Origin of the sequence: Mesorhizobium sp. M0830 (assembly GCF_040319965.1) — a bacterium.
GTDB lineage: Bacteria > Pseudomonadota > Alphaproteobacteria > Rhizobiales > Rhizobiaceae > Mesorhizobium.
In genome coordinates, this window is sequence record NZ_JAMYOR010000009.1 from 1 (window position 1) to 57,671 (window position 57,671).

At 63.1% G+C, this 57,671-nt stretch carries 50 protein-coding genes and 1 other RNA gene (1 of these 51 running past the window's edge); 14 read left to right on the plus strand and 37 right to left on the minus strand.

The window, feature by feature from the left end:
• Positions 1 to 105: 105 nt before the first annotated feature.
• A complete protein-coding gene (locus NKI20_RS07800) occupies positions 106 to 747 on the minus strand; it encodes a transferase hexapeptide repeat family protein (RefSeq protein WP_023757027.1) in 642 nt (213 codons plus the stop codon).
• Between the two features lie 83 nt (positions 748 to 830).
• Positions 831 to 1,334 (minus strand): CreA family protein, encoded by a 504-nt coding sequence (locus tag NKI20_RS07805; RefSeq protein WP_352829622.1) that lies wholly within the window; start codon positions 1,332 to 1,334, stop codon positions 831 to 833.
• Between the two features lie 219 nt (positions 1,335 to 1,553).
• Between NKI20_RS07805 and NKI20_RS07810 the strand changes: the two genes are divergently transcribed.
• From NKI20_RS07810 to NKI20_RS07820, 3 genes are all read left to right on the plus strand, one after another.
• Positions 1,554 to 2,132 carry an SCO family protein gene (locus NKI20_RS07810; protein WP_352829624.1) on the plus strand — a complete coding sequence of 193 codons (579 nt, stop codon included), beginning with the start codon at positions 1,554 to 1,556 and terminating at the stop codon, positions 2,130 to 2,132.
• Positions 2,133 to 2,142: 10 nt separating this feature from the next.
• Positions 2,143 to 3,015, plus strand: a complete 873-nt coding sequence (locus NKI20_RS07815) for a 50S ribosomal protein L11 methyltransferase (RefSeq protein ID WP_352829626.1) — start codon at positions 2,143 to 2,145, stop codon at positions 3,013 to 3,015.
• Positions 3,016 to 3,147: 132 nt separating this feature from the next.
• Positions 3,148 to 4,992: an aminopeptidase P family protein gene (locus NKI20_RS07820; protein ID WP_352829627.1), complete on the plus strand. Its 1,845-nt coding sequence runs from the start codon at positions 3,148 to 3,150 to the stop codon at positions 4,990 to 4,992.
• On the opposite strand, the gene NKI20_RS07825 is transcribed toward NKI20_RS07820, so the two are convergent.
• From NKI20_RS07825 to mraZ, 24 genes are all read right to left on the minus strand, one after another.
• Entirely contained in the window at positions 4,982 to 5,878 is an 897-nt protein-coding gene (locus NKI20_RS07825; protein ID WP_352727621.1) for a LysR family transcriptional regulator, read from the minus strand. The genes NKI20_RS07820 and NKI20_RS07825 overlap by 11 nt on opposite strands.
• A gap of 355 nt (positions 5,879 to 6,233) precedes the next feature.
• On the minus strand, positions 6,234 to 6,530 hold the full coding sequence (locus tag NKI20_RS07830) for an AzlD family protein (RefSeq protein WP_352727619.1): 297 nt from the start codon (positions 6,528 to 6,530) through the stop codon (positions 6,234 to 6,236).
• Positions 6,527 to 7,255 (minus strand): AzlC family ABC transporter permease, encoded by a 729-nt coding sequence (locus NKI20_RS07835; protein ID WP_352829629.1) that lies wholly within the window; start codon positions 7,253 to 7,255, stop codon positions 6,527 to 6,529. The genes NKI20_RS07830 and NKI20_RS07835 overlap by 4 nt, the downstream gene beginning before the upstream one ends.
• A 338-nt stretch (positions 7,256 to 7,593) precedes the next feature.
• Positions 7,594 to 8,298, minus strand: a complete 705-nt coding sequence (locus NKI20_RS07840; RefSeq protein ID WP_352829631.1) for a DUF2461 domain-containing protein — start codon at positions 8,296 to 8,298, stop codon at positions 7,594 to 7,596.
• A complete protein-coding gene (ligA, locus tag NKI20_RS07845; RefSeq protein WP_352829633.1) occupies positions 8,295 to 10,499 on the minus strand; it encodes an NAD-dependent DNA ligase LigA in 2,205 nt (734 codons plus the stop codon). Before ligA ends, NKI20_RS07840 begins: the two co-directional genes overlap by 4 nt.
• A gap of 172 nt (positions 10,500 to 10,671) precedes the next feature.
• Positions 10,672 to 12,345 carry a DNA repair protein RecN gene (gene recN / locus NKI20_RS07850; protein WP_352829635.1) on the minus strand — a complete coding sequence of 558 codons (1,674 nt, stop codon included), beginning with the start codon at positions 12,343 to 12,345 and terminating at the stop codon, positions 10,672 to 10,674.
• 226 nt (positions 12,346 to 12,571) lie between these two features.
• Positions 12,572 to 13,441, minus strand: a complete 870-nt coding sequence (locus NKI20_RS07855; RefSeq protein WP_023757017.1) for an outer membrane protein assembly factor BamD — start codon at positions 13,439 to 13,441, stop codon at positions 12,572 to 12,574.
• Positions 13,442 to 13,705: 264 nt separating this feature from the next.
• Positions 13,706 to 14,656: a UDP-3-O-acyl-N-acetylglucosamine deacetylase gene (lpxC, locus tag NKI20_RS07860; protein WP_352486309.1), complete on the minus strand. Its 951-nt coding sequence runs from the start codon at positions 14,654 to 14,656 to the stop codon at positions 13,706 to 13,708.
• Between the two features lie 281 nt (positions 14,657 to 14,937).
• On the minus strand, positions 14,938 to 16,617 hold the full coding sequence (ftsZ, locus tag NKI20_RS07865) for a cell division protein FtsZ (RefSeq protein WP_023757016.1): 1,680 nt from the start codon (positions 16,615 to 16,617) through the stop codon (positions 14,938 to 14,940).
• Positions 16,618 to 16,683: 66 nt separating this feature from the next.
• Positions 16,684 to 17,991, minus strand: coding sequence for a cell division protein FtsA (gene ftsA / locus NKI20_RS07870; protein WP_023757015.1), 1,308 nt, complete (start codon positions 17,989 to 17,991; stop codon positions 16,684 to 16,686).
• On the minus strand, positions 17,988 to 18,929 hold the full coding sequence (locus tag NKI20_RS07875; protein WP_352829638.1) for a cell division protein FtsQ/DivIB: 942 nt from the start codon (positions 18,927 to 18,929) through the stop codon (positions 17,988 to 17,990). The genes ftsA and NKI20_RS07875 overlap by 4 nt, the downstream gene beginning before the upstream one ends.
• Positions 18,917 to 19,843, minus strand: a complete 927-nt coding sequence (locus NKI20_RS07880; RefSeq protein ID WP_352829640.1) for a D-alanine--D-alanine ligase — start codon at positions 19,841 to 19,843, stop codon at positions 18,917 to 18,919. The genes NKI20_RS07875 and NKI20_RS07880 overlap by 13 nt, the downstream gene beginning before the upstream one ends.
• Positions 19,844 to 20,287: 444 nt before the next feature.
• Positions 20,288 to 21,253, minus strand: a complete 966-nt coding sequence (murB, locus tag NKI20_RS07885; RefSeq protein ID WP_352829642.1) for a UDP-N-acetylmuramate dehydrogenase — start codon at positions 21,251 to 21,253, stop codon at positions 20,288 to 20,290.
• Positions 21,250 to 22,656, minus strand: coding sequence for a UDP-N-acetylmuramate--L-alanine ligase (gene murC / locus NKI20_RS07890; RefSeq protein ID WP_352829644.1), 1,407 nt, complete (start codon positions 22,654 to 22,656; stop codon positions 21,250 to 21,252). Before murC ends, murB begins: the two co-directional genes overlap by 4 nt.
• Entirely contained in the window at positions 22,653 to 23,780 is a 1,128-nt protein-coding gene (murG, locus tag NKI20_RS07895; protein WP_352829646.1) for an undecaprenyldiphospho-muramoylpentapeptide beta-N-acetylglucosaminyltransferase, read from the minus strand. Before murG ends, murC begins: the two co-directional genes overlap by 4 nt.
• Before the next feature lies 1 nt (position 23,781).
• A complete protein-coding gene (gene ftsW, locus NKI20_RS07900; protein WP_023757009.1) occupies positions 23,782 to 24,933 on the minus strand; it encodes a putative lipid II flippase FtsW in 1,152 nt (383 codons plus the stop codon).
• Positions 24,933 to 26,333, minus strand: a complete 1,401-nt coding sequence (murD, locus tag NKI20_RS07905) for a UDP-N-acetylmuramoyl-L-alanine--D-glutamate ligase (protein WP_352829647.1) — start codon at positions 26,331 to 26,333, stop codon at positions 24,933 to 24,935. Before murD ends, ftsW begins: the two co-directional genes overlap by 1 nt.
• An 8-nt stretch (positions 26,334 to 26,341) precedes the next feature.
• A complete protein-coding gene (gene mraY, locus NKI20_RS07910) occupies positions 26,342 to 27,424 on the minus strand; it encodes a phospho-N-acetylmuramoyl-pentapeptide-transferase (protein WP_023757007.1) in 1,083 nt (360 codons plus the stop codon).
• A 3-nt stretch (positions 27,425 to 27,427) separates the two neighbouring features.
• Positions 27,428 to 28,924, minus strand: a complete 1,497-nt coding sequence (locus tag NKI20_RS07915) for a UDP-N-acetylmuramoylalanyl-D-glutamyl-2,6-diaminopimelate--D-alanyl-D-alanine ligase (protein ID WP_352829648.1) — start codon at positions 28,922 to 28,924, stop codon at positions 27,428 to 27,430.
• Positions 28,921 to 30,375 carry a UDP-N-acetylmuramoyl-L-alanyl-D-glutamate--2,6-diaminopimelate ligase gene (locus NKI20_RS07920; RefSeq protein WP_352829650.1) on the minus strand — a complete coding sequence of 485 codons (1,455 nt, stop codon included), beginning with the start codon at positions 30,373 to 30,375 and terminating at the stop codon, positions 28,921 to 28,923. The genes NKI20_RS07915 and NKI20_RS07920 overlap by 4 nt, the downstream gene beginning before the upstream one ends.
• A 54-nt stretch (positions 30,376 to 30,429) precedes the next feature.
• Positions 30,430 to 32,139: a peptidoglycan D,D-transpeptidase FtsI family protein gene (locus NKI20_RS07925; protein WP_352829652.1), complete on the minus strand. Its 1,710-nt coding sequence runs from the start codon at positions 32,137 to 32,139 to the stop codon at positions 30,430 to 30,432.
• A complete protein-coding gene (gene ftsL / locus NKI20_RS07930) occupies positions 32,136 to 32,522 on the minus strand; it encodes a cell division protein FtsL (protein WP_352829654.1) in 387 nt (128 codons plus the stop codon). Before ftsL ends, NKI20_RS07925 begins: the two co-directional genes overlap by 4 nt.
• 4 nt (positions 32,523 to 32,526) lie before the next feature.
• Complete coding sequence (gene rsmH, locus NKI20_RS07935) at positions 32,527 to 33,561, minus strand: 16S rRNA (cytosine(1402)-N(4))-methyltransferase RsmH (RefSeq protein WP_352604185.1); 1,035 nt, start codon at positions 33,559 to 33,561, stop codon at positions 32,527 to 32,529.
• Positions 33,558 to 34,016, minus strand: coding sequence for a division/cell wall cluster transcriptional repressor MraZ (mraZ, locus tag NKI20_RS07940; RefSeq protein ID WP_352829655.1), 459 nt, complete (start codon positions 34,014 to 34,016; stop codon positions 33,558 to 33,560). The genes rsmH and mraZ overlap by 4 nt, the downstream gene beginning before the upstream one ends.
• A gap of 407 nt (positions 34,017 to 34,423) precedes the next feature.
• Between mraZ and NKI20_RS07945 the strand changes: the two genes are divergently transcribed.
• Positions 34,424 to 35,551: a cystathionine gamma-lyase gene (locus tag NKI20_RS07945; protein WP_352829657.1), complete on the plus strand. Its 1,128-nt coding sequence runs from the start codon at positions 34,424 to 34,426 to the stop codon at positions 35,549 to 35,551.
• Here NKI20_RS07945 and NKI20_RS07950 read toward each other — a convergent pair.
• The 6 genes from NKI20_RS07950 to NKI20_RS07975 form a co-directional block, all read right to left on the minus strand.
• The gene (locus tag NKI20_RS07950) at positions 35,548 to 35,826 is read right to left on the minus strand and encodes a type II toxin-antitoxin system ParD family antitoxin (RefSeq protein ID WP_352829659.1); all 279 of its coding nucleotides are present in this window, start codon (positions 35,824 to 35,826) and stop codon (positions 35,548 to 35,550) included. The genes NKI20_RS07945 and NKI20_RS07950 overlap by 4 nt on opposite strands.
• Before the next feature lie 176 nt (positions 35,827 to 36,002).
• An RNA gene (gene rnpB / locus NKI20_RS07955) (RNase P RNA component class A) lies at positions 36,003 to 36,413 on the minus strand.
• 50 nt (positions 36,414 to 36,463) lie between these two features.
• Positions 36,464 to 37,192, minus strand: a complete 729-nt coding sequence (locus tag NKI20_RS07960; protein WP_352729558.1) for a lytic transglycosylase domain-containing protein — start codon at positions 37,190 to 37,192, stop codon at positions 36,464 to 36,466.
• A 210-nt stretch (positions 37,193 to 37,402) separates the two neighbouring features.
• Positions 37,403 to 38,158, minus strand: coding sequence for an N-acetylmuramoyl-L-alanine amidase (locus NKI20_RS07965; RefSeq protein WP_352829662.1), 756 nt, complete (start codon positions 38,156 to 38,158; stop codon positions 37,403 to 37,405).
• Positions 38,155 to 38,874 carry a TerB family tellurite resistance protein gene (locus tag NKI20_RS07970; protein ID WP_352729554.1) on the minus strand — a complete coding sequence of 240 codons (720 nt, stop codon included), beginning with the start codon at positions 38,872 to 38,874 and terminating at the stop codon, positions 38,155 to 38,157. Before NKI20_RS07970 ends, NKI20_RS07965 begins: the two co-directional genes overlap by 4 nt.
• Positions 38,875 to 39,048: 174 nt before the next feature.
• Positions 39,049 to 39,294, minus strand: a complete 246-nt coding sequence (locus NKI20_RS07975; RefSeq protein WP_084025055.1) for a hypothetical protein — start codon at positions 39,292 to 39,294, stop codon at positions 39,049 to 39,051.
• A gap of 193 nt (positions 39,295 to 39,487) precedes the next feature.
• Here NKI20_RS07975 and NKI20_RS07980 point away from each other — a divergent pair, with 193 nt between their 5' ends.
• The 3 genes from NKI20_RS07980 to NKI20_RS07990 all read left to right on the plus strand — a co-directional run bounded on the left by NKI20_RS07980 (position 39,488) and on the right by NKI20_RS07990 (position 45,580).
• Positions 39,488 to 43,438 (plus strand): hydantoinase B/oxoprolinase family protein, encoded by a 3,951-nt coding sequence (locus tag NKI20_RS07980; RefSeq protein ID WP_352829664.1) that lies wholly within the window; start codon positions 39,488 to 39,490, stop codon positions 43,436 to 43,438.
• A 211-nt stretch (positions 43,439 to 43,649) separates the two neighbouring features.
• Positions 43,650 to 44,897 (plus strand): BtaA family protein, encoded by a 1,248-nt coding sequence (locus tag NKI20_RS07985; protein ID WP_352829666.1) that lies wholly within the window; start codon positions 43,650 to 43,652, stop codon positions 44,895 to 44,897.
• Entirely contained in the window at positions 44,894 to 45,580 is a 687-nt protein-coding gene (locus NKI20_RS07990; RefSeq protein WP_352829668.1) for a class I SAM-dependent methyltransferase, read from the plus strand. Before NKI20_RS07985 ends, NKI20_RS07990 begins: the two co-directional genes overlap by 4 nt.
• Here NKI20_RS07990 and NKI20_RS07995 read toward each other — a convergent pair.
• Positions 45,577 to 46,956, minus strand: a complete 1,380-nt coding sequence (locus NKI20_RS07995; RefSeq protein ID WP_352829670.1) for a serine hydrolase domain-containing protein — start codon at positions 46,954 to 46,956, stop codon at positions 45,577 to 45,579. The genes NKI20_RS07990 and NKI20_RS07995 overlap by 4 nt on opposite strands.
• Positions 46,957 to 47,187: 231 nt before the next feature.
• Between NKI20_RS07995 and NKI20_RS08000 the strand changes: the two genes are divergently transcribed.
• On the plus strand, positions 47,188 to 47,988 hold the full coding sequence (locus tag NKI20_RS08000) for a glycoside hydrolase family 25 protein (protein WP_352604209.1): 801 nt from the start codon (positions 47,188 to 47,190) through the stop codon (positions 47,986 to 47,988).
• A gap of 181 nt (positions 47,989 to 48,169) precedes the next feature.
• A complete protein-coding gene (locus NKI20_RS08005; protein ID WP_352829673.1) occupies positions 48,170 to 49,348 on the plus strand; it encodes a lytic murein transglycosylase in 1,179 nt (392 codons plus the stop codon).
• Between the two features lie 95 nt (positions 49,349 to 49,443).
• Here NKI20_RS08005 and NKI20_RS08010 read toward each other — a convergent pair whose 3' ends face one another.
• Positions 49,444 to 50,664, minus strand: a complete 1,221-nt coding sequence (locus NKI20_RS08010; protein ID WP_352829675.1) for an alanine racemase — start codon at positions 50,662 to 50,664, stop codon at positions 49,444 to 49,446.
• Between the two features lie 212 nt (positions 50,665 to 50,876).
• Here NKI20_RS08010 and NKI20_RS08015 point away from each other — a divergent pair, with 212 nt between their 5' ends.
• Positions 50,877 to 51,794, plus strand: coding sequence for a DMT family transporter (locus NKI20_RS08015; RefSeq protein WP_352829677.1), 918 nt, complete (start codon positions 50,877 to 50,879; stop codon positions 51,792 to 51,794).
• Positions 51,795 to 52,233: 439 nt separating this feature from the next.
• Here the strand turns inward: NKI20_RS08015 and metF are convergent, their stop codons facing one another.
• Positions 52,234 to 53,151 (minus strand): methylenetetrahydrofolate reductase [NAD(P)H], encoded by a 918-nt coding sequence (metF, locus tag NKI20_RS08020; RefSeq protein ID WP_352729538.1) that lies wholly within the window; start codon positions 53,149 to 53,151, stop codon positions 52,234 to 52,236.
• Entirely contained in the window at positions 53,151 to 54,158 is a 1,008-nt protein-coding gene (locus tag NKI20_RS08025) for an ArsR/SmtB family transcription factor (RefSeq protein WP_352829680.1), read from the minus strand. Before NKI20_RS08025 ends, metF begins: the two co-directional genes overlap by 1 nt.
• 176 nt (positions 54,159 to 54,334) lie before the next feature.
• On the opposite strand from NKI20_RS08025, the gene tsaA reads away from it, so the two are divergent.
• From tsaA to NKI20_RS08045, 4 genes are all read left to right on the plus strand, one after another.
• Positions 54,335 to 54,871, plus strand: coding sequence for a tRNA (N6-threonylcarbamoyladenosine(37)-N6)-methyltransferase TrmO (tsaA, locus tag NKI20_RS08030; RefSeq protein WP_352829682.1), 537 nt, complete (start codon positions 54,335 to 54,337; stop codon positions 54,869 to 54,871).
• A complete protein-coding gene (locus NKI20_RS08035) occupies positions 54,868 to 55,182 on the plus strand; it encodes a DUF2293 domain-containing protein (protein WP_352829684.1) in 315 nt (104 codons plus the stop codon). The genes tsaA and NKI20_RS08035 overlap by 4 nt, the downstream gene beginning before the upstream one ends.
• Before the next feature lie 175 nt (positions 55,183 to 55,357).
• Positions 55,358 to 56,311 carry a D-amino acid aminotransferase gene (locus NKI20_RS08040; protein ID WP_352829686.1) on the plus strand — a complete coding sequence of 318 codons (954 nt, stop codon included), beginning with the start codon at positions 55,358 to 55,360 and terminating at the stop codon, positions 56,309 to 56,311.
• Positions 56,312 to 56,441: 130 nt separating this feature from the next.
• Positions 56,442 to 57,281, plus strand: coding sequence for an SDR family oxidoreductase (locus NKI20_RS08045; protein WP_352829688.1), 840 nt, complete (start codon positions 56,442 to 56,444; stop codon positions 57,279 to 57,281).
• 47 nt (positions 57,282 to 57,328) lie between these two features.
• On the opposite strand, the gene NKI20_RS08050 is transcribed toward NKI20_RS08045, so the two are convergent.
• A protein-coding gene (locus NKI20_RS08050) for an MOSC domain-containing protein (protein ID WP_352829690.1) crosses the window boundary here: on the minus strand, positions 57,329 to 57,671 show its 3' portion. 275 nt of this gene lie beyond the right edge of the window; the window shows 343 of its 618 coding nt (coding positions 276-618); its start codon lies beyond the right edge, outside the window; it ends in the stop codon at positions 57,329 to 57,331.

A 57,671-nucleotide genomic window follows, 5' to 3' on the forward strand; every position in this document is an offset into this window, starting at 1 on the left:
CCTCCTTGCCCAGCATGAAGGTTGAATCAGATTTGCACGCCTAAGGGAATCCCACGCCGATTCAGCCTCAATTCATTCCGCTCTAACAAGCGCATCTGAGGGAGGTCAGGCCCCGTCGTTTTCCCAGCGGTCAAGGAATGCCTCGATCGGCATTGCCTGCATGTCGGGAACCGCGCTCGCGAGTTTCTCGACCGGCCAATCCCACCAGGCGAGAGCTTCGATCCGGGCCGCGATGGCGGCCGGAAAGCGAGATCTGAGCGGCTTCGCCGGTACGCCTGCGACGATTGCATAGGGCGGCACATCCTGCGTCACCACCGCGTTGGCGCCAATGACGGCGCCATTGCCGATGGTGACCCCGGGCATGATCACCGCACCATGGCCGATCCAGACATCGTGGCCGATGGTTACTGCTTTCGCCTGCCGCCGTGCGCGGAATGCAGCATCGACGCCCAGCCAGCGAAAATACTCGTTCGGCCGGTAGCTGACCTTGTGCTGTGTCAGCCGCTCGATGGGATGTTCCAGAGCATTGATGCGGCTGTTGGCAGCGATCGAGCAGAATTTTCCGATCGTCGTGTAGATCGCTTCCGAATGGCGTTCGAAATAGGAGAAGTCGCCGACGCTCACCTCGCGCAGCACCACCCGCTCGCCGATCGAGGCATAGCGGCCGAGCTTGCACGCCTTCAGTTCCGCGGTCGGATGGATGCGCGGCTCGGAATCCTTCGGGACGAGATTTTCGGAACGATCCATGCCGGCGGCTTTACGTCAGAGCGATTGGTCCCGCAAGCGGGACCAATCGTCCGTCTACCGGTTCCGCGAAAGAGCCGAAGCCCCTATTGGGGCTTGCCTTTGCTCCAGACCACGTTCTGGCCGTAGAGCGGCACGGTGGTGACCGACATTTTGGCCGAGCCGTTCTGCACCTGGCGTGAATGCGAGAGATAGATCAGCGTCTCGTTGGCCTTGTCGTAGATGCGGTTCACCACCTGCTTCTTCCAGATCAGGCTGATGCCTTGCTTGAACACTTCCTCGCCGCGTTCGCTCATGTCGATGTCGCCGATGATGATCGGACCGGTCTGGCGGCAGGAGATCGAGGAATCGGACGGATCCTCGAACCAGTTGCCCTTGTGCAGGCGATCGATGATGCCGCGATCGAAATAGGAGACGTGGCAGGTCACGCCCTCCACCTTCGGGTCCTTGATCGCCTCGACGATGATGTCGTTGCCGAGCCAGTCGACGCCGACCTTGCCGACCTCCTCGGCGACGGCGGCACCAGCGCCAAGCACAACGGACGCGACCAACGCGCCACCGAGTAGTTTTCGCCCAATCAGTCCTCGCAAGATGGCCTCCGGGGTTCGAGTTTGCCGGTTTCAGGTGGGGCGAAGAGCACGGCATTGCAAGCGGCGGCACCGCATGAAAACGCCGCATCCGCCATGGCCGGTTGCGTCAACGCGGCACCTTTGCGTGTACCCGGTCAAACCGCTAAGACTGTTCGCCGAACCAAGGGCTCGCCTGGTCTTGGCCGGCACGCCGAAGAAATTGCAAGACGGACCTTACTGATGATGCGTTCTATCCTGATCGGCATTCTCGTCCTGATGGCGGCCGGCATCGGCTGGCTGACCTTCGATTGGTACCGCGGCCACTATGGCGGCGAGCCTTTCGGCGCCGCCTTTACCCTGGTCGACCAGAAAGGCGCGCCGATCACCGAAGCCGCCTTCAGGGGCCAGCCCAGCGTCGTCTTCTTCGGCTTTACCCATTGCCCCGAGGTCTGCCCGACCACGCTGTTCGAGTTGGCCGGCTGGCTGAAGACGCTCGGCGACGACGGCAAGAACCTGCACGCCTATTTCGTCTCGGTCGATCCGGAGCGCGACACGCCAGAGGTGATGAACGCCTATGTCAGCAATTTCTCCGACCGGATCACAGGCATCACCGGCGATCCAGACAAGGTCCATGCGATGGCCAAGTCGTTCGGCATCTATTGGAAGAAGGTCGACACCGGCGACGGCGACTACACGATGGACCACACCGCTTCGGTGCTGCTGCTCAACGCCAAGGGTGACTTTGCCGGCACCATCGCCTATGGCGAAAGTTCGGAAACGGCCGTCACCAAACTGAAGCGGCTGGCGGCGAAGAGCTGATCACCACTTCATGACCCAGACGCGCCTCTACTTCTCCATCGGAAAGATCGAGTCGATCCGCATTTTCGCGGCGCTCGAGGCGGCCTTCGAGGATGAAGGCCTGCCGATCGCCCTGCTTGAGGTCGACGAGGACAAGGACATCCATGAAGTGTCGCTCTACGCCGATGGCGACGTCGATGCGATCGAGGCCCGCTTTAAGGACATCCTTGCCGGGCTTTCCCTGTCGAAGCCGATCGAGCGCGAGAGCCTGCCTGACATCGACTGGGTGGCACGCTCGCTGGAAGGGCTGAAGCCGGTGCGCGCCGGCCGTTTCTTCGTCCACGGCGCGCATGATCGCAAAAAACGCTATAGCGGCGAGTTCGCAATCGAGATCGAGGCCGGCCTGGCCTTCGGCACCGGCCACCACGGCACCACGGCCGGCTGCCTGGAAATGCTGGAAAAAGTGGTCCGGCGCGAGCACCCGCGCAATGCGCTCGACCTCGGCACTGGTAGTGCTGTGCTGGCAATTGCTGTCGCCAAGCTGGCGCGTATTCCCGTGTTGGCCACCGACATCGATCCGGTGGCGGTGAGAGTGGCGGCCGCCAATGCGCGGCTCAACCACGTCAAGGCGCTGGTGGAAACGGTCACCGCGCCAGGCTTTCACCACCCGATCTTCGGCAAACGCGCGCCTTTCGATCTGATCGTCGCCAACATACTGGCACGGCCGCTGATGCGGCTTGCCCCGCAAATGGCCGATCACATCGCCCTCGGTGGCTCGATCGTGCTGTCGGGCATCCTCGAGCGGCAGCGCGATGCCGTCGTCTCGGCCTATGTCGGCCAGAACTTCCGGCATGTCAGAACCCTGCATCGCGAAGGCTGGGTGACCATCCACCTCAAACATTGAAGCCGAGAACGAGCTTGGACCAAGGTCCGCCGGTTGTCAGTCAATTGATGCCGTAGCAATTTGCCGCTGCCGGAAATCGATTCCGGTTTCCGCGACCGTGCGCTACGGTTGTGCTGACTGCAGGAGGCCACCATGTTCCAGACCTTCGATTCCGCGGGCGACCCGGCCGTCGGCAAACCGCGCGTGGGGCTGCTGCGCCAATGGCTTGAAGCCAACGGGCTGGATGGCTTCATCGTGCCACGCGCCGACGAGCACCAGGGTGAATATGTCGCCGACCGTTCGGCGCGGTTGAAATGGCTGACCGGCTTCAGCGGTTCGGCCGGCGTCGCCATCGTCCTGCGCGACCGCGCCTTCGTCTTTGTCGACGGGCGTTACACGCTGCAGGTGCGGGGCGAGGTCGATCTCGACATTTTTGCAATCGAAAGCCTGGTCGATAACCCGCCCGCCGTCTGGCTCAAGGAAAACCTCGGCAAGGGCGCGCGGCTTGGCTTCGACCCATGGCTGCACACGATCAGCGACGTCAAGGCGCTGCAGGCCTCGGCCGACAAGTCAGGCGCCGTGCTGGTGCCGCTCGACAGGAACCCGATCGACATCGTCTGGAAGGACCAGCCCGAGGCGCCGATGGCCCCCGTCGAGCTTCACCCGATCGGCTTTGCCGGCGAATTGGCCAAAGACAAGCTGGCGCGGCTGGCAAGTGCGATCGCCAAGGACGGCGCCACCCACACCGTGCTCACCGACCCTTCCTCCATCGCCTGGGCCTTCAATATTCGTGGCGGCGACGTGCCGCACACGCCGCTGGCGCTTGGTTTCTCCATCCTCGCCGCCGACGGGTCGCACCAGCTTTTCATGGACCGGCGCAAATTCTCGCGTCAGGTCGCGGCCTACCTCACCCAGCTCGCCGAACCGCATGAGCCCAGCGAATTCGAAGCGGCGATCGTGGCCCTCGCCAAGGGCGGCGCGAAAATCGCGCTCGACCCGGTGCTGGCAGCAGACAGGCTGCGCATGCTGGTTGAGGCCAATGGCGGCACCGTGGTTGCGGCACCCGACCCCGCCCGCATCCCGCGGGCCACCAAGAACCAGGCCGAGATCAACGGCTCGCGCGCCGCGCATCGCCGTGATGGCGCCGCCGTGGCGAAGCTTTTGTGCTGGCTGGAGCGGCAGAAGCCCGGCTCGCTCGACGAGATATCCGTCGTCACCAGGCTGGAGGAGACGCGCCGGCAGACCGGCGAGGAAACCCAGATGCCGCTGCGCGACAACTCCTTCGACACCATTTCCGGCGCCGGCCCGAACGGCGCCATCATGCACTACCGCGTGTCGCGCGCCACCAACCGCAAGCTTAAGGCCGGCGAACTGTTCCTGCTCGATTCCGGTGCGCAGTATCAGGATGGCACCACCGACATCACCCGCACCGTACCGATCGGCCAGCCGACTGAGGAGATGCGCGAGCGTTTCACGCTGGTGCTGAAAGGCATGATCGGCATTTCCACACTGCGCTTCCCCGCCGGCACGCGCGGCTCGGAAATCGATGCTGTCGCCCGCATGGCGCTGTGGAAGCACGGCTGCGACTTCGCCCACGGCACCGGCCATGGCGTCGGCTCGTATCTGGCCGTGCATGAAGGGCCGCAGCGCATTGCCCGCACCGGCACCGAGAAACTGTTGGAAGGCATGATGCTGTCCAACGAGCCGGGCTACTACAAGGAAGGTGCCTACGGCATTCGCATCGAGAACCTCATCCTGGTCACGCCGGCCGAAGCGATCGAGGGCGGCGACATCGCCATGCACGGCTTCGAGACGCTGACGCTGGCGCCGATCGATACCAGGCTGGTGCGATCGGATTTGCTGACGCGCGACGAACTGCATTGGCTCGACACCTATCATGCGCGCGTGCTGGCCGAGATCGGACCGATGCTCGACGGCGAGACGCTGGCCTGGTTGGAGAAAGCGACGGCGCCGCTGCCGCACGATCTCAAGCAGTAGTCGCAGTGGCTGTTTTGGCTGAGATTGGGGGGCCTTGTTTTGCAAGCATCTCCCGCAAAGCCTGAACATTGGGAGAACTGGCCCCCTTGCGCCAGAACAATACTGTGAGTGCATTGTCTTCTTCCGAAGGTAGTTCATGCAGCCGCAGCCTGCCGCTTTCAGGAAAACCCGAAAGCACACTTTTCGGCATCAGCGCTATGCCCATACCAGCAACCACGCAACCAAGCATGGCATGGTATGAACCGAGTTCAATGATTTGCTCGGCCATAAACCCTCGGCGCGTATACCATTCTTCCAGTCTCTTGCGATGCGGGCAGCCATGTTCAAAGGCAATCATGGTTTTGGGCATATCAAGGCGGTTCTCGACTGAAACGCGCGATGCCGCCGAGACAATGACCAATTCCTCTCGAAATGCAGGTTGTTTTTCGAACGGATTGTCGGCGATTGGCTCGGCTGCGAGCGCGGCGTCGAGTTCGCCGGCAAGCATTGCGGCCGCGAGAACCTGCGGGTTGCCGGTGCGCAGTTGGATCTCTACTTCGGGATAGCATGCGTGGTACTCGGCGAGGAGGCCAGGAAGTCGAGCCGCGGCGGTACTTTCCATGGCGCCAAGCCGCAGAGTGCCGCGTGGGCGCGGATCAAGCACTGCTGTTCGGGCCTCCTCCGCAAGCGCCAACAACCGGTCCGCATATTCGATCAACCGTCGGCCGGCAGGCGACACGTGCAATCGCTTGCCCTCGCGGATAAACAACCGCACACCCAGATCTTCTTCGAGCTGCCGGACGCGTGTGGTCACGTTCGACTGCACACGAAACAGCTTTTCCGCCGCCCTGGTGATTCCGCCCTCGCGCACCACCATGCGGAAAATGCGGAGATCCGACAGGTCCATCCATCTCTCCTAGAGAATAAAGACATCTCGATTATTCATTATATGTGATGAATCACATCACGTAAATTGCCGGTGTTGGCGCCGATCAAGACAGCCAGCCACGGAGATCGAAATGGTATCTGAACCCTTCGGCTGTCGGCCCATCGATCTTAACGCGCTGACGCCCAAACAGCGTGAGATCATCTATGCTGGCGCCGTACGCCGCGCGCATCAGGAGAGGTCGGAGGCGATCTGGCTGAGCGTGGCCCGGGTCGCTACGATATTCAGGAAGCGCCCCTGACGAGCGTTTGCATTCGCCTGCTCGTCGGCGCTTAGACGAAGCGCATGCGTGGCTTATCGCGAAGGTAAATGTCGATCACCCGACGATCTGCCGAGCAACGATCAAGACCGCCGCGCCCGCCAGGAACATCGACATCAGTCCGCCGCGCAGCGAAACCACTGATGTGACGACCAATGCTGCCCATTCCGCCGGTCCGGCATTCAACAGCTCCGGCGCCACCAGTGTCGTCAGCACCGCCGCCGGCACGGCATTGAGGCCGGCCTCGACGCGCGGATGGATGGTGTCGAAGCGGGAGATGACCAGATGCCCGCCAATGCGCGTGAGATAGGTGGCGATCGCGCCGGCGATGATGATCCAGAATGTCGTGCTCATGGCCGTGCCTTCACGCCGCTGTGGTGGGGAGGCAGGATGACCGCCAGCAGCACACCGGCAATCGCGCCGATCGAGACATGCCAGGGCGAGCCCACCGTCTTGTAGGCGATGATCGAGGCGGCGCCACTGGCGATGACCACCGGCAGCCACAGCGGCCGCTTGCGGAAGCCCAGCACCAGACCAAGAAAATAGATCGGCAGCAGGAAATCGATGCCCAGCGCATGCGTGTCGGGAATAAGCTTGCCGAACACCGCGCCAAGCGCACTTTCGACGATCCAGAACAGGTAGACCGGCAGGCCAAGTCCCAGATACCAGGCAAAGCCGACCGTCTGGCCGGATTGTGCCCTCGCCTCGGCCACCGCGAACTGCGGATCGGTAAGGATGAAATAGCCGAGTGCTTGGCTGATGACAGGCCAGTGCGCGATGCGCCGGCCGATGCCGGCGGAATAGAGCACATGGCGGAAATTGACGGCAAAGATCGACAGCACGATCAACCACGGCGCCACATGCTGGCCAAACAGCTGGATCCCGACCATCTGGCTGGCGCCACCGAAGATCAGCGCGCTCATCAGGAAGGCTTCGAGGACCGATAAGCCATTGTCGACGGCAAGCGTGCCGAACAACACCGCAAACGGCGCCGACGCCACCACGACAGGCATTGAGAGCCGAACACCTTGCCAGAAATCGCTGTTCACGGAATTCGTAGTTAAGGTCTCAGCAGACATGTCACATTCCTAACGTCGCGCCGGTATTTAGGGGTGCGCGGTTGAAAAGTCAGACGAATTCGCTTGAGCCAACAAATCAGCGAAACTGATATGTCCTGATCTAGCAAGGCCGCGATACGCGCGCCGTGTGATTCCCTGATTCAGTTGGCGCCCTACAGGCGCACTCGTCTGTGCTTCATCGGCTGTGCAGGACGGCGCCAGGACCCGAAACGCAAAACCCGCCTCTGCGGCGGGTTACTGGCGCAAATCAGCACCATGGCTAAATACATAGCATAACTGCACTCACAAAGCAACCAGGCCGTGCATCGGCCCTCGCTTCGACTTGAAAGCCGAAACGGCTATGGGGTGGCCCAATGCTCCGAAACCTTGCCCTCGATCGCTCGGCCCCAGTCGAGCAGCGGCTTGGCACGCAAGGTGAAATCGACGAGCTCGTCGACCAGATCAGCCTTGTGGATTCCCGCCTGATCGATGAGGTGCTGGAGGACAAAATGCCGGTTGCGGATAGCGGCGACCAGATCTGCATCGCTGATATGCTCGAAGCCGCGTGGGGTGCGCTTCATGCGGCCTTCGGTCTCGAGTTCAAGACGGTTCTTCTTCAACGCCGCCATCAGGGCGCGAAAATCGTCCGGCCTTGTCGCGATGGCTTTTCGCATCGCCAGCAGCAGCGCCGGCTCCGGCTGCCACCAGGCGACGCCGGCAAAGCAGCGCTCCAGCCCGATATGCACGTAGAACACCCCTTGCTCCATCTTGGTGCCGTCGGGCGACAGGATGGCCGACAGATGCCGGTTGTAGGGCCGCTTGTCCTTGGCGAAGCGCACGTCGCGATTGATCCGGAACAGTGATTTCTTGCGGTCGCCGCGCAGGCCGATGCCGGCCTTCGCGAAGCGCTCCGTCAGCGTCTCGACAAGATCGCCGAAGGGATCGCGCAAATCCTTTTCGAAAATGTCGCGATTCGCCAGGAACCACTCGCGGCTCTGGTGGAAATCCAGTGCCTTAAGGAACGGAATGGCTTTGGGGCCGAAGCCGGTGAACGATCCAGTCATGCCTTGCCGATCCGCGCCAGCCAGGCGTCCTCGTCGATCACCTCGATGCCGTGTTCGCTGGCGAGCTTCAGCTTGGAGCCGGCACCGGGCCCGGCCACGACGAGATCGGTCTTCGCCGAAACCGAGCCTGCAACCTTGGCGCCGAGACGCTCCGCCATCGCCTTGGCTTCGGAGCGTGTCATCTTCTCCAGCGAGCCTGTGAATACGATCGTCTTGCCGGCGACCTCGCTGTCGGCAGAGACGTTGACGATATAGGGCTTCGGCTTGACCTGCTTGAGCAGCGCATCGAGCACGTCGTCATTGCGTTCATTGCCGAAGAAATCGCGCAGCGCATCGATCACCGTGTCGCCGATGCCGTTGACCGATGGAAAAACACTGTGCGGATCGGCAGCGGCCGCTGTCGCCTTGCCGACGCGGATCAACTCCTCGATGGTCGAGAACGTCCGGGCAAGCACTGCGGCCGTCGTTTCGCCGATATGGCGGATGCCGAGTGCGAAGATGAAACGGTCGAGCTCCGGCTCGCGGCGCGAGTCGATCGCCGCGAACAGCTTGTCTAGCCCTTCGTAATTGCGATCCTCGACGCTGCGCACATTCTTGCGCGTCTTGCCAGATGCGGCCTCGCGCTGCCTCGCCTGCTCCTCGCGCCGTTCAGCGAGTGCCCTGGTGACGGCCGGACGGCGATCCCTCAGCGTGAAGATATCGGCCGCAGTCTTGATCAATCCCGCATTGAAGAAAGTGTCTATGTTCTCCGCCCCCAGGCCTTCGATATCCAGGGCGCCACGTGACACGAAGTGGCGCAATCCTTCCACCGCCTGCGCCGGACAAATCAGTTCGCCGGTGCAGCGCCGGCGGGAATCTTCCTTGCCGGTCTTCTCGTTGATCTCGCGCGTCGCCGGCGAACCGCAGATCGGACAGGTGTGCGGGAACTCGTATGGCACGGCATCGGGCGGCCGCTTGTCGATGACGACGCTGACGATCTGCGGAATGACATCGCCCGCCCGCTGGATCACGACCGTGTCGCCGATGCGCACGTCGATGCCGTCGCGGATCGGCTGGCCGGTACTGTCCAAGCCCTTGATGTAGTCCTCATTGTGCAGCGTGACGTTCTCGACCACGACGCCGCCGACCGTGACCGGCGCCAGCCGCGCAACCGGCGCCAGCGTGCCCGTGCGGCCGACCTGGATATCGATCTTGAGCACGGTCGTCATCGCCTGTTCTGCCGGGAATTTGTGCGCGACGGCCCAGCGCGGCTCGCCTGTGACGAACCCCCATCTGCGCTGCAGCTCCAACTGGTCGACCTTGTAGACGACGCCGTCGATGTCGTAGCCCAGCGCCGAGCGCTGCTCCTCGATCCGATGATAATGCTCGATCAGGTCATCCGCCGATTTCGCCCGTACCATCAGAGGACTGATCTTGAATCCCCACTCCGCGAACTTCTGCACCGAATCATACTGGGTCGGAGCAGGATCCGCTGTCGTGTAGCCCCAGGCATAGGCGAAGAATTTGAGGTTGCGGCTGGCGGTGACGGACGGATCCTTCTGGCGCAGCGACCCGGCCGCCGTGTTGCGCGGATTGACGTAGTCCTGGCCGCCGACTGCCGCCGAGCGTTGCTTCAACGCTTCGAATTCCGCATAGGTCATGTAGACCTCGCCACGGATCTCGATGATTTCGGGCCAGCCCGAGCCTTTCAGTTTCGCAGGGATGTCGGCGATCGTCCTCAAATTGGCGGTGATGTCCTCACCGACGGCACCGTCGCCGCGCGTCGCACCCTGCACGAACACGCCCTTTTCGTAGCGCAGCGAAGCCGACAGCCCGTCGATCTTCGGCTCGGCCGTGAAGGCGATGTCGAGGTCCTTGTCGCGGTCGAAGAATCGCCGGCCGCGCTCGATGAAATCGATGACATCCTGGTCGGTATAGGCCTTGGCGAGGCTGAGCATCGGCACCGCATGGCGCACCTTGGTAAAGCCTTCCGCCGGTGCCGCGCCAACTCTGCGCGAGGGCGAATCTTCGCGCACCAGCGCCGGAAAGCGCTCCTCGATGGCGAGATTGCGCCGCGCCAGCGCGTCATACTCGGCGTCCGTGATAACAGGCGCGTCTTCGGTATGGTAGCGCCGGTCGTGCTCGGCGATCTGTTCCGCCAGGCGCTTCAGCTCGGCTTCGGCCTCGATTTCGGTCAGGGCATCAACTGGCTTCTCGGACATGGTTTTGCACCTGGCTGCTGTTGGCTCGGGACAATAGATCAGGATTCGGATGGGCGGGAGCTGAAATTCTGACAAAACCACGCCTAAACAGCGGGATGGAGCCATATGCTGACTCTGTTGGGCCGCCGGATTTGACCAGCTGGAAGCAATTCCCGATCCGCAAGCAGCGCCGTCAGGAAGCGACGGTGTTCTCACGCAGCAGCCGCTCGGCGGCGGCGCGGGCCTCGTCGGTGATGGTGGCACCGGCCAGCATGCGCGCGATCTCTTCCTGCCGCGCCGGCCGGTCCATCTCGGCAATGCCGGTGGCGACACGGTCGGTGGTACCGGATTTGGAGATCAGGAAATGGGTTGCCGCGCGCGCCGCCACCTGTGGCGCATGCGTCACCGAGAGCACCTGGACGCGCTTCGACAATCGCGCCAGCCGCTGGCCGATGGCGTCCGCGACGGCGCCGCCCACGCCGGTGTCGATTTCATCGAAGACCAGCGTCGGCGCCGAGCCACGATCGGCCAGCGCCACCTTCAGCGCCAAAAGGAAGCGCGAAAGCTCGCCGCCGGAAGCCACCTTCATCATCGGCCCGGGCCGCGTGCCTGGATTGGTGCGCACCCAGAATTCGATCTGGTCGATGCCGTCTTCCATGCGGCTCTCGGCCTCGCTCGTCATTTCCACGATAAAGGCGGCACGTTCGAGCTTCAGTGCCGGCAATTCCGCCATCACCGCCTTGGTCAGACCGATAGCCGCCGCATGACGAAGCGAGGACAGCTGCCCGGCGGCAATGTCATAGGTCTCGCGGGCCGCTGCGGCCCGCTTTTCCAGCCCGTGCAGGCGTTCCTCGCCGGCATCGAGATCGGCAAGGTCGGCAACCATCGTGTCGCGCAGCTGCGCCAGGTCATCGACGGCGACGCTGTGCTTGCGCGAGGCGGCGCGCAGCGAGAACAGCCGCTCCTCCGCCTTCTCCAGCCGTTGCGGATCATATTCGGTGGCGCGCAGCGCTGCCTCGACTCCCGATTGCGCCGCGTCGAGCGACAGCATCGCCTCGTCGAGCGACTTGACCACGTCATCGAGCAAGCCCGGCGCCTCAGTCACCTTGCGCTGCAGCCGTCTCAGCAGGCTCGCCAATTGCGGCAAGAGCGAGGACGGGCCGGACAGCACATCCTGCGCATCATGGATTTCCGATGCGATCTTTTCGGCCCGCATCATCGACGCGCGCAATTCTGCGAGATCGGTCTCCTCGCCCGGCTGCGGATCGAGCTTCGTCAGTTCCGCGACCGCTGCGCGCAAATAGTCGGCCTCGCGCGCGGCCGCCGCCACCTTGGCACGGTGTCGCGACAGCTCCTGCTCGCAGGCGCGCCAGTGCCGCCATGCCTCGCCCGTCGAGCGAACAGCGCCGAAATGGCCGCCGAAAGCGTCGAGCACCTCGCGGTGCGCACCGGGATCGACCAGCGCGCGTTCATCGTGCTGGCCATGGATCTCGACCAGCGCGCGGCCGACATCGCGCATCAAGGTGACGCTTGAGGGCTGATCGTTGACGAAGACGCGGGTGCGGCCATCCGCCGTCTGCAAACGGCGCAGGATGATGTCGCCGTCATCCTCGATGGCGTTGTCGGCAAGCAGCATGCGGGCCGGATGGTTGCGCGGCACGTCGAAGACGGCGATGACCTGTCCTTGCGCAGCGCCATGGCGCACAAGCGATGCGTCACCGCGCGCGCCGAGCGCCAGCGACAAGGCATCGAGCAGGATGGATTTGCCGGCACCGGTTTCGCCGGTCAGCACGGAAAGACCCGGCTGGAAGTCGATATCCAGCTTCTCGATCAGGACGATATCGCGGATCGACAGTCTGGAAAGCATCAGAACCCGAATCTAGAACGGCACGCGACCATTTGCAGTCGCAGCGCCGCACTATCTTTTTGTTTGAGCACCGGATCAATCCGAAAAAGCGCCATGCACGCTTCGGTCCGAATGGCTCCAAGCAGGTTACTCAAAAGTGCCTTGCGGTTTTGCGACAACAACCCGCGACAAACCAGGAAAACCAAGCGGACGGCGCGTAGGCGAAATCCGCGAAGTCTGCTTAGGGTCAGGCGCCGGTGATCATCTTCCCGGCCTTGGATATCCACGAGCCGGCATTTTCGCGCGGTGCAAGCCCATTGCTCTGCAAGAGCTTGTAGGAGTCCTTGTACCACGAGCTGTCGGGGTAGTTGGTACCGAGCACGGCAGCGGCGGTCTGCGCCTCGGAAGTCAGGCCCATCGCATAATAGCTTTCGGTCAGGCGGGCGAGTGCCTCCTCGACATGGCGCGTGTTGGAATAATTCTCCACCACGGTGCGGAAGCGCTTGACGGCGGCGATGTATTCACGGCGTTCGAGATAGTAGCGGCCGATCTGCATCTCCTTGCCGGCCAGCTGATCGTTGGCGAAACGGATCTTTTCCTTGGCGTCGTCGACATATTCCGATGTCGGCCAGCGCGTCACCAGATCCTGCATCGTCTGCACGGTCTGACGCGCTTCCTTCTGGTCCTGCGTCACGTCCTTGATCTGGCGGTAGTAGCTCAAGCCGATGATGTACTGCGCGTAAGCCGCGTCATCGGTCGACGGATAAAGCGTGAGATAGCGCTTGGCCGAGCCGATCGCCTCGTCGTAATTGCCCTGGCGATAGTCGGCGAAAGCGCCCATCACCATCGATTTGCGGGCCCACTCCGAATAGGGATGCTGGCGGTCGACAGCATCGAACTTGCGGCTCGCCTCTTGAAGGCGTCCGGCGTTGAGGTTGGCAAGGCCCTGATTGTAGAGAACATCGGCCGGTTCGGTCTGGTCGACATAGGTCGACAGGTCGATATCTTTCTCCGACGACATGCAGGCCGACAGGAAGAGCGATGGAACAACCACCGAAAGCGCCAGGAAAACAGCCCTCTGCGGCGCTTTCGATTGACCGACTCGCTTGAAGAACATGATTGGATTCCGCCCTTTCGGCGTTATTTAAATGTCTGCTGCATGCCGTTGTCTCAAAACTGGTCCCCACTTTTGAGCGCCATGCACTAATCGACGGCAGCAGCCATAAACCATTACCGCCTTGCCCGGCAACGCTATCTCCGGCCAATCGCACATTTTTATGGCGGCCAGACACAGCTTGAACATCGGTGCAATTTCACCGACAGGTGGTGCATTCCTGCAACACCGGCCGCCCGCCACGGGACTTGAAAGAAATGAAGAAAATCAGATCATCCAGGGCGCATAGAGCGGCGCGTTGACGGCATTCATCTCGGCACTGCGGCCACGCTCGCGGCGTGTCGTCTCGACGATCTCGAACGCGGTGCGGTCGGACAGCAGGCGGCGCAGTGCCGCGGCATTCATCCTGTGGCCGCCGCGATAGGAGCGGAAGCAGCCGATGAAGCGAGCGCCGGCCAGCGCCAGGTCGCCCACGGCGTCCAGTGTCTTGTGGCGCACGAATTCGTTGGGATAGCGCAGGCCGCCCATGTTGATGACGCGGTTGTCGTCACCGATCACCAGCGAGTTCTCCAGCGAGGAGCCGAGTGCATAGCCGGCAGCCCACAACCGCTCGACGTCCTTCATGAAGCCGAAGGTGCGGGCGCGCGCGATGTCGCGGCGGAAAATATCGGCATTGAGGTCGGACGCGAACAGCTGACGGCCGATTGCCGGGCTTTCGAAGTCGATCTCGATCTCGAAACGGGTGCCGTCATAGGGCCTGAACTCTGCCCAGGAGGCGCCGTTCTCGATGCGCACCGGCTTGATGATCCTGATATAGCGACGCTTGACGGTAAGCGTCTCGATGCCGGCCTGGTCGATGGCCTCGACAAACGCCATGGCGCTGCCATCGAAGATCGGAACCTCGGAACCGTCGATCTCGATGGCGACATTGTCGATGCCGAGTCCGAACAGCGCCGCCATGATGTGCTCTACCGTGGCGATGTGCTCGCCGGCGGGATCACCAAGCATGGTGCACAGGTCGGTGGCGCCGACTTCCGAGACCACGGCGCGAAACTCGCTGCCCTGCTCTGCACCGTTGAAAAGCTGAAAAATGATGCCGGTGTCGGCATCCGCCGGCACGAAGCTGATGGAAACTTCCTTGCCGCTGTGGACGCCGGTGCCGGTAAGCGACGCGCGCGTCTTCAATGTCGTCTGATAGTCGTGCAAAACAATCCCCATAAGCCCGTAATGCCTAGGTCCGCTTCTCCAGCCCGAGGGCGCGGCTCTTGTGTGAATCGGCAAGCAGGGCAACTTCCCCCGAAATCCCGGCAAACCGACGATGGTAGGCAGCGAAGATAGTGTTCGTGCAGGGAGACTCCAAATCACGGTTTCTTACTCTGTGTAACCGCGAACCGGGACAGACGCGACTGTGTAAGTTATTGAAATCACACCATTTAAAACGTTAACAGGCAAGCGATTCCTCGCTTGCCTGTTAACAACTATTACAGTCCGTTTACCAATCAGTTGGCCTGGCGGCGCAGGAACGCCGGAATCTCCAGCTGATCGTCTTCCTGAGTCGCCCTCACCTGCGGTGTCAGGCGGCCCTGGTCGTCGAGCTGGCCGCGGCGCGGTGCGTAGAGCTGCGCGTCCTGGCTGGCAAGACGGCGCACTTCGGGTGCGGCCTGGCGCAGCTTGGGTTCGCGTGGCTGCGCCGGCTGCAGCCGTGCAGGCTCTTCTTCGCGGCGGGTCAGTCCGTTGGTCAGGCGCTTCAGCAGGCCCATCGGTCCGCTGTTGTTCTCGTGGTCGGCCGGGCGGCTCTTGGCATCCACCTCGGCCTTGACGACGGGCGGAAAGTCCTCGACGCGCGGCATGCGCTGCGGCGCCATGGCAACCGGCTGCGGGGCTTCGCGCAGCATCTCGCGCGGCTGCGGAGCCGGCTGCATCTGCTGGACCACCGGCTGCGGCATCGGCTGTGCTGGCGGCGCCTGGAAGATCTTGCTCTGCGGGCGGAAATCTTCGGCGTGAGCGACCGGAGCCGGACGCGCCTGTGCCATGGCCGCGGCATTTGCCTCGGCCAACTGGATGGCTTCGGCGACCGGGTCGATGGCACGCGGTTCGTACGCGGTCTGCTGGACCGGAGCCGGGCGGCTTTCCGGTGCGGCAACGGCCGGGCGGCTGGCCGGCTTCGGAGGCGCCGTGCGGATCGAGATCGGCGCCGCGGCGATTTCAGCCGCCGACTTGTCGATGCCGGTAGCAACCACCGAGACGCGGATGACGCCCTCGAGTTCCTCGTCGAAGGTGGCGCCCAGGATGATGTTGGCGTCCTGGTCGACTTCCTCGCGGATACGGGTTGCGGCCTCATCGACTTCGAACAGCGTCAGGTCGCGGCCGCCGGTGATCGAGATCAGCAGGCCCTTTGCGCCCTTCATCGAGGTCTCGTCGAGAAGCGGGTTGGCAATCGCCGCTTCGGCGGCGGCCATCGCACGGCCCTCGCCCGAAGCTTCGCCGGTGCCCATCATCGCCTTGCCCATCTCGCGCATGACGGAGCGCACGTCGGCGAAGTCGAGATTGATCAGGCCTTCCTTGACCATCAGGTCGGTGATGCAGGCAACACCGGAATAGAGCACCTGGTCGGCCATGGCGAAGGCGTCGGCGAAGGTGGTCTTGTCATTGGCCAGCCGGAACAGGTTCTGGTTGGGGATGACGATCAGCGTATCGACGCACTTCTGCAGTTCCTCAATGCCGAAGTCCGCCGTCTTCATGCGGCGCTGGCCTTCGAAATGGAACGGCTTGGTGACGACGCCGACGGTGAGGATGCCCTTTTCGCGCGCTGCGCGGGCAACGACCGGAGCAGCACCTGTGCCGGTGCCGCCGCCCATGCCGGCGGTGACGAAGCACATATGGGTGTTGGTCAAGTGATCGAGGATCTCGTCGATGCACTCTTCCGCCGCCGCACGGCCGACTTCCGGCTGCGAGCCGGCGCCGAGGCCCTCGGTGACATGCGCGCCGAGCTGGATCAGGCGGCCTGCCTTCGACATGGTCAGCGCCTGCGCGTCGGTGTTGGCCACCACGAACTCGACACCGCGCAACCCGGCGGTGATCATGTTGTTGACGGCATTGCCGCCGCCGCCGCCGACACCGAACACGGTGATGCGCGGCTTAAGCTCGGTGATGTCCGGCTTTTGCAGATTGATGGTCATTGTCTCCGTCCTTTGCCTTTCACGCCGCTTCGCCGCCGCGGCCGCCTATGGGGCTGTCCCCGTCAATTAGAAACTGTCTCTCAACCACTGACTCATGCGATGCAGTTTTCCGCCCGTTCCAGTCATTCTGAGACCGGAAATTCCTTTCGCCGGATGGCTCTCGAAACTCGCCATCTGCGGGTAGATCAGAAGCCCCACCGCGGCCGAGAAGGCCGGCCCCTTCGCCGCTTCGGGCAGGCCGGCCACGCCGAGTGGACGGCCGATGCGCACATTACGCCCCAGGATGCGGCGCGCTGCTTCCGGCAGGCCCGCAAGCTGGCTGGCGCCACCAGTGAGCACCACACGCTTGCCCACCGCATTGCCGTAGCCGGACTTGTTCAACCGGTCGCGCAGCAATTCCAGCGTCTCGTCGATGCGGGCGCGCACGATGCGCGTCATCACCGAGCGCGGGATCTGCAAAGGCACGTCGCCATCGTCGCCTATCGGCTGGATCGAGACCAGGTCGCGGTCGTCGGCACTGCCCGGCAGCGCCGAACCATGCATCACCTTCAGCCGTTCGGCGGCATCGAGCGAGGTCGAAAGCCCCTTGGCCATATCAAGCGTGACGTGATTGCCGCCGATGGCGATGGCATCACCATGGACGAACTTGCCTTCCGAAAATACCGAGATCGTCGTCGTGCCACCACCCATGTCGATGCAGGCCGCGCCCATTTCCAGTTCGTCGTCGACCAGGGCCGCCAACCCGCTGGCATAGGGTGTCGCCACCATGCGCTCGACCGACAGATGCGAACGGTTGATGGAAAGCTCCAGGTTGCGCATCGGAGCGGCATCGCCGGTCAGCACATGCATGTCGACGCCGAGAGCGTCGCCGACCATGCCGCGCGGATCGCGCACGCCGCGTTCGGCATCCAGCGAGAAGCCGACGGGTAGCGAATGGATCACTTCGCGCTCGGCCTTCAGCGCCTGCTTGGCGCCGGCGCCGAGAACGCGCTTGATATCGGCCTCGTCGGCCTCGTGGCCGCCAAGGTTGATGGTGGCGGAGAAGGCTTCGCTCTTCAGCCGGCCGGCGGTCATGTTGACGATCAGCGAATCGACCGTCAGGCCAGCCATGCGCTCGGCCGCATCGACGGAAAGGCGGATGGCATGCTCGGCACGATCGAGATCGACGACGACGCCCGACTTCACGCCTTGCGATTTCTGATGGCCGATGCCGATCACCTGGATCCGGTGCGAGCGGCCACGCAGCAGCTTGCCGTCATCGCTCGGCTTCAGCTTGGCCACCATGCAGCAGACCTTGCTTGAACCGACATCCAGCACCGTCAGGGTGCCGGACCGGCGCGACGAGGCATCGCCATGACCGCCAAGCCAGCTCATATCTTCGTCTCCGGCTTGCGCTTAAGGCTCTTGGGCTTTTCGTTGAGTGCGGCTTCGCGCTGCGTCGCCGCCTCGGGCGTCAACTGCACGACCAGCCGGTCGGTCAGACGCATGTCGACGGCGGCGATATCGCGCGACAACAGGCCCTTCTCATGATCCATCTTGACGAGTTCGGCGAGTGCCTGATCCTCGCCATCCTCGGGAAGCTTGACGGTGATGCCATTGTCGAGCTTCAGGTCCCAACGCCTTTCTCCGACGCGGACATAGCCTTTGATCCGGCTCGCGAGATCGGGATATTTTTCGATCTTGGCCAGAAAGTCGGGCGCGCTCGCCGGGGCGCCGGTGCCGATCAGCAGCGGCAGCAGCACCTGCTTGCCGCCCGAGAACGGCGCGATCACGGCGCCATTCCTCTCGATGACGGACAGCTCGTCACCCTGCTGCCAAAGCGCGAAGGCGGCGCGCTCCTCGACACGCACTTCCAGCGTGTGCGGATAGACCTTGCGCACCGCCGCGACCTCGATCCACGGCAGGCCGGAAATACGCTCGCGCGCCGCCGCCGCATCGAAGCCGATCAACGACGTCCAGCCGTCGAGTTCGAGCCTGTCGAGGATATCGATCTCCGAGGTCTGGCGATTGCCGACCACCTTGACCTGATCGACGGCAAAGCCGGTGCGGGCGGTGATGCTCTGGACGATGCCGTCGACGTGGCCGCCGAGATAGGCGCCGTAGGCACTGCTCGAGGCGATCAGCACGGCCGACATCATCGCCGCGGAAAAGCGCGGCGCCTGGAATTCCCCAACACCGAGACGGGCCAGAATACGCACAGGGCGGCGAAGCACGCGCGGCAGCACGAAATGGCCTGACGACAACGGCAGGCCGAACAGCGCCGGCTCGGCCGCGCCCCTCTCCCTACCCTGTCCCCATTTCAACGCAGACACGAAGCGTCCTCCACCATCCAACTCAACAAATCGCCAAACGAGTGCCCGGCCTGGGCGGCGATTTCAGGCACCAAGGACGTCGGCGTCATACCCGGCTGAGTGTTGACCTCGAGCCAGACAATCTCGCCGTTTTCGGAATGCCGATCGTCATAACGGAAATCCGATCGGGAAACGCCCCGACAGCCGATCGCTTGGTGAGCCTTAAGCGCCAGTGTTTGTATTTTTTGGTAAATATTCGGTGAAACTTTTGCGGGGCATTCGTGCTTTGATCCCCCAGCGACATATTTTGAATCATAGTCGTAGAAGGAATGGCCGGTCGGGATGATCTCGCAGACCCCCAGCGCCACATCGCCCATCACCGCACAGGTCAGCTCACGGCCGTGGATGTAGCGCTCGACCATGACGGTATCGCCATATTTCCATTCGGAAGAGCCGATCACCTGCGGCGGATGCGACTGACCTTCATGCACGATGACGACGCCGAAGCTCGAACCCTCATTGACCGGCTTGACCACATAGGGCGGCTTCATCGGATGCTTGCCCTGAATGGCGAAGCGGCTGGCAACCTTCGATTCGGCGACCGGGACACCGACCGATTTGGCAACCCGCTTGGCCTGTTCCTTGTTCATGGCCAGAGCCGAGGCGAGCACGCCGGAATGGGTGTAGGGAATGCCGAGATACTCGAGAATGCCCTGGACGGTACCATCCTCACCAAAAGGGCCATGCAGCGCGTTGAAGACGACATCGGGCTTGAGCTCGGCAAGTACGGAGCCGACATCGCGCCCGACATCGACGCGGGTGACCGGGTAGCCTTCCTGCTCGAGCGCATCGGCACAAGCCTTTCCCGAAGACAAAGACACGGGCCGCTCGGACGAAAAACCACCCAGCAGGACAGCCACATGCTTGCTTTTCATTCCCCGGTATCCCCTCTCACGGCGGACCAAAAACCAAGATTTTCCGCAACATTGAGTCCGAGTCTCCCGGCAGGTTGCCCCCCAGACGGAAAACGCGGGTGACGCGTCGAACGACTCAAATCAGGAAACGCTTTCGAACAGAGAATCAGAGAGTTGATTCACTGGCAAGTACTTACGATTCCGAGAGATTCACTTTCTGAGAAAATGGATGCGAAAAGCGTGTCGTTGAGTCTTCGGGGCAACGGTTGGGGCCGTTTTGGCACCGTCGAACTTCATGTGTCACATGAAGTTCGACGTGCGTAAGATGTGTTGAGTTTCCGTCAGGCCGAGTCGAAAATGATGGCTTTCGAGAACCGGAGCGGAGCGGACATTCGGGTCCGTGAGCACCGGAAGCGGTAGAAAGCCGTCGTTTGCAGGCCGGCATCACCTGAATACCAGCGCACCTTAAAGCAGCTGCCCGAGAAACTCCTGAACGGCATGTCCCGGCCGGAAATTGCCGATGCGCTTGATTTCCCATTGCAGCCGGATACCGGAATTCTCCAGCACCCGCGTACGCACCGTCTCGCCGAGATATTCAAGGTCGTAGCCGGTCGCGGTTCCCGTGTTGATCATGAAGTTGCAATGCATCGGCGACATCTGCGCACCACCGATCATCAGGCCGCGGCAGCCGGCCTTGTCGATCTCCTTCCAGGCCGACGTGCCTTCGGGATTCTTAAAGGTCGAGCCACCGGTCTTCTCGCGGATCGGCTGCACGGTCTCGCGGTGGTTCTGCACGGCATCCATCGCCGCCTTGATCACGGCCTTGTCCTCGGCAAAGCCTTCGAACACGGCCGAGGTGAAGATCAGTCCGGCAGGTGCCGCCGAATGACGATAGGCGTAGCCCATGTCGGCATTGCTGAGCGTCTGCACATTGCCCTTGCGGTCGAGCGCGCGCACCTCGACGACGCGTTCGCGCGTCTCGACGCCATTGGCGCCTGCATTCATCCTAAGTGCGCCGCCGACAGCGCCCGGAATGCCATGGTAGAAATGAAAACCGCCAATGCCTGCCTCAAGCGCCACCGCGGCGACGCGCTTGTCGGGCGTGGCCGCGCCGGCCTTGATCCTGATTGGCGAAATGACTTCCGCTTCACCAAACCCCTTGGCTGAAAGCCTGACGACAAAGCCGGGAATGCCACCGTCGCGGACCAGCAGGTTCGAGCCGACGCCGACGACAGTCAGCGGTATTTCCTCAGGGATCGCTTTGAGGAACGCGGCGAGATCCTCCTCATCGGCGGGCTGGAACAATGCTTCAGCCAGGCCACCGGCACGGAACCAGGTGATCTTGTCCATTTCGGCATTCGGCGTGACGCGCCCGCGCAAGCCGGCAAGCCGGTCGCCAAGTTTGTCGATCAGGGCCTGGCCGTGCATCATGAGACGGTCCCGCCAAGCTCCTTGGGCAACGCATAGGCCCATTGGGTGATGTTGCCGGCGCCAAGGAAGACCACGAAATCGCCTGGTTTGGCCAGATCGCGGATGATGGGCGCAATCGCTGCCGGTCCCTCGATGTAGCGCGCATCGCGATGGCCGCCGGCGCGGATGCGCGACACCAGCGCGTCCGAGCTGACGCCTTCGATCGGCTCCTCGCCGGCCGCATAGACCGGCGCCACCATCACCGTGTCGGCGTCGTTGAAGCAGGCGGAAAACTCGTTGAACAGATCATGCAGACGGGTGAAGCGATGCGGCTGGGCAATGGCGATGACGCGCCCCTTGGTGGCGCTGCGCGCCGCCTTCAGCACCGCCGAGATCTCGACCGGATGGTGGCCGTAATCGTCGAACACGTCCACGCCGTTCCACGAGCCGGTATGGGTAAAGCGGCGCTTGACGCCGGCGAAGGACGACAAGCCCCTCTTGATCGCCTCGGCCGACAGGCCGAGCTGATGCGCGACCGCGATCGCGGCGGTCGCGTTGGAGACGTTGTGACGGCCGGGCATCGGCAGGCGGAGGCCTGCTATCGTCGTCTGGTCGCCGGTCTTGCGGTCACGGATCACCACGTCGAATTCCGAAATGGCACCCGCCATGCGATGGTTGGTGAAGCGCACATCGGCCTGCGCGTTCTCGCCATAGGTGACGATGCGGCGGTCCTCGATACGGCTGACCAGCGCCTGCACCTCGGGATGATCGGTGCACATCACGCCAAAACCATAGAACGGCACGTTTTCGACGAACTGGCGGAACGCCTCGCGCACTTTGTCGAAGCTACCATAGTGATCGAGATGCTCGGGATCGATGTTGGTGACGACCGCGATCTCGGCCGGCAGCTTCAGGAAGGTGCCGTCGCTCTCGTCAGCCTCGACCACCATCCACTCGCCATCGCCCATGCGCGCGTTGGTGCCATAGGCATTGATGATGCCGCCATTGATGACGGTCGGATCGAGCCCGCCGGCATCGAGCAAGGTCGCCACCATCGAGGTCGTCGTCGTCTTGCCATGCGTGCCGCCGATGGCCACCGCCTGGCGGAAGCGCATCAGCTCGGCCAGCATTTCGGCCCGGCGCACGATCGGCAGCAGCTTTTCGCGCGCGGCCTTGAGTTCCGGATTGGATTTCTTGATTGCCGTCGAGACGACCACAACCTCGGCATCGCCGAGGTTTTCGGGCTTGTGGCCGACAAAGCATTCGATGCCCTTGTCGCGCAGCCGCTGGACATTGGCGCTCTCGGCCTGGTCGGAGCCTTGCACCTTGTAGCCGAGATTGTGCAGCACTTCGGCAATGCCGCTCATGCCGATGCCGCCAATGCCGATGAAATGCACAAGGCCGATGGTCTGCGGCATCTTCATGCTTGCGTCCCCTTCCTGAAATCCGAAACGGCTTTTTTGGACGCAATAGCCTCTGTGAGATCGGCGAGCAACCGTGCCGCGTCGGGCCTGCCCGCCGATTTCGCGCCCGCGGCCATCGCCGCCAGCCGCTCGGGGGCGTCCATCAGCCCGCCGATGAGGGCTGCGATGCGTTCGGGCGAAAGCGAGGATTGCGGGTGCACTTCGCCACCGCCGGCGGCGGCAAGGGCCGCTGCGTTCGCCGCTTGGTCGTGGTCGAGCGCGTGCGGGTAAGGCACCAGCAGTGCCGGCCGGCCGATAACGGCGATCTCCGAGACTGTCGAAGCGCCGGAACGCGAGATCACCAGATGCGCGGCCGCCATGCGTACCGCCATGTCGGTGAAGAACGGCGAAACCTCGACGGCTACGCCGAGGGCGGCATAGGCAGCCTTGACCCGCGCCACGTCATCCGCGCGAGCTTGTTGGGTAATCACCAGCCGCTTGCGCTGGGCATCGGAAAGCAGCGCAATCGCCCCCGGCACGGCGTCGGAAAAGAACTGGGCGCCCTGGCTGCCGCCGAACACCAGCAGGCGGAACGGCTGTTCCCCGACCGACACCGCATAAGCCGTCTTGGCCGCTTCCAGCACGGCAGGCCTTACCGGATTGCCCGTCGTCACCGTCTTGGCGCCGGCAGCACTGGTGTCCTGCGGCAGGAAGCCGCCGGCGATCGCATCGACACGCCCGGCCAGCGCCCGGTTAGCGCGGCCCATCACCGCGTTCTGCTCATGGATCAGCGTCGGCACCTTGCGACGCGTCGCCGCGTAGAGCGGCGGCAGGGTCGGGTAGCCGCCGAAGCCGACGACGGCATCCGGTTTGATCCTGGCGATGATGGCGGAAGCCTGGCGCACGCCGCGCCAGATTTTCCAGAAGGCACCAAGCAGGGCAAAAGGATTTTTCGAACCCATCGTCGCCGACTGGATCGGATGGATGGCGGCGGCCGGAAAATGGCCGGCGAACCGTTCGGCACGGTCGTCGGTTGCCAGATGCACCGACCAGCCGCGCTCGTTCAGCTCGTGCGCCAGCGCTTCGGCCGGGAAAAGATGCCCACCGGTTCCGCCCGCCGCGAGAAGGATGACGCCTCTGGCCATATCACTCCGCCGGCAGCGCGCGCTGCGGCAGCGCAAAGCCCATCTGCTTGCGCTTCTCCGGCCTCTTGCGTGTCAAAGCCAGCACCATGCCCATCGAAATTGCGATCGCGATCTGCGAGGAGCCGCCATAGGAGATGAACGGCAGCGTCATGCCCTTGGCCGGCACAAGTTGCAGGTTGACGCACATATTGATGACGGCCTGCAGGCCGAACACGGTGACGAGGCCACCGACCGCATAACGGGTGAAATCGTCATGCTCCTTCAGCGCCGTGTTGAGGCCGCGCAAAACGATGAAGGCGAAGATCGACATGATGAAGAAGCACATGATCAATCCGAATTCTTCGCCGGCGACCGAGAAGACGAAGTCGGCATGGCTGTCCGGGATGACCCGCTTGACGGTGCCTTCGCCCGGCCCGACGCCAAACCAGCCGCCATTGATCAGCGCCTCGCGCCCCATGTCGACCTGGAACGTGTCGCCTTCGCCGGTGAGGAACTTGTCGATGCGCAAGGCAACGTGCGGAAACACCGTATAGGCGGCAAAGACACCGCCGACGCCGGCGGCGCCCAGCGCGACGATCCACAGCCAGGGCAGACCCGCCATGAAGAACATGATGCCCCAGGTGCCGGTCGTCAGCATGGTCTGGCCCAGGTCTGGTTGCGCCACCAGCAGCGACACGACCAGCACCAGCAACAGCATGGCGAACAGATTGCCCGGAATGTCGGGCTGGCGCTTGTGCTCGGCAAACAGCCACGCGCACATGATGACGAAGGCGGGTTTCAGAAATTCAGAGGGCTGGATGGACAGGCCGGCAAGCGACACCCAGCGGCGCGCGCCCTTCACCTCGACGCCGACATAGAGCACCGCCACCATCAGCACCAGCATCAGGCAAAGCATGATCAGCGCCATGCGCCGTATCTGCCGGGAATCGAGGAACGACACGGCCAGCATCACGCCGAGCGCCGGCACGGTGAAGATGATCTGCCTGGTTGCGAAGTGGAAACTGTCGAGACCGATGCGTTCGGCCACCGCCGGGCTGGCGGCAAAGGACAGCACGATGCCGAGCCCCATCAGCGACAGGAACGCTGCCAGGAACCAGCGATCGATCGTCCACCACCAGGTCGCAACCGGACTTTTGTCAAGACGGCTTTGCATTATCGTGTCCCTCCGATGGGTTTCACGCCCTCGATAGCATGCGCAGCTTGCCTGAAGGCTTCGCCGCGGACCTCGAAATTCTTGAACTGATCGAAACTGGCGCAGGCCGGCGACAACAGCACCACCGCCTCGCCGCCGTCGTCCAGTGCCGCATCATGCGCGGCGTGCTCGACAGCCGCTGCCAGCGTGCCGGATATTTCGTAAGGCACAGCCTCACCCAGCGTCGCCGAAAAGGCGGGGGCGGCCTCGCCGATCAGATAGGCCTTGGCAATCCGCGGAAAGAAACCGCGCAACGGCTCGATGCCGCCTTCCTTGGGCAGGCCGCCGGCGATCCAGTAGATGCGCGCAAAGCTGGACAGCGCCGGTGCCGCTGCGTCGGCATTGGTCGCCTTGGAATCGTTGATGAACAGCACATGGTCCTTGCGGCCGACCTGCTCCATGCGGTGCGCAAGACCGGGAAAGCTCTCCAGCCCCGATTGGATCTCGCCGAGCTCCAGTCCGACCTTGAGGCAGGCCGCGACCGCAGCCAGCGCGTTCTGCGCATTGTGCTGGCCTCGCAGCGAGCCGATGCCTTCGAGGAAGGCGACGCGGCTGTAGCGGCCATGCACAGCTTCCATCAGGTAGCTGCCGTCGGCGAAATAGCCGTCGGTCAGCGGCAGCCGCTTGGAAATCCGGATGACATGCCGCCCCGCCCGCTCCAGCCGCTCGGCGATCTGCGCGCACCAGGAATCGTCGATGCCGACGATTGCCGTCTCGCTGCCGGCCACCAGCCGTTCCTTGATTGCGGCGTAGTGCTGCATGGTGCCGTGACGGTCGAGATGGTCGGGCGTCAGATTGAGCAGGATTCCGGCCGTCGGGTTGATCGAAGGCGCGAGATCGATCTGGTAGGACGAGCATTCGACCACATAGTGCCGATCGGGCTCAGGCGGATCGAGCGTCATCACCGCGCGGCCGATGTTGCCGCCCATCTGGGTGTCTCGACCCGCCGCTTTCAGGATATGCGCCGTCAGCGCGGTCGTCGTCGACTTGCCGTTGGTGCCGGTGATGGCGATGAAGGGCGACATCGGCGCCTTGAGCATCCGTTCGCGGCAAAAAAGCTCGATGTCGCCGATGATCTCGACACCCGAACCGCGCGCCAGCTCCACCGTCCAATGCGGCTTGGGATGCGTCAGCGGAACGCCCGGCGAGAGCACGAAGGCCGAGAACTTCGCCCAGTCGGCGCCGCGCAGATCGGCTGTTGCAATCCCGGTGGCGGCGGCCTTGGCGACGCTTTCGGGATTGTCGTCCCAGGCCAGCACGTCCGCGCCGCCCTCGATAAGCGCGCGCGCCGTCGCAATCCCCGAACCACCGAGCCCGAAGAGCGAAACGCGCTTGCCTGAAAAGGATGCGGCGGGGACCAAGCGGACTCCTATCTCAGCTTCAGGGTTGACAGGCCGACCAGCGCCAGGATGACGGCGATGATCCAGAAGCGGATCACCACCTGGCTTTCGGTCCAGCCCAGCTTTTCGAAATGATGGTGGATCGGCGCCATCAGGAACACCCGCTTGCCGGTCATCTTGAAGTAGCCGACCTGGATGATGACCGACAGGATTTCAACGACGAACAATCCGCCGACGATGACAAGCACGATCTCGTGCTTGGTGGCGACCGCCACGGTGCCGATCAGGCCACCCATGGCCAGCGAACCGGTGTCGCCCATGAAGATCGCCGCCGGCGGCGCGTTGAACCAGAGAAAGCCGAGGCCGGCACCGATGACCGCGCCAAGCACGACGGCCAGTTCGCCGGTGCCGGGCACGAAATGGATCTGCAGATATTCGGCGAAGACGGCGTTGCCCGAGAGATAGGCGATGACGCCGAAGGAGGCCGCCGCGATCATGATAGGCACGATCGCCAGCCCGTCCAGGCCGTCGGTCAGGTTCACCGCATTGCCGGCGCCGACGATGACGAAGCAGGAGAACGGAATGAAGAACCAGCCGAGATTGACGATGAATTCCTTGGCGAAGGGAAATGTCAGCGACGAGGAGAACGGCGCCTGGCCGTTATGCATGATCACCCATGCGGCAATGCCGGCGATGACGAATTCGAGCGCCAGCCGCGCCTTGCCGGAAAAGCCGAGATGCGACTGCTTGGTCACCTTGAGATAGTCGTCGTAGAAGCCGATCGAGCCGAAGCCCACAGTCACCAGCAGCACCACCCAGACGTAGATGCTCGACAGGTTCGCCCACAGCAGCGACGAGCCTATGATGCCGGACAGGATCATCAGGCCGCCCATGGTCGGCGTACCAGCCTTCTTGAAATGCGTCTGCGGCCCGTCGGCCCGGATCGGCTGGCCCTTGCCCTGCCGCAGGCGCAGCGAATTGATGATGGTCGGTCCGAAGATGAAGACGATCAGCGCCGACGTGATCAACGCCCCGCCGGTGCGGAAGGTGATGTAGCGGAAGACATTGAAGGCCGAGATCTTGTCCGCAAAATCGACGAGTAATGTGAACATGCGTTATCGTCCCCCGACCTGGGTCTGTTTTCTGGTTGTCGATTCAGGCGGGAATTTGCCCAGCACCGCATCGACCAGTTTTGCAAAGCCGACGCCTTTCGACGATTTGATCATCACCACGTCGCCTGGCCTCAGCGCGGCCAGCAGTACCGGCTTCAGTTCCTCGACGCCGGCACGGTATTCCGTCTTGACTTCACCGGGCAGTATCTCGGCCAGTGCCCGCATTTCCGGGCCACCGAGGAAGACGGTCTGCGTCCCGGTGCCAACGATAAGGTCGGCAAGAGCGGCGTGCAGCTTGGCCGAATGGTCGCCGAGTTCGAGCATGTCGCCGAGCACGGCGATGCGGCGGCCCTCGCCCGTCACCGGCGTCGCGTTGAGCAATGCCATCGCGGCAGCCATCGACGCCGGATTGGCGTTGTAGCTCTCGTCGATCAGCGTGATCGGCCCGCCGGGGTGGCTCGAAGTCGAGCCACCGGGATGGCTCGAAGTCGAGCCACCGGGGTGGCGCAGCACATGGCGCTTGCCGCGCCCGCGCTCGGCCGAGAGATCGGCCAGTGCCAGGGCCACCTTGTCGAGATCGGCCCCGACCAGATGCGCCGCCCCCAGCACCGCCAGCACGTTCTGCACCATATGGCGGCCGGGCGCACCGATCCGAGCCGACACTTCGTGGCCGCTGATCCTGGCACTGATGTCGGAATGGTCGGCGTGCAATTCGCATTGGACCAGCTTGAAGGTCGAACGCGCATTCTCGCCGAAGCCGTAGACGTGCTCGACGCCGGCGACACGCGCCATTTTGTCGAGAATCCTGAAGCGCGCATCGTCGCGGTTGAGGACAGCGGCACCCTTCGGCTCCAGCCCTTCGAAAATCTCGGCCTTGGCCTTGGCGATCTCGTCCAGGTTGCGGAAGAAGCCAAGGTGGGCGGCCGCGATCATGGTCACGATGGCGACATGCGGCCTCACCATTTTCACCAGCGGCCGTATCTCGTCAGGATGGTTCATGCCGATTTCGAAAACGGCATAGTCGCAATCGGCGGGCATGCGCGCCAATGTCAGCGGCACGCCCCAGTGATTGTTGAACGACTGCGCCGAGGCGTGCGTCTTGCCGACGGCTTGCAGCACATGACGCAGCGCTTCCTTGGTGGTGGTCTTGCCAGCCGAACCGGTCACCGCGATGATTTTGGCTTGGGAGCGCGCGTGGGAGGCTACTCCGAGCTTTTCCAGCGCGACCAGCACATCATCGACGACGATGATCGGCGCCGTCAGCCGGCCGAGCGACGGCAGCTTGCCTTCGGCTACCACCAGAACCCCGGCGCCGGCTTTGATGGCTGACGTGACGAAGTCATGCCCGTCCATCGCCTCGCCCTTGATGGCGAAGAAGGCGTCGCCGGGCTGTAGGCTGCGGCTGTCGATTGAAATACCCGATATGCCGTCCGGCATCGGCCCGAGCGGCCGCCCGTCCATGGCGGTGACCAGCGCCTCGGAGGTCCACAACAAGCTCATGCGGCACGCTCTACGAGTGCTGCGCGAACTTCCTCATGATCGGAGAAATGCAAGGTCTCGGAGCCGATCGTCTGGCCTTCCTCGTGGCCCTTGCCGGCTACGATCAGCGTGTCGCCGGCATGCAGCATGGCGACCGCCTCGCGGATCGCCTGGCGCCGGTCGCCTATCTCTATGGCACCAGGAGCAGCGGCGAGGATCGCCGCGCGGATTGTTTCCGGTACTTCCGATCGCGGATTGTCGTCGGTCACGATCACGACATCGGCAAGCCGCGTCGCGATCTCCCCCATGATCGGCCTTTTTCCCCGGTCGCGGTCGCCGCCGCAGCCGAACACGACGATGACGCGACCAGTGGTGAACGGGCGCACCGAGGCCAGCACGTTTTCCAGCGCGTCCGGTTTGTGGGCATAATCGACATAGACCGGCGCGCCATTCGCGGTAGTGCCGACGAGGTCGAGCCGGCCGGGCGCACCCTTCAGTTTCTCCAACGCCATCAAGGTCTTGGCGACGGGCGTTCCCGTGGAAATGGCAAGCCCTGCCGAAACCAGCGCGTTCGATATCTGGAAATCGCCGGCCAGCGGCAGGTCGACCTCATAGAGCACGCCGTCGGCCTCGACCTCGGCGCGCTGGCGGTGGCGCTCGTGCTCGACCCGCTTCAACCTGAGGAAATCGCCATGGCGGCCAACCGTCAGCGCCTCGAGCCCGGCGGCCCGCGCCGCCTTGATCGTCGGCGCCGACCATGGATCGTCGGCGAAGATCACGGCCGGCGCGCCCTTCGACAGCAGCGTGTCGAACAGCCGCAATTTGGCGCGGTGATAGTCCTCGATGGTCGGATGGTAGTCCATATGGTCGCGGCCGAGATTGGTGAAACCGCCGGCCGCCAGCTTCACGCCGTCGAGGCGGCGCTGGTCGAGCCCATGGCTGGAGGCTTCCATGGAGGCGTGGGTGACGCCGGCATCGGCCAATTCCCGCAGCAGCTGGTGCAGGGCGACCGGATCGGGCGTCGTCAGCGAGCCATAGTCGTTGCGGCCCGGTGCTACCACGCCGGTGGTGCCGATCGAAGCGGCGGCATAACCCGCCTGCTCCCAAATCTGCCTGGTGAAAGCGGCGACCGATGTCTTGCCGCTGGTACCGGTCACCGCGACCATGGTCTGCGGCTGCTTGCCGAAATAGCGGGCCGCACTCAGCGCCAGCGCCAGGCGCGGATCGTCGACCGTCAATACCGGAACCGACAGCCCAGCAATGGCGCTGCCCTTGGCAGCCACAATCGCGGCCGCACCACGCGCGGCGGCGTCGGCGGCATAAACGGCACCATCGGCCTTGGTTCCGGCGAGCGCAAAAAAGACAACGCCCGATCTTACCTGGCGGGAATCCGACGAAATCCCGATGACCTCCAGATCGGCGGAAGTTGTTCCTTCGACTGGCAGGATACCGGCTAGGTCTCTTAGTTTCATCGAACCCCGTTCACCGCAACAAAATAGCGCGCAGTTACCGGCGCGCCCTAAGAATCACTGATAGGAAACCAGCGTTGCACCATTTTCATGGCTGAAATCTGGCTTCACGCCAAGCATGGCAGCCGCACGCCGGATAATGTTGCCCGCCATAACGCCCGCATTCGATGCCGCGACGTCTGTCATGCCCGGCTTTTCAGGGTGCGGGGCGTCGGCAATCGTAAACACCAGGTATTGTGGATCGTCCATCGGAAAGGCGGCGACAAACGTATTGAAATTCAATTCCTTCGAGTAGCGGCCATTGATGACCTTCTCGGCGGTTCCGGTCTTACCGCCAACGCGATAGCCGGGCACTCTGGCGTTTCTGGCCGAGCCCTTCTCGGCGTTGAGCGTATACAGGTAGCGCATGCCGTCGACCGTCTTTTCGCTGACCACTTTCTTGGCCATGGCCATCGCTTCTTCCTGTGTACGGATCAGGAAGGTGGGGTTCATCAGGAAGCCGCCATTCATCAGCGCGGCGCAGCCGACAGCCGCTTGCAGCGGCGTTGTCGATACGCCGTGACCGAAGGCGATGGTGAACGAATTGACCTGTTTCCAGACCTTCGGTTCAGTCGGGCGGGCGACTTCCGGCAGTTCTGTCTGCATCTTATCCAAAATTCCAAGGCGATGCAGGAATTCGCGGTGCCCCGCGATGCCGACCATTTCGGCCTCCCTGGCCGACCCGATGTTGGACGAATAGAGGAACACCTCCGGCAACGACAGCACACGGTTCTTGCCGTGGAAGTCGTGAATGGCCTGATGGCCGACCCGGATTGGATGCGAAGCATCGAAGCGGCTCGCCATCGTCGCCTTGCCCGAATCGAGCGCCATGGCAGAGGTGAAGCTCTTGAAGGTCGAGCCCATCTCGTAGAGGCCTGCCGACATCCGGTTCAGCCGGTCCTTGTCTTGCGCATTATAAGGATTGTTAGGATCAAAATCCGGAACCGAGGCCATGGCCACCACTTCGCCGGTCTTGACGTTGAGCACAACGGCGCCAGCGCCCATGGCGCGATAGCGCTCCAAGCCGGCGGCGATCTCGTCGCGCACCACATGCTGGACGCGCAGATCGATCGAAAGCCTCACCGGCTTGAGATCCTTGGCCACCGCGAGGCCCGATGCCTGCAGGTCGCTCAAACCCTGCTCATCGACATATTTCTCCATCCCGGAGATGCCCTGGTTGTCGATGTTGGTAAGCCCGACAATGTAGGACGAGGTCTCGCCGCTCGGATAGAAGCGGCGCTTCTCGGTGCGGAAGCCGAAGCCGGGAATGCCGAGCTGCATGATGTCGGACTGCTGCTTGGGAGTCAGCTGCCGCTGCAGCCAGACGAAACCAGCACCGCTCTTCAGCTTATGGTAGGTCTGCTCATAGTCGATGTCCGGAAGCACCGTCGACAGCTTCTCGATCGCCTCGTCGGCGTCGACGATGCGGCGCGGCTCGGCAAACAGCGACGCTGTCTTGATGTCCGTCGCCAGAACTTCGCCGTTGCGGTCGACAATGTCGGGCCGCGATGCCGTCACCCGGCTTTGCGGGCCGCCCGACATGTCAGGGGTCTGGAAGCCGAGATAGATCAGGCGCCCGGAAATCGTCGAGAAGATCCCGAAGAACACCGCCATCGTCATGACGATGCGCGTCCTGCCCTTGCCGCCGGTCGCCTTGCGGGCGCCCTCGACGACGATCGAACCGCCTTCACCCGTCCTCACGCGACGCTTCAGCAGTTTGCCGATCATTGGGCGATGCCTCCGGTCACCACGGGATCCTTGCTGCCAGGAGGCGCTTGATCGGAATTGTCGGCCATGCCGCCCTGGCGTCCGGACAGGATGTCCAGGGATTTGGCCGGCAGGTCGCCGATGCCGACGATCTGGCGAGCGCTAACCGGCTCGAGTTCGAGCTGTGACTTGTAGAGTTCGGCCAGCTTCTGCAGCCGCGATGGCTGGGTGAGCAGGCTCCAGTCAGCCTTGAGCAGGTCGATCGTGTCCTCCTCATAGCGGATCTGCGCATGGATCTTCTGCACCGAAGCCAATTGTTCCTCGGCCTCGCGCTTGGCCTTGTAGGTAAGGGCAGCCGCCCCAACCATGACGGCGATCAGGACGATGTCGCTGGTACGAAACACGTGCTTACCTCTCCCCCGGCCGGTCGATACCGGGAAGCTTTGGAAGGCCGAAAATCGAAAAGTCGCTGCTGCGCGCCGGCGCCTCGGTGCGGATTGCCGCGCGCAGCCTGGCCGAACGGGCGCGCGGATTGGCTGCCACCTCGGCATCGCCGGCAGTCACACCGCCACCCGCCTTGCGGAAGGTCGCGGTGCGCGCATGAGCCTCTGGCAGGTGACGCGAGCCGGTCGCGACGTCGGCACGGTCGGCGATGAAACGCTTGACGATGCGGTCCTCCAGCGAATGGAACGTCACCACGGCGAGCCGTCCGCCCGGCTTCAGCGCACGCTCGGCCGCGAACAAGGCCTTGGCCAGTTCGCCAAGCTCGTCATTGACGAAGATGCGCAGCGCCTGGAAGACGCGCGTGGCCGGGTGGATCTTGTCCTTTGGCGCGCGGCCGATATGCGTCTCTATGGCATCGGCCAATTCCAGCGTGCGCTCGAACGGACGCTTTTCGCGGCGAGCCTCGATCATGCGGGCTATGCGTCCGGCGTGACGCTCCTCGCCGAGGAAGCCGAAGATGCGGGCGAGGTCGCCGGGCTTGAAGCTGTTGACGACGTCGGCGGCGCTCAAACCAGCCTGCGCCATGCGCATGTCGAGCGGCCCGTCGGCGCGGAACGAAAACCCGCGCTCGGCCTGGTCGAGCTGCATCGAGGACACACCGATGTCGAGCACGACGCCGTCGGCACTCTCGACATGTTCGTCCAGCGTCGAGAACGGCGCCTGCACCAGCCGCAGGCGACCGCCCGACTGCGCCTCGAGATCGCGCCCGGCGGCGATGGCATCCGGATCGCGGTCGATCGCTACCACGGAGGCGCCCGTCGCCAGAATGGCCCTGGTGTAACCGCCGGCGCCGAACGTGCCGTCGATGATGATGTCGCCCTCCGCTGGCGACAGTGCTTCCAGCACTTCGCCAAGGAGGACCGGAATGTGGCGGGCCGATCCGCCAACGGCGTGTCCATCGACGGCGTGAGGAAGGTCATCGCCGTGGCCCACCGTCATTCCGGTCGCTCCCCAGCCTTCGTCCCCTGCCGAAGCTGCAAAAGCCGAGCCCGCGCCTGCGCCCCATAGGCAGCAAGCCGTCCCGGCGCCCAGACCTGAAAGAAATTGCCGCGTCCGACAAAGGCCACTTCCGCCGAAATGCCGGTGTGTTCGCGAATAAAATCGCTCATCGTGATGCGACCGTCCTGGTCGAGTTTCAAGAATGTTCCGTCGCCATGGCAGAAGAATGACATATCGTCCGCCGTCTGCAGGAAGGGATCCTCGAGTGCGATGCGCTGCTCGTAGCGGTCGAGCAGGTCGAGCCCGCCGACATCCATTGCCGGCAGATCCAGGCAGCGCAGCGCATAGAGTTCCGAATAGCCGCGCTTCTGCACAACGGCGCGGAAATGCGCCGGAACGGATACCCGTCCCTTCGCATCGATCCTGCTCACCGTGTTCGAGAGAAACCGGTCCATTAAATGCCACGGCCGCTTGCGCCGCCGCACCCCTCTTCATCGTGTCGCACGCGCCGCCGCGGCACGTTCGCTGCCCCGCATCAATCTCGTTGGCACGGGCAAAAACCGGCAAACGCGCAGCCGCCGCGGCTGCCCGATTGGCGTACGCTTTACCCTGACGCGGAACGAAGGCTTTGATGTCTGTATGGGATATCATGGGGTACTATGGGCGTCAACGGGAAGGGCTTCACAAACACGCACGCCGCGACCAACGAGAGCAGCCTTGACGTCACATCTCGTCTTTATGGATCATTAAGCCTAACGAAGGGTTTAGAGGCGCTGGCCTAACCAGACGCGCCTTGCCGCGAGGCGCTACCCGGCATAGCGTTTCGCCGCATCCGGTCGGTCACCAAAGGATTTGAGAATCTATGTCTGAAACAGCGAACAGTCGCGCTGCAGCACTATCCCATCTGCGTAGCAGCGGGCTTGCCATGGGCGAATCCATCCCTCTGCCCCTGACCATGGCCGCCATTTTTCACGCGCCCGGCGACGCCACCGGTTTCAACCAGTACGGCCGCTTCAGCAACCCGACCTGGGATGCGGTCGAACATATGCTGGCCCATCTGGAGGGCGCGCCCTGCGTCGCCTTTCCTTCGGGAATGGCGGCGATCTCGGCAGCATTTTTTGCCGTGCTCAAGGCCGGCGATCGCATCCTGCTGCCTTCGGACGGCTATCACACGACACGGGCTTTGGCAGAACGCTTCCTGAAGCCCCTTGGCGTCACATATGATGTGAGGCCAACATCGACCTTCCTCGATGGCGGCTTCGAAGGGTACCGCCTCGCCTTCGTCGAAACCCCCGCCAATCCGGGGCTGGATATCTGCGATATCGCGGCCGTCGCCGATGCTGTTCACAAGGCCGGCGCGCTGCTGGTGGTCGACAACACGACAATGACTCCTTTCGGCCAGCGCCCACTCGACCATGGCGCCGACATCGTCATTGCCGCCGACACCAAGGCGCCCAATGGCCATTCCGATGTGCTGTTCGGCCATGTCGCCAGCCGCAATCCCGACATCATCGCCGCCGTGACCGGCTGGCGCGAGGTTTCCGGCAGCATTCCCGGTCCGTTCGAAGCTTGGCTGGTGCATCGCGGCTTGGAGACACTGGACGTGCGCTTCGATCGCATGTGTTCCTCGGCGGAAGTGATCGCGCGGCGGCTGAAGGACCACCGCGCGATCAGCGGCCTGCGGTTCCCCGGGCTGGAAAGCGATCCGTCGCATAACCTTGCTCGCGCCCAGATGGAGCGCTTCGGCTTTCTCATCTCTTTCGAGCTCGCATCGGAGGACAAGGCAGAGGATTTCATCAACAATTGCGACCTGATCCAGGCCGCGACATCCTTCGGCGGCGTCCACACCTCTGCCGAGCGGCGCTTGAAGCGAGGCGATGCGGTTTCCGCCGGCTTCGTGCGCCTCTCGGTCGGCTGCGAGCCGGTGGAAGAACTCTGGAAGGCGATCGAGACGTCGCTGGACAAGATCGCGGCCGACAAAATCGGCTAAGAGCTTTTTGGCTCTGCCATTTTGAGATATCTGGCGCGCGCTCGTTCGATAATCGGCGGCCCCTCAAGAGCGGGCCCGCTGTCGATCCCTTCCTGCACAAGTTTGCGCAATTCCTCGACCGTGTAGCCATGCAGGTCGCGCCGGTCCTTCCATTGCCTGAGCGCGTCGCGGATCACCTCGCTCGCCGACGCATATTCGCCGGCGGCGACCGCATCATCCACCGCCTGCGCCAGTTCCGGCGACAGCGTGATGCTGCGTTTGTCGACCTGTCCCATGACAGGCTCCTGATGCTCTTCACGGATCGAAGGTACGATTTAATCGCAGCACCAGCTTCAAGAACAGCCGATCCTCGCTCGCATGGATGAACAGCTGAACAAGCTTGAATCAACAGGCGCGCCCGAGGGCGCAACCTGCTGATCTCAAGAGTTCTCTTCGATCTCGCGCGAGAAAAATTGCCAGCTGGCCTGTAAGCCGGGTTTTGTATGGCCCTCGCCCCTTGCGGGGCGAGAACGTGGCGGCCATTCATCTTGGGCGCATGTTGCCATGCGCCTCACGCAACCTACCCGGACGGTGGGCCGGAAACAGCCCTCGAGGGTTTCCCCTCGCACCGCCCCTATTCGGTCTTGCTCCCGGTGGGGTTTACCGTGCCGCTCCTGTTGCCAGTCGCGCGGTGGGCTCTTACCCCACCCTTTCACCCTTGCCCCGGATTCGGCAAAGCCGAACCGTGGCGGTTTGCTTTCTGTGGCACTTTCCCTAGGGTCGCCCCCGCCGGCCATTAACCGGCACCGTGTTTCCATGGAGCCCGGACTTTCCTCACCCGCGGCCTTTCGGCGTTTGCGGGCGCGGCCGCCCGGCCAGCTGGCAAGGCGTATAAAGGGGTTCACGCCCGAAAACGCAAACGAAAAAGCAGATTTATGCGGGCGATCCAAGCGCAGCCATCTGCACCTTGACCTTGCCGCAATAGGCGGCCGAAACCGGGTTCATCCGAGTTGCGGCGTGCCCGGCATTGTATTTCAGAATCGTACCACAGGTCGTGCCGCCGCCGAGGCTCCGCGCCATGGCAAGATATTTCATGCCGTATTTGATGTTGGTGTCGGGATCGAACAGGCCCTTGGCAGAACCGCTATAGCCCATCATCCGCGCCGTTGCCGGCTTGATCTGCATCAGGCCGATCTCGCCGGCGCTGCCGACGATGTCGGGCCGGTAGTTGCTCTCGATCTTGATGACGGCCGTGGCGAGCGACACCGGCACGCCTTCGATCGCCGCATAGCGGGCAACGATTGCGGAATACTGGCCGCTGCTGGCCACCGCGGCCGTCGATGCCGCCGCCTTCCTCAGACCAACTGACGCCGTTGTCGTCATGTCGACGGTCTTGCGACCGCGCTTCGTCTGCCTTTTGGCGGTAGACTTCTTGGGCTTGGACCAGCTTGCCTTTTCCACTTTGGCGGAAACCCGCTTCGTCGCCTCGGCGTCGTGGCTTGCCTTGTCGCTTTTGGCCAGCGTGGCCTTGCCGCTTTTTGCGGGTACGGCGGAAAGCCCTTGATCGGCCCGCGGGCTGAGTGGCGCGGCTTGCGCCGTGCCGAAGGCAAAAGTCATTACGCCGGCAGCAAGAGCTGCCGTTAAAACGGTCAATTTCTGCATGTGATCCTGTTCTGTCTGGACTGCGTGAAGATGTTCACGCAGCAACGCCTAATCAATATCGGAACAACCCCGGGGGGCTGGGGGTCCGACATCTGCACGCCAGCCGTTTGACGCTCGAATTGGTGTCAAACAAGGCCAGGCAAGTCACTTTGAGTGACAGCTTGTAATTTAAAGATTGGAAGGGGTTGCTTGGAAGAGGCTACCCTCAGGTCAGCGTCTCACGGAGGCAAGCAGCTTTTGCAGTGTCCGCAGTGTCGAGCCATCGGCAATGCCGTCCACTCTGCGCGGCCGGAAATGCCTCTGAAACGCCTCGACGACGAACTCCGTCTGTCGGTCGAAAATGCTCGTTATTTCGACGCCATAGCCGTAGAGCGCCAGCATCGACTGCAACGCCTCGACGTCACCGCCGGCATCGCCGAGCCTGAGCACGGCTCCTCGCCGGATCGGTGCGGCTGCCACGAGATGGCCGACACCGGCCTCGAACAGCGTCTTCCAGGGGAACTTCTCGCCCGGATCGATTTTGCGTCCCGGCGCCACATCGGAATGTGCGAGCACCCGCTCAGCGGCAATCGAATGCCGCCCGGCGATCCCCCTGCACAGCCCGATTACCGCATCGATCTGCCGCTTGGGAAAACCGGGATAGCCCAACGTATGTCCCGGATTGACGATCTCGATGCCGACGGAACAGGAATTGATGTCGGCGCGTCCGAACCACGAACTCTTGCCGGCGTGCCAAGCGCGGTCGCTTTCCCTGACCATTTGCACGGTGTGGCCATTCTCATGGACGAGATAATGCGACGACACCTCGCTGGCCGGATCGCACAGCCACGCCTCGGCGCCAATGCCAGTCGCCATGCCGGTGTAGTGCAACACGATCATGTCAGGCTTGAGTGTCTCGCGCCGCGGACCGAAATTCGGCGATACCCTGACCTCGGCACGTGGCTCGTCGGGCAGGAAACCGCTCATGCGTGGCGCAGACCCCGCTCGATCATCTCATAGGCGGCATTGATCGCCGCCACCCTGGTCGTTGCGATCTTGATGAATTCCTGCGGCAGGCCGCGCGCGATCAGCCGGTCCGGATGATTGTCGGAAACCAGCTTTCGATAGCGCTTCCTGACCTCTTCGAACGGCTTACCGCGCTCGATGCCGAGCACGACATAGGGATCCCCGGCGCCCAGATTGACGTGCCGCGCCATGATGCTTTCGTAATGTGTCTCATCAATGCGGAAAATCTCGGCGATGCGGTGCAGGAAGAGGCCTTCGCGCTCATGCACCAGCCCGTCGGCCTTGGCGATGTAAAACAAGCCCTCGAGTATGTCTTCCAACATCGCGCAGTTGGAATGCCCCGAACCGCACATCTGCGCCATCCGCTCGGCATAGATTTCGAAGCCGGCCACGTCGCGCTGGGCGAGATCGAACAGCCGCGCCACATTGCGCGTCTCCTTTGGCGGCACGTCGAAAATCTGCTGGAAGGCGCGCACCTCGTCCTGGGTGACGATGCCATCGGCCTTGGCCATCTTGGCCGACAACGCGATCATCGCCACTGAGAAGGCGACACGCCGGCGCAGATCCGCATCGCCCGAAAAAACCGTGCGCACTGCCTCGACGACGTCGGCAACACCCGACGAGGTTGAAGATGAAACGCGGGTGATGAACTCGCCGAGGCGATCCCAAATGGACATAGCCTGCTTCTTAGTGCCACCGCCCCTTGCTATCAAGCCGGGACAGTGCCGCAGGCTCCGCACGACAATCGGCCCGACTTTGGCGCGGGATGTGGCCGCGGCAGTCGGATTAACGAGAAAGGCCGATACCAGACGGCCTTTCTCAGCCTTCACGCGAAAGTACCGCGTTCCCGACTACTGCGCGGGCGCAGGAGCTGGCTTTGCCGGAGCCGGCTCGGCAGGCTTCTCGGGTGTGATGCTCTTCGTAGTCGAGTTGTCGGTAGCCGGAGGCGTCGCAGCCGGCGGCGTAGCCGGCTTCATCGGCTGTTCGGCCGGCGGTGGGGTGCTCTGGGTAGTGGTGTTATCCGTGCCGTTGTCACTGCAGGCGGCAACGCCAAGCAAGGCCAAAGCGGAAACGGACGCAAGAATGAGCTTTTTCATATTATCTCTCCTTCGATATACGCTCACGTTGCCGTGAACGGTCGAAAGGAAATGCATCAGATAGCCATGAGTTTCGTAACGTTGCGTTTCCGCATGTAACATCGTCTGGTCCATTTGCGATTGCCGGTCGAACGATGGCGAACTAACAGAATGTGCTGAACCACAGATCGAACAGAAAAGTACCAGGGCTGTCATGACCGAAAAATGGGATTTCTGGATCGACCGCGGCGGCACATTCACCGACGTCATCGGCAAGGATCCGGAGGGCGGGCTGCATCCCCGCAAGCTTCTCTCCGAAAATCCCGAGGCCTATGCCGATGCCGCCATCCAGGGCATTCGCGGCCTTCTCGGTCTATCCTCCGGCGATGCCATCCCGCCCGGCCTGATCGGCGACGTCAAGATGGGCACCACGGTCGCCACCAATGCGCTGCTGGAGCGCAAGGGCGACCGCGTGCTTTTGCTCATCACCAAGGGTTTTCGCGATGCGCTGAAGATCGCCTATCAGGCGCGCCCGGACATCTTCGCCAAGGAGATCATCCTCCCCGAACAGCTCTACGAGCGCGTCATCGAGATCAACGAGCGCGTACGCGCTGATGGCCGCGTCGAACAATTGCTCGACATCGCCGCCTGCCGGCCGGCGATCGAACAGGCCAGGGCCGATGGCATCGATGCCGTGGCTATCGTCTTCATGCATGCGTGGAAATATCCCGACCACGAGAAGGCGGTGGCAAAGGTCTGCCGGAAACTGGGTTTCGCCCAAGTCTCGGTCAGCCATGAGGTCTCGCCGCTGATCAAGCTGGTCGGCCGCGGCGACACCACGGTGGTCGACGCCTATCTGTCGCCGATCCTGTCGAGATATGTGCAAAGGGTGGCGGGAGAGTTGGGCGTCCTCTCCCCCCTCGAGGGGGGTGAGGGGCGGTCGACCGAAGGTCGAGAAAAAGCCAACGATTTGGCTTTTTCAGCAACGAACGCCCGAAGCCATAGCGAAGGGCAGTCGGCAAAGCGGCCAGAGGGGGTCCTATCAGAAGGCACCGCCGATGCGTCGAACCCAGTCGAGCCGACCCCACCCGGCGGCTTTGCCGCCACCCTCCCCTCGAGGGGGAGGGAATCCCCTCGCCTCATGTTCATGATGTCCTCCGGCGGGCTGACCGCTGCCGACATGTTTCAGGGAAAGGACGCGCTGCTGTCGGGCCCAGCCGGCGGCGTCGTCGGCATGGTCGTGACGGCCAGGCTCGCCGGTTTCGGCAAAGTCATCGGCTTCGACATGGGCGGCACCTCCACCGATGTCGCCCATTATGACGGCGAATATGAGCGTGCCTTCGACACCGAGGTCGCTGGCGTGCGCATCCGCGCGCCGATGATGCGCATCCACACCGTCGCCGCCGGTGGCGGCTCGATCCTGCACTACGAGGCCGGCCGCTTCCGTGCCGGACCGGACTCGGCCGGCGCCAATCCCGGCCCGGCCGCCTACCGGCGCGGCGGGCCGCTCGCCGTCACCGACGCCAATGTCATGCTGGGCAAGCTGCAGCCCGATTTCTTCCCCGCTATTTTCGGGCCCGGCCAGGACCAGCCGCTCGATGTCGAGACCGTACGGGCAAAATTCGCAATGCTGGCAGCCGAAATTGGCGACGGCCGCACGCCCGAGGCTGTCGCCGAAGGGTTCGTCACCATCGCCGTTGAGAACATGGCGAACGCCATCAAGAAGATCTCCGTCCAGCGCGGCTACGACGTCACCGAATATCTCTTGAACTGCTTCGGTGGCGCCGGCGGCCAGCACGCTTGCCTGGTCGCTGACGCGCTCGGCATGGAGGCGGTATTGATCCATCCCTTCTCCGGCCTGCTGTCGGCTTACGGCATTGGCCTGTCTTCGGTTTTTGCCTCGCGCCAGCAGGCGCTGCTGAAGCCGCTTGCCGAAGAGTCCAGAACGGAGATCGGCAACCTTATTACCACCTTGAAAAAAGCCGTCATCGCCGAACTCGCAGCGCAAGGCATCGCCGAGGATGCGGTTGCCGCGAAGCCCGTGCTGCACATTCGTTATGACGGCACCGACACGACACTGCCGGTGAATTTCGAGGCAGACTCGATTTTCCAGGCCAAGCGCGATTTCGAAATCGCCCACAAGGCGCAGTTCGGTTTCGTCTATGATGACAAGCCGATGATCGTCGAGACCGTCGGCGTCGAAGGCGTCGACACCGGCGGCAATGGCCGCGACGAAACTGAATCGCAAACCGAAGACCTTGCCGTAAGCCCTTCGCAAACCCGCGAAATCTTCACCGAGGGAGAGTGGCGTGCTTCAGGCATCTTCCGCCGCGAGGCGCTGAGGCCGGGAAACACGGTTGCGGGTCCTGCCTTGATCATCGAGCCGAACCAGACGATCGTGATCGAGCCGGGCTGGCAGGCCGAAATCACCGCCAGGAACCATGTGCTCCTGCGCCGCGTCGAGAAAAAGCGCCGGCAGGCCGCACTCGGCACCGAGGCCGACCCGGTCATGCTGGAGGTCTTCAACAATCTGTTCATGTCGATTGCCGAACAGATGGGCGTGACGCTGCAGAACACCGCCTATTCGGTCAACATCAAGGAAAGGCTGGACTTCTCCTGCGCCGTCTTCGACCGCACCGGCGCGCTGGTTGCCAACGCGCCACATATGCCGGTGCATCTAGGCTCGATGGACCGTTCGGTCGAAACCATCATCCGGCTGAATTCCGGCGATATCCACCCCGGCGACGTCTTTGCGCTCAACGCCCCCTACAATGGCGGCACGCACCTGCCCGACATCACTGTTGTGACGCCGGTGTTTTCCCTCCCCCTTGAGGGGCGGGTGGCCGCGCAGCGGCCGGGCGGGGTCCTCTCAGAAGGGACCGCAAGAGAGTCGAGCACTGCCGCAACGACCCCCGCCGGCGGCTTCGCCGCCACCTCCCCCACAAGGGGGGAGGAAATCCTCTTCTGGGTCGCCTCGCGCGGCCACCACGCGGATATTGGCGGCACGGCACCCGGTTCGATGACGCCGCTTGCAACCACCGTCGACGAGGAAGGCGTGCTGTTCGACAATTTCCGCATCGTCGATCGCGGCCACTTCCGCGAGAAGGAGCTGGAAACGCTGCTCACCGACCACCGATACCCGGCCCGCAACCCGCACCAGAACATCGCCGACCTCAAGGCACAGATCGCCGCCAACGAGAAGGGCGTCGCCGAACTGCGCAAGATGGTCACGCATTTCGGCCTTGATGTCGTCGAGGCCTATATGGGCCATGTCCAGGACAATGCCGCCGAAAGCGTGCGCCGCGTGCTGGAGCGGCTGCCCGACAGTTCGCAGTACGAATACCCGACCGACACCGGCCAGATCATCAAGGTCAAGATCACGGTCGACCGGCAAAAGCGCGAGGCGACGGTCGACTTCACCGGCACATCGCCGGTCATGAAGAACAATTTCAATGCACCCGAGCCGGTCGCCCGCGCTGCCGTGCTCTACGCGTTCCGGGTCATGGTCGAGGACATGATCCCGATGAATGCCGGATGCCTGCGGCCAATCAACATCGTCATTCCCGACGGCTGCATGCTCAAACCCGCCTACCCCGCCGCTGTCGTCGCCGGCAATGTCGAGACCTCGCAGCACGTCACCAACGCGCTGTTCGGCGCCATGGGCGCCATGGCCAACGCGCAAGGCACGATGAACAACCTGACCTTCGGCAACAAGACGTACCAATATTACGAGACGATCTGTTCCGGCTCGCCGGCCGGCCAGATGAACTCCGGCCGCGGCTTTGCCGGCACCTCAGGCGTCCACACCCACATGACCAATTCGCGCCTCACCGATCCGGAAGTGCTGGAGCTGCGCTTTCCCGTGCTGCTCGAGGATTTTCACATTCGGGAAGGTTCCGGCGGCAAGGGTAAATGGAGCGCCGGCGACGGCACCAAACGCACCATCCGCTTCCTCGAAAAGATGGAATGCGCGATCCTGTCCTCGCACCGCAACCGCCCGCCGCAAGGCCTGGACGGCGGCGGCGATGGCGAGGTCGGCTCGACCAAGATCCGCCGCAAGGACGGAACCATTGAAGTCCTCAAGGCCTGCGACCAGACGGTGCTTCAGCCGGGCGAGGCCGTCATTCTGGCGACGCCGACGCCGGGCGGATTCGGCAAGCCGTAAGGAAGCATCGAGAATTCGCTGCGGCGAGTCAGGTGACGTGGCTTTCGAGAACCGGAGCGGAGCGGACATTTGAGTCCGTGAGCACCGGAAGCGGAGAAAGCCGCGCCAGATGACCGCCGCAGTAGAATTATCGATGCTTCCGACTGTCACCGGCCTGTCATGACCCTGCGCTACCCGCTTGCGGCAAAGCAAATGGGGAATCATCTTTGCCATGACGGACGTCTCCGCAGATCTGGTCTTTCGCCGCGGCAAGGAAGTGGGAAAGGCCGTCTACCAGAACCGCCCACTGTCGAAGGCAGGCATTTCGGAGCGGCTGTTCGCCTTCCTGTTTTCCGGCCTCGTCTATCCGCAGATCTGGGAAGACCCCGACGTCGACATGGAGGCGATGCAGCTTGGCCGGGGTCACCGCGTCGTCACCATCGCCTCGGGCGGTTGCAATATCCTGGCCTACCTCACCCGTTCGCCGGCACGGATCGATGCCGTAGATCTCAATGCCGCCCATGTCGCGTTGAATCGCATGAAGCTGGAGGCGGTGCGCCAGCTGCCTTCGCAAGGCGACCTGTTCCGCTTCTTCGGCGCCGCCGACACCAGCCACAATTCGGAAGCCTACGACCGCTTCATCGCGCCGTATCTCGACCCGGTCAGCCGTCACTATTGGGAGCGCCGCAACTGGCGCGGCATCAGGCGCATCGCCGTCTTCGATCGCAATTTTTACCAGACCGGCCTGCTTGGCCTGTTCATCGCCATGGGCCATCGCACGGCAAAGTTCTTCGGCGTCGACCCAGCCGGCATCATGCAGGCTCGCAACCCAGGCGAGCAGCGTCGTTTCTTCCAAGAGGAGTTGGCGCCGGTCTTCGACAAGAAGCTTTTGAAATGGGCGACATCTCGCAAGGCCTCGCTGTTCGGCCTCGGCATTCCGCCGGCGCAGTACGATTCGCTGATCACCTCGGGCGACGGCACCATGGCCAGCGTGCTGAAGGCCCGGCTGGAAAAGCTCGCTTGCGATTTTCCGCTGGAGAACAACTACTTCGCCTGGCAGGCCTTCGCGCGGCGCTATCCGAACCCCGGCGAGGCCGCCCTGCCCGCCTATTTGGAAAGGCAGAACTACGAGACCATCCGCAGCAATGTCGACCGCGTCGCCATTCACCATGCCAATCTGATCGAATTCCTCGCCGGCAAGGATGCCGGCGCGGTCGACCGCTTTGTCCTGCTCGATGCACAGGACTGGATGACCGATGAACAGCTCAACGCGCTGTGGGCGGAAATCACCCGCACCGCATCGGCCGGCGCCCGCGTCATCTTCCGTACCGCCGCCGAGCCCAGCCTGTTGCCGGGCCGCGTCTCCAGCTCGCTGCTCGACCAGTGGGTCTATCAGGATGAAGCATCGCGCGAATTCTCGACTCGCGACCGCTCGGCTATCTATGGCGGCTTCCACCTCTATGTGAAGAGTGCAGCGTGAGCATGACCGAACTGCCGGCCAGCCCGGAATTCAAGGCAAACCATGCCGAATTGATGGACGGCGTCTACCGCTGGCAGCGCCACGTCTACGACCTGACCCGCAAATACTACCTGCTCGGCCGCGACCGGCTGATAGCGGAGCTTGATGTGCCCGCCGGCGGCAACGTGCTTGAGCTCGGCTGCGGCACCGGCCGCAACATCATCCTCGCCGCTCGCAGATACCCGGAAGCGCGCTTCTTCGGCCTCGACATCTCGGCCGAAATGCTGGAGACGGCCGGCGCCGCGATGACGCGCGAAGGCCTGTCCGGCCGGGTCATGCTGGCAAGGGGCGACGCCACAGATTTCGATGCCGATGCACTCTTCGGTGTCGAACGCTTCGATCGTATCTTCGTGTCCTACTCACTGTCGATGATCCCCGGCTGGGAAAAAACGGTATCGGCAGCGCTTGCCGCGCTGTCACCGAACAGTTCGCTGCACGTCGTCGATTTCGGCCAGCAGGAAGGCCTGCCGCGCTGGTTTCGCGCGCTGCTGCGCGGCTGGCTCAGAAAGTTCCATGTCGCGCCGCGTGAATCGCTGCGCGAGGTTCTGGAATCGGAATCTCGGCGAACCGGCGCAAGCTTCCGTTTCCGCACGCTTTATCGCGGCTATGCCTGGCTGGCCGTGATCGGGCAGCCAAAGGGCTAATGCAACGCCTTCACCAGCGCGCCCACCATCGTCTGCGGCCGGTAGCCGAGTTTGGCCGGGGTCAGGCCTAGCCGCACCACCACCAACAGCTCGGATGGGATGACGGCGACCGTCTGCCCGTCATGGCCTTCCATCCAGTACGTGTCCTTTGGCAGGCCTGCGGCGACGCCCGCGCCCGGGTTTTCCTCATCGCCCGGAGCCTCTATCCACAGCTGGCCCTTGCCGTAGACTTTCGATGCGGCTGCCGGCTCCCGCATCCAGTCGACGAAGCCGGCCGGCAGGATTTGGCTGCCGTTCCACACCCCGCTTTGCAGCAGGAACTGACCGAAGCGCGCCCAGTCATGCGCGGTTGCGTAGAGATAGGACGAGCCGACGAAGGTGCCCTGCTCGTCCGTTTCCAGCACCGCGCTGTGCATGCCGAGCGGCTCGAACAGCGCCGTGCGCGGCCACGTCAGCGCCTTGGCCTTGTCGCCGATCGCGTCCTGCCAGAGGCGCGACAGCATCACCGCAGTGCCGCTCGAATAGGAAAACAATTTGCCGACCTCGGCCGCCAGCGGCTTTGATTCGGCAAAGCGCGCCATGTCGGGCTCCAGATAGAGCATGCGCGTGACGTCGGCGACGTCGCCATAATCCTCATTGAACTCCAGCCCGCTCGACATCGCCATCATGTCGGCAAGGCTGATTGCACTGCGGCCGTCCGCCTTCCACGCCCCGAACAGTCCCTTGTCGGTGAAGGTCATCTTGCCGTCCTTGACCAACGTGCCGACAATGGCGGCATTCACCGTCTTGGTCATCGACCAGCCGAGCAACGGCGTCTTTGCCGAAAAACCCGCGCCATAGCGCTCGGCGATGACACGACCGTTCTTGACCACTACCACCGCGCGCAACCCAGGACCGGTCAGTGCCGCATCGTCCAGCAACTTGGCAATCAGCGGGTCCTGTGATGCCTCGATCCGCTCACCTTCCGGCCACAGCGCATCTTGGCTGACCTCCGAGGGGCCCGCATGGATTGCCGTCCGCCGCACCTTGCCGACGTCGCCGTCGGGGACCGAAGCGCAGCCCAGCCCATCACGGGCGACGGCGACGCTCTTGCCGAGGAAACCAAGCAAGCCCGCGGAGACCGTCCCCCTGTTCTTATCCACCGAGACCCGCATCAACCGCAGCAGCGGGTGCCCCGGCGCCTGCACGTCGACGGCCAGCACCTCATTCGCGTTGCGTCCGGCGATAAAGACGTTCGAACAGACGATCTTGGCCGAGTAGCCCGAGCCGACGCGGATCAATTCCGGCGGCGCGATATAAAGCCAGGCAAAAAGCGCGGCGATTGCCAGCACGATCAGGCCAAGCAGCCATTTGACGATCTTGACGACGATCCGCATTTCTTTTCTTTCTTCCCAGGCCTCGCCGGACCCTTGTGTCATCGATTTGCCGCCATTGCTTTCGCAAATCATGGGGCTTGTCGAGCGCCGTCAACGGATTATCAACCATGATCGGCGATCAAAGGATAGGTTGGGGCGATGCTGTGGGGCGATCGCTCGGAGAGGCCAGTCGAGGGGGCCACCCGCAACAAAACCCATCAGCGACCGGCTGAATCCGGCTCGGGAGTTGCGATGCGCCGTCTTGCGGTCCTTTTCGTGCTGACACTGCTTGGCGCCTGTTCGACCGTTGACGACCTCTCGCCGCTGTCGCCGTCCGCGTCGAACAGCCAGGCGGTCGCCGTGCGCGCGCCGCGCTTTGCCGATTCCAAGCCGCATGAATGGGAAAGCGGCGCGCCGTGGAGCTACGCTGTCCACGGCACCGATGTCTCCAAATACCAGACCTCGGTCGACTGGCCAGCGGCCAGGGCCAGCGGTATCTCCTTCGCCTTCATCAAGGCGACCGAGGGCGGCGACCGTTTCGACGACTATTTCAACGAGCATTGGGCGCGCACGAAGGCCAACGGGATTCCGCGCGCGGCGTATCATTTTTACTATTTCTGCACCCCGGCTGCCGTGCAGGCGCGCTGGTTCATCCGCAACGTCCCTGTCGATCGCTCGGCAATGCCACCGGTCCTCGACATGGAATGGAACCCGCAATCGCCGACCTGCAAGCTGCGTCCCGACGCGGCCACGGTGCGCGCGGAGATGACCACCTTCCTCGAAATCGTCGAACGGCACTACGGCAAGAAGCCGATCATCTACACCTCGGTCGACTTCTTCGACGACAACGAACTGGCGAGCTTCGGCGGGTATCCCTACTGGCTGCGCTCCGTCGCCGGCCATCCGCGCGAGAAGTATGGCAGCCACCCTTTCACCTTCTGGCAATACACTGGAACCGGCATCGTTCCGGGCATGACCGGCAAGTCCGACATCAACGTCTTCAACGGCAGCGAAGCCGCCTGGAACAAGTGGCTGCGGCAGAACACCCGCTGACATCGTGACAAAGGCGGCGAAGCCTCGGGAATAAGGTCTGCGGCAGAACAACCGTTGACATCGGTGCTGCCGCCTGCTTTTCGACACAGGCAGCGGTAAGAGTGCAACCGCAGGCAATTCAGGGCGTTGGGCTTCCCGGCGAAGCGCGACAAATGCCCCCGTTCGTTTCGAGAGGAAACTGATGCGACTGCGTTCTCAAGCCCTCGCGGCGCTGTTCCTGTGCGCCTCGGCCTTGCCGGCGATGGCGCAGGAATGCGGCGGCGACTTCGAAGCCTGGAAGCAGGGCGTCGCAGCGGAAGCTAAGGCGGCTGGCGTTGGCCCAGTCGGTCTCGACGCGCTGGAGGCCGCAGCCATTGACGAGAAGGTTCTCGCACGTGACCGCGCCCAAGGCGTCTTCACCCAGACCTTCATCGAATTCTCCGACCGCATGATCTCGGCCTACCGGCTGAAGCAAGGTGCGGCGAATCTGACGAAATACGCCGATGTCTTCGCCCGCGCCGATCGGCAGTTCGGCGTCCAGGCGCCGATCATCGCCGCGTTCTGGGCGCTGGAAACCGATTTCGGCGCCGTACAGGGCGATTTCCACACGTTGAGCGCCTTGGTGACGCTTTCCCATGATTGCCGCCGCCCGCAACTGTTCCGGCCTCAGTTGATGCCGCTTCTGCAATTGATCGATCGCGGCGTGGTGCCGGCCGACGTCAAGGGTGCCTGGGCCGGCGAGATCGGCCAGACGCAGATCCTGCCGTCCGATTATCTGGTGCGCGGGGTCGATGGCGATGGCGATGGCAAGGTCGACCTGCGCGGCAGCGTGCCGGACGTGATCATGACCACCGCCAACAAGGTGCTGTCGCGTGGCTGGAAACGCGACGAGCCCTGGATCCAGGAAGTCCGCGTGCCCGAAGACATGCCGTGGGACCAGACCGGTCGCACCAACAAGCTGCCCCTATCGCAATGGGCACAATGGGGCGTCACCAACCCCGACGGCACGCCGCTGATCGACAACGGCCTCAAGGCCGGCCTTGCGCTGCCCATGGGCCGCAAAGGCCCCGCCTTCCTCGCCTATGACAATTTCGACGTCTATCTCGAGTGGAACCAGTCCTTCACCTACGCGCTGACCGCGGCCAATCTCGCCGCCCGGTTGGCGGGAGCAAAACAGTTCGACGCGCGCAATCCCGAGACCGGTCTCGAGAGCGAGCAAATGAAGGCTTTGCAGACAAAGCTCGAAGCCAGGGGCTACGACGTCGGCACGGTCGACGGCATCCTCGGCACCAACACCCGCGAGGCGATCCGCAAGGAGCAGATGCGGCTAGGTTTGCCGGTGGATGGCTGGCCGACGCCGGAGCTATTGGCAAAGCTTTAGCGAATAGCGAATAGCGAATAGCGAATAGCGAATAGAAGGTAGTCCTTCCTTGCTGCCGTCTCAGCAAATCTTCCCTATTCGCTACTGGCTATTCGCTATCCCGCCATCGTCTCCAAGCTGGCAAACCCCTGTGGCACGTCGCCCTCGTCGAAGGGCGTCGTGACCTCGACGAAGGTGTCGGGATAAAAGCCGTTGAAGCGGGTCCTTAGCGACAGCGAATAGGCGCCGATGTGGCCGATTTCGATCCAGTCGCCAGTGTCGACGGTTTCCGGCAGCCAGAACGGCCGCGACAGGATGTCGACGGAATCGCAGGTCGCGCCGCAGACCTTGAAAGGCACGATGCTCTTTTCCTCGCCATTGCGCGAGCGGATCGCCGGATCGGGAATGAAGCGCGCCGGCAGCGTGATCTTGCCGGTCCATGAATCCGACAGCGATGCCCAGATGCCGTCATTGATGTAGAGCCGCTTGCCCTTGCGCAGCAGCACCCGCACGATCAGCGACAGGCAGCGCGCCACGATCACGCGGCCGGGCTCGGCCACCAGCGGCATCTGGTCGAACTGGTATTCCTTCAGGTCGCCGGACAGCCGCGACATAATCTGGCCGAGCGACGGCATCTCGATCTGCTTGCGGTTGGGATCATGGCCGTATTCGGCGGGAAAACCGCCACCGACATCGAGCCCGCCAATATCGAAGGTCAGCCGGTTGCGCACCCAGTCGGCCGACGCAAGCGCCCGCTCATAGGTGTCGGGATCCTCGATCTGGCTGCCGACATGGAAACACAGGCCGACCTTGTAGCCGGTACGGTTCAGCCGCTCGGCGAGTTCGATGGCATAGGCCGGCCCGGCGCCGAACTTCTTCGACAGTTCGTAGGCGGCATGCCCTTTGGTCTGCACCCGCACGAAGACACTGATCGAGCTCGGATCGACGTCGAGCGCCCGCACCACGCGGGTCAGTTTGGTGATCTCGTCCTCATGGTCGAGCGAAATGACGCGGATGCCGTACTTCTCCAGCGCCAGCTTGATGTCCGACTGTGCCTTGACCGGGTGCATGTAGAGCATCTCGGCATCGGCAGAGACCGCGCGCACGGCGGCGAACTCGCCCGGCGAAGCCACATCGAAAGCCTTCACGCCGGCCTCGACCAGGGTCTTCAGCACGATCTGCTCGCCATTGGTCTTGACCGCATAAGCGGTCTTGCCGGGGAACATGCCCATGAACTGTTTGGCATCGGCCATAAGCACTTGCGGGCGGAAGCAATAGACCGGATCGTCGGGACGAAGCGCCAGTGCCGCCTCGCGGGCATTTTCGAATCGCTGCATCGACGAATCCTTGACCTAGCCTGCGCACAATTAATCCAAGCTAGCGGCTAATGAAAACAATTCTGTGTCTCGCGGCGCTGACGCGGCGGCGCTAGGTCTTGGCGCGTGAAGGCTTGCCATCAATCAGGTTTCGGGTGGCCCTTGTGGCCGGATCCGATATGCGTTTCGCCTGACCGACTGGCATTCAGGCCGTCTGGGGGGAGAACGATCACATGGCGATAGCCGGGGCGACTGCACCACGCGGGCCGATGGTGCTCAAGGATTGGGGCCAGCTCCTGCTGCTCGGTGCAATCTGGGGCGGCTCGTTCTTCTTCGCCCGCATCGCTGTGGCGGAACTCCATCCACTGGTGCTGGTGCTGTTTCGTGTCGCCATCGCGGCGGTCGCGCTGCATACCTATCTCCGCCTGCGTGGCCCCTCCTTCCGACTCGCGCTTCCGCATGCCGGCCTGTTCTTCCTGCTGGCACTCACCAACAACGTCGTCCCCTTCTCGCTGATCTTCGCCGGCCAGACGGAGCTTGGCGCCGGCGTTGCCTCGGTGCTCAACGCGACGACGCCGTTCTGGACTTTGATCCTCGCCAATGCGCTGACATCGGACGAAAAGCTTTCCTGGAACAAGCTCGCCGGCATTGCGCTCGGCATCGCCGGCACGGCTGTGATGATCGGCCCCGGACTGCTTGCCGGGCTCGGCGGCCCGGTCTGGGCCAAATTCGCGCTGATCGGCGCTTCGCTGTCCTACGGCATTGCCCTGATGGTCGCCCGCCGCTTCAAGGGCGTGCCCTCGCCGGTCATCGCCACCGGGCAATTGACCGCCTCGACCATCATCATGATTCCGATCGTTCTCTTCACCTATGGTCCAGCAGGCCTGTTCTCGGCCTCACCGCCGGTCTGGGCCGCGGTGCTGGCGCTGGCGCTCTTGTCCACCGCCTTCGCCTACATCCTCTATTTCAACCTTGTTGCCTCCGCCGGCGCCACCAACGCGTCGCTGGTCACGCTCATCGTGCCGGCCAGCGCCATGCTGCTCGGCTTCCTGTTCCTCGGCGAGCGGCTCGAATTGTTCGAAGTCGTCGGCGTGGTGCTGATCGCCCTTGGCCTCGTCACCATCGACGGACGACTGTTCGCAAGACGTTAGCCGTGCGTCCAACTGGACGCGCCGTAGCGTGAAAGCCGATTCGACTTTCGCGGGGGTGGCGCTGCCATGACACGACAGAGACACATCACCGCCATAATTTATTCACAGGTCTGAGGCCGGTTTTTGCCTAGGAGTTTCAACGCCTAACGGCAAAAGACGGGTCGCGAATTTCACAATCACGTCGCAATGCAGCATATTTTCCGCTTGCCTGTGGCACAAATGAAACTAGACTCCTGGACATAGCTCTTTAAGAGGAGGCTATGTCATGGGACTTACGAGGCCTATCAACGCATTGATGATCTGTGCTGCGTTCGCCTTTATCGGAGCCCTCATTATGGGTTTCCTTCCCTGACCGCCAAAGCGGGGAAGACCAGCACCCAAATAGTCCAACCAATTCAAAAGGCCGGGTTTTTCCCGGCCTTTTGTTGTTGAGCCTGGCTCATGCAGCGGCTGATCCGGCGGCCGCCGCCTCATGCGAGCGGATGCCGATCATATGGCAGATGGCAAAGACCAGATCGGCCCGGTTCATCGTATAGAAGTGGAAATCGCCGACGCCGCGCTCGACCAGATCCATGACCTGTTCGGCCGCCACCGCCGATGCCACCAGCGCATGCGTCTGCGGGTCCCGGTCGAGGCCCTCGAACCGTTCCGCCAGCCAGCCGGGCACATGCGCGCCCGCCCTCGCGGAAAAGTTCGCGACCTGCTTGAAACTGTGAACCGGCTGGATGCCCGGCACGATGGGGATGTAGATGCCGGCGCGGCGGACGCGCTCGACATAGCGCTCGTAGAGATCATTATCGAAGAAGAACTGGGTGATCGCCCGCGTCGCGCCATTGTCGACCTTGCGTTTCAGCATCTCGATGTCGGTGGCGAAATCGGGGCTTTGCGGATGCTTCTCCGGGTAAGCCGCGACGGAGATGTCGAAATCTGCGATCGACTTCAGCCCGGCGACCAGCTCCGCGCCATTCTCGTAGCCACCGGGATGCGGGCGATAGGGTTCGCCGACGCCGGAGGCCGGGTCGCCGCGCAGCGCCACGAACCGGTTGATGCCGATCGACTTGTAGTCCTGGATGACCGCGTCGACCTCGTCGCGCGTTGCACCGACGCAGGTCAGATGCGCCGCGGCAGGAATATCGGTTTCGGTCAGGATGCGCTTTACGGTGCGGGCGGTGCGCTCACGTGTCGAACCGCCGGCGCCGTAGGTCACCGAAACGAATTTCGGCTTCAGCGGCTCCAGCCTTGTGACTGTGTCCCAAAGCCTGGCCTCCATATCGTCGGTCTTCGGCGGAAAGAATTCGAAGGAAACCCTGACCTTGTCGCCAATATCCGGGCGGCGGGAAAAGCGGAACTGGTTCATCAGGCGGTTTCCCTTATCTGCTTGCTGTCGTTGGAAGGATCGGCGATCAGCAGCCGCCGGTCGCGGCCAAGCCAGAGTTTCACGGTGAGCCTGGCCTCGTTACCGCCGCGCGGCTCGAACTCCTGGGCATCTTCGAGATCGAGCCCGGCTTCCGCAAACCAATCGATGATCTGCCGGTCGGAAAAGCCGAGCCGCACATGCGCATGCTCGTCGCGCAGGAATTCCAGCGTGTGCGGCGCGAAGTCGACGATGACCAGGCGCCCGGCCGGGCGCAAAAGCCGCGCCGCCTCATGGATGGCGCGGGCGGGATCGTCGAGATAATGCAGCACCTGGTGCATGGTGACGAGATCGAAGGCGTCGCGCTCAACCGGCGGCGCGAAGATATCACCCTGCCGCACCTGCGCGTTTGAAACGCCGGCCTTGTCGAGATTGGCCCGTGCCACGGTCAGCATTTCGCGCGACATGTCGATGCCGACGCCGCGCCGGTAGAGTGGCGAGAAGATTTCAAGCAGCCGCCCGGTGCCGGTGCCGAGATCGAGCATCGACTGGAACGGCCGCTTGCCGACCAGCTTCAGCATGGCGGCTTCGACGGCGCGATCCGGCACGTGCAGCGAACGGATATGGTCCCAGCTCGCCGCGTTCATGGAAAAATACTGGACCGCCCGGTCCTGCCGCTTGCGCTTGACCGAGGCCAGCCGTTCGAGGTCGCGTTCAACCTGCGGATCGGCACCCCGAATGCCCGAAACCAGCCCCATGACGAAGTCACGTGCGGAATCCGTGTCCGACAGGCGGAAGAAGGCCCATGACCCTTCCTGATAGCGGCCGATCAGCCCGGCCTCCAGCAAGAGCTTCAGGTGCCGCGAAACGCGCGGCTGCGACTGGCCGAGAATTTCGGTAAGATCGGAAACGGTGAGGTCGCCGCGCGACAACAGTGCCAGTATGCGCAAGCGGCTGGATTCGGCCGCCGCTTTCAACGTATCCACCATGGTGTCGAGCGAGACATGCATCAGCGTATTCTCTTTGAAAAGATATAAACATATGTTTATGTCGATTTTCAAAACCTTGCAAGCGCTATGTCGCTGCCGGACAAGAAAATGCCGCATGCGTGATTCTCGATGCATGTCGCCTAAAAGTATGTCGCCGTTTTGAGATAACGGCATGCACCAACAAAAAGATGAGCAGAATGACCGGATCGCGCGAGATGTTCGAGGAACGCGAAGGCGAGCGTAGGCTGGAAAGCGATCCGGCATCGATGCCGCCGGATGGCGGTATCGTGTTCATCGGCCGCATCGCTTCGCCATGGGCGACGAGGAAAACCTGCCCGAAGAACATGCGTGCCGCGCGCGAAACCGGACAGCCTGCGGTGCTGACCATCGACGCGCCCTATCGCGAGGGCCTGCAAGGGCTGGAGCGCGCCAGCCACGTCATCATCCTGTCCTGGCTGCATCACGCGCCGAGAGACCTGATCGTGCAGAAACCGCGCCATGCGGCTGAAGCGAAAGGCGTATTTTCGCTGCGCTCCCCGGCCCGCCCTAACCCCATCGGGCTGCATGTGGCCAGGCTGGTGGGGCTCGACCAAGACACCGGCCGCATCGATCTCGACGCCATCGATGCGCTCGACGGTACGCCGGTCATCGACCTGAAACCTTATTTCGCCTCGACCGACGCTTTTGCGGAGGCGATCATCGAAGGGCGCGAGCCTGATCGGATCCGGCCATGACGGCGCCGACTGGCCGCCGCCGCGCCATCGCCAAGGCGCTGACGGCACTTCTACCGCTGGCGCCCTATGCCGATATGGAGAAGATCCGCACCGACGCCGGTGCGGTCCACATGAAAACCTTGCCGCCGGGCATCGCCGTATGGCTGGCGACGATTGCCCATATCCGCCACATGCACACCGACTACGAGAAACTGCTGGCCGAAGGTTACGATCGCGACTCGGCGCGTTTCTTCGTCATCGAGCAGACCAACATCGTGCTCACCCGCTGGCGCGCGACACGTCTGCTCGATGCCGATGACGAGGAGGATTGAACGCAGTCATTTCCGCGCGAGCAGGGCGACGGCAGAACCGGAATGGTAGTGCAATTCCAATCCAATGTATCGGTCAGACCATCATAGAGGCCGAACAGCGCCGAGCGGGTGGCTCTATGCCTTCTGCCCAGCACCGCTAGCCTGCTGACCTCGCCTTGCGCGACAGGAGGTTCCAATGAGGCAGACGATGAACGAGAAACAACTGCCCGTGGTTGGCGACCACCATCTCGACCCACATTCCTACCCCGAGGGCGTCGCTTTCCTTGACGGCCAATACCTGCCGATGTCGCAAGCCAAGATCTCGGTGCTGGACTGGGGCTTTCTGCATTCCGACGCCACTTATGACACCGTGCATGTCTGGAACGGCCGCTTCTTCCGCCTCGACCTGCATCTGGACCGCTTCTTCGGCGGGCTGGAAAAGCTGCGCATGACGATCCCGTTCGACCGCGAGGGGGTGACCGAAATCCTGCACAATTGCGTGGCGCTGTCCGGCCATCGCGCCGCCTATGTCGAAATGCTGTGCACGCGCGGCGCCTCGCCGACCTTCGGCCGCGACCCGCGCCAGGCGATCAATCGGTTCATGGCGTTCGCCGTGCCATTCGGTTCGGTTGCCAATGCCGAGCAGTTGCAGCGCGGCCTGCGCGTCGCCATCAGCGACAAGGTGCGCATTCCGCCGGCTTCGCTCGACCCGACGATCAAGAACTACCATTGGCTCGATCTGGTGCGCGGCCTCTACGATGCCTATGACCGCGGCGCCGAGACGGCGCTGATTCTCGACTTCAACGGCAATGTCGCCGAAGGCCCGGGCTTCAACGTCTTCTGCGTCAAGGATGGCAAACTGTCGACGCCTTCCATTGGCGTGCTGCCCGGCATCACAAGACGCACCGTCTTCGATCTCTGCATCGAACAAGGTCTTGCGGCCGCCGCCACCGATGTCAGCGTCGCCGCATTACGTGACGCCGACGAGGTTTTCATCACCTCCACCGCCGGCGGCATCATGCCGGTGACGGAGATCGACGGCGTCCGGATCGCTGACGGCAAGGTCGGCGCGATCACCAGCCGGCTGATGGGACTTTACTGGGAGAAGCACGACGACCCGGCATGGTCGAGCCCTGTGAACTATCCCTGATCGACCGGCGTCCTGTAAAAAAGATTCGCCTCGGCCTCTGGAAAATCAGGGGATAGACCGTATATGCCAAAAAGCGGAGTAGCCTCCGTTTCCACCGAAATCACGCCCGCAGGGGCAAGGACTCCACACTATGACAAACAAGGTTTGGTTCATCACCGGATCGTCGAAGGGCTTTGGCCGCGTCTGGGCCGAGGCAGCACTAGCGCGTGGCGACCGCGTTGCCGCGACCGCCCGCGATGCCGGCACGCTCGCCGATCTCGTCGAGAAGTACGGCGACAACATTGCCGCGATGAAGCTCGACGTCACCAACAAGAAAGCCGTCGATGCCGCTGTCGCCGAGGCGCACAGGCGCTTTGGCCGGCTCGACGTCGTCATCAACAATGCAGGCTATGGCCATTTCGGCGCCATCGAAGAAGTCAGCGAGCAGGAAGCCCGAGACCAGATCGAAACCAATGTCTTCGGCGCGCTCTGGGTCACCCAGGCAGCGCTGCCGATCATGCGGGCGCAGCGGTCCGGCCACATCATCCAGATCTCGTCGATCGGCGGCGTCAACGCCTTTGCCTTGCTCGGCCTCTACCACGCCTCGAAATGGGCGCTGGAAGCCTTCAGCCAGTCGCTGAGCATCGAGGTCACGGAATTCGGTATCCATGTCACGCTGGTCGAACCCGGCGGTTTCTCCACCGATTGGGCCGGCCCGTCGGCAAAGGTCTCCCAACCGATCGAGGCCTATGCGCCCGCCCGCGCCAAGATGGCAGAGCGCCGCGCCAATTCGGTCGCCGGCGATCCCGAGGCCACCGGGTCGGCCATGCTGGCCGTTGTCGACGCCGCCGAGCCGCCGCTCAGGGTATTCTTCGGCGACGGCGGCCTGCCGATGATCAAACAGGAATACGCAAACCGCATCGCCACCTGGGAAAAGTGGGACCACGTTTCCATCATGGCGCAAGGCGAGAAGAAGAACCGCAAGGGCTGAAGCCCAGCGCTTTTGCTACGCCGCTCCATGGGCGGCGTAGCCTGCTCTCAGGCTTGATAGATCCACTGTTCCGGCACACGCACCGAGATTTCTTCGCCGGCCTTGACCGTTCCCGGCTTCTCGACCCAGGCGACGACGCCACGCAGCCGCTTTGCCGCTTTCGGGAACAACAGCGCACCGGCCTCGATATCGGCCATCCCTGCATGTTCGGCGATCGAACGGCCGGCGATTCGGCAAGGGCCGTTCTGCGCGTCGACCTTGATGGTCACGCCGCCCTTGAAGAACAACAGCGTGCCGGGCGGCAGCATTGAGAGGTTCGGCACTCCTTCGATCACCAGGTTGGCGCCGATCCACTCCGGCTTGATCTCGGTGAGATCCATCCGTTCCGCG

Coding starts and splice junctions, on each gene's coding strand:
- ftsW (WP_023757009.1), bottom strand. CDS start 24,933: ATGCAAAGCCGTCTTGACAAAAGTCCGGTTGCGACCTGGTGGTGGACG.
- murC (WP_352829644.1), bottom strand. CDS start 22,656: ATGAAGATGCCGCAGACCATCGGCCTTGTGCATTTCATCGGCATTGGC.
- ligA (WP_352829633.1), bottom strand. CDS start 10,499: ATGTCCGAGAAGCCAGTTGATGCCCTGACCGAAATCGAGGCCGAAGCC.
- NKI20_RS07835 (WP_352829629.1), bottom strand. CDS start 7,255: ATGTCTGCTGAGACCTTAACTACGAATTCCGTGAACAGCGATTTCTGG.
- NKI20_RS07970 (WP_352729554.1), bottom strand. CDS start 38,874: ATGTCCATTTGGGATCGCCTCGGCGAGTTCATCACCCGCGTTTCATCT.
- NKI20_RS08025 (WP_352829680.1), bottom strand. CDS start 54,158: ATGCATGTCTCGCTCGACACCATGGTGGATACGTTGAAAGCGGCGGCC.
- NKI20_RS07920 (WP_352829650.1), bottom strand. CDS start 30,375: ATGAAACTAAGAGACCTAGCCGGTATCCTGCCAGTCGAAGGAACAACT.
- NKI20_RS07965 (WP_352829662.1), bottom strand. CDS start 38,158: ATGAGCGGTTTCCTGCCCGACGAGCCACGTGCCGAGGTCAGGGTATCG.
- ftsZ (WP_023757016.1), bottom strand. CDS start 16,617: ATGACCATCAATCTGCAAAAGCCGGACATCACCGAGCTTAAGCCGCGC.
- NKI20_RS07975 (WP_084025055.1), bottom strand. CDS start 39,294: ATGAAAAAGCTCATTCTTGCGTCCGTTTCCGCTTTGGCCTTGCTTGGC.
- NKI20_RS08010 (WP_352829675.1), bottom strand. CDS start 50,664: ATGCAGCGATTCGAAAATGCCCGCGAGGCGGCACTGGCGCTTCGTCCC.
- ftsA (WP_023757015.1), bottom strand. CDS start 17,991: ATGAGCTGGCTTGGCGGTCATGGCGATGCCTCGTCGCGCCGGTCCGGC.
- metF (WP_352729538.1), bottom strand. CDS start 53,151: ATGAACCAGTTCCGCTTTTCCCGCCGCCCGGATATTGGCGACAAGGTC.
- NKI20_RS07950 (WP_352829659.1), bottom strand. CDS start 35,826: ATGGGACAGGTCGACAAACGCAGCATCACGCTGTCGCCGGAACTGGCG.
- murG (WP_352829646.1), bottom strand. CDS start 23,780: ATGGCCAGAGGCGTCATCCTTCTCGCGGCGGGCGGAACCGGTGGGCAT.
- NKI20_RS07830 (WP_352727619.1), bottom strand. CDS start 6,530: ATGAGCACGACATTCTGGATCATCATCGCCGGCGCGATCGCCACCTAT.
- NKI20_RS07960 (WP_352729558.1), bottom strand. CDS start 37,192: ATGCAGAAATTGACCGTTTTAACGGCAGCTCTTGCTGCCGGCGTAATG.
- NKI20_RS07925 (WP_352829652.1), bottom strand. CDS start 32,139: ATGATCGGCAAACTGCTGAAGCGTCGCGTGAGGACGGGTGAAGGCGGT.
- NKI20_RS08005 (WP_352829673.1), top strand. CDS start 48,170: ATGCGACTGCGTTCTCAAGCCCTCGCGGCGCTGTTCCTGTGCGCCTCG.
- NKI20_RS08040 (WP_352829686.1), top strand. CDS start 55,358: ATGAGGCAGACGATGAACGAGAAACAACTGCCCGTGGTTGGCGACCAC.
- murB (WP_352829642.1), bottom strand. CDS start 21,253: ATGATGCACGGCCAGGCCCTGATCGACAAACTTGGCGACCGGCTTGCC.
- tsaA (WP_352829682.1), top strand. CDS start 54,335: ATGACCGGATCGCGCGAGATGTTCGAGGAACGCGAAGGCGAGCGTAGG.
- NKI20_RS07825 (WP_352727621.1), bottom strand. CDS start 5,878: ATGGACCTGTCGGATCTCCGCATTTTCCGCATGGTGGTGCGCGAGGGC.
- mraY (WP_023757007.1), bottom strand. CDS start 27,424: ATGTTCACATTACTCGTCGATTTTGCGGACAAGATCTCGGCCTTCAAT.
- NKI20_RS07840 (WP_352829631.1), bottom strand. CDS start 8,298: ATGACTGGATCGTTCACCGGCTTCGGCCCCAAAGCCATTCCGTTCCTT.
- NKI20_RS07800 (WP_023757027.1), bottom strand. CDS start 747: ATGGATCGTTCCGAAAATCTCGTCCCGAAGGATTCCGAGCCGCGCATC.
- NKI20_RS07815 (WP_352829626.1), top strand. CDS start 2,143: ATGACCCAGACGCGCCTCTACTTCTCCATCGGAAAGATCGAGTCGATC.
- NKI20_RS07820 (WP_352829627.1), top strand. CDS start 3,148: ATGTTCCAGACCTTCGATTCCGCGGGCGACCCGGCCGTCGGCAAACCG.
- NKI20_RS07915 (WP_352829648.1), bottom strand. CDS start 28,924: ATGAGCTTGTTGTGGACCTCCGAGGCGCTGGTCACCGCCATGGACGGG.
- NKI20_RS07985 (WP_352829666.1), top strand. CDS start 43,650: ATGACGGACGTCTCCGCAGATCTGGTCTTTCGCCGCGGCAAGGAAGTG.
- recN (WP_352829635.1), bottom strand. CDS start 12,345: ATGCTTTCCAGACTGTCGATCCGCGATATCGTCCTGATCGAGAAGCTG.
- rsmH (WP_352604185.1), bottom strand. CDS start 33,561: ATGACGGTGGGCCACGGCGATGACCTTCCTCACGCCGTCGATGGACAC.
- NKI20_RS07945 (WP_352829657.1), top strand. CDS start 34,424: ATGTCTGAAACAGCGAACAGTCGCGCTGCAGCACTATCCCATCTGCGT.
- lpxC (WP_352486309.1), bottom strand. CDS start 14,656: ATGGGGATTGTTTTGCACGACTATCAGACGACATTGAAGACGCGCGCG.
- mraZ (WP_352829655.1), bottom strand. CDS start 34,016: ATGGACCGGTTTCTCTCGAACACGGTGAGCAGGATCGATGCGAAGGGA.
- NKI20_RS08045 (WP_352829688.1), top strand. CDS start 56,442: ATGACAAACAAGGTTTGGTTCATCACCGGATCGTCGAAGGGCTTTGGC.
- NKI20_RS08015 (WP_352829677.1), top strand. CDS start 50,877: ATGGCGATAGCCGGGGCGACTGCACCACGCGGGCCGATGGTGCTCAAG.
- NKI20_RS07980 (WP_352829664.1), top strand. CDS start 39,488: ATGACCGAAAAATGGGATTTCTGGATCGACCGCGGCGGCACATTCACC.
- NKI20_RS08035 (WP_352829684.1), top strand. CDS start 54,868: ATGACGGCGCCGACTGGCCGCCGCCGCGCCATCGCCAAGGCGCTGACG.
- NKI20_RS07855 (WP_023757017.1), bottom strand. CDS start 13,441: ATGTTCTTCAAGCGAGTCGGTCAATCGAAAGCGCCGCAGAGGGCTGTT.
- NKI20_RS07810 (WP_352829624.1), top strand. CDS start 1,554: ATGATGCGTTCTATCCTGATCGGCATTCTCGTCCTGATGGCGGCCGGC.
- NKI20_RS07880 (WP_352829640.1), bottom strand. CDS start 19,843: ATGAAAAGCAAGCATGTGGCTGTCCTGCTGGGTGGTTTTTCGTCCGAG.
- NKI20_RS07995 (WP_352829670.1), bottom strand. CDS start 46,956: ATGCGGATCGTCGTCAAGATCGTCAAATGGCTGCTTGGCCTGATCGTG.
- NKI20_RS08000 (WP_352604209.1), top strand. CDS start 47,188: ATGCGCCGTCTTGCGGTCCTTTTCGTGCTGACACTGCTTGGCGCCTGT.